Source organism: Bhargavaea sp. GQ12 (assembly GCF_059758705.1).
On sequence record NZ_JCAXEU010000008.1, the window covers coordinates 1 to 56,179 of the forward strand.

61 protein-coding genes and 2 riboswitches (1 of these 63 cut by a window edge) are annotated in these 56,179 nt (G+C 52.6%); of the genes, 16 read left to right on the forward strand and 45 right to left on the reverse strand.

Going from position 1 to position 56,179, the window contains the following annotated elements:
• Positions 1 to 138: 138 nt before the first annotated feature.
• Positions 139 to 1,041 (reverse strand): DMT family transporter, encoded by a 903-nt coding sequence (locus tag AC6CHQ_RS08845; RefSeq protein WP_498081364.1) that lies wholly within the window; start codon positions 1,039 to 1,041, stop codon positions 139 to 141.
• A gap of 129 nt (positions 1,042 to 1,170) precedes the next feature.
• On the opposite strand from AC6CHQ_RS08845, the gene AC6CHQ_RS08850 reads away from it, so the two are divergent.
• A complete protein-coding gene (locus AC6CHQ_RS08850; protein WP_251239379.1) occupies positions 1,171 to 1,899 on the forward strand; it encodes an MgtC/SapB family protein in 729 nt (242 codons plus the stop codon).
• Between the two features lie 13 nt (positions 1,900 to 1,912).
• Positions 1,913 to 2,914 carry a cation diffusion facilitator family transporter gene (locus tag AC6CHQ_RS08855; RefSeq protein ID WP_251239380.1) on the forward strand — a complete coding sequence of 334 codons (1,002 nt, stop codon included), beginning with the start codon at positions 1,913 to 1,915 and terminating at the stop codon, positions 2,912 to 2,914.
• A 45-nt stretch (positions 2,915 to 2,959) separates the two neighbouring features.
• Here AC6CHQ_RS08855 and AC6CHQ_RS08860 read toward each other — a convergent pair whose 3' ends face one another.
• Positions 2,960 to 4,129, reverse strand: a complete 1,170-nt coding sequence (locus tag AC6CHQ_RS08860; protein ID WP_498081365.1) for an iron-containing alcohol dehydrogenase — start codon at positions 4,127 to 4,129, stop codon at positions 2,960 to 2,962.
• 120 nt (positions 4,130 to 4,249) lie between these two features.
• On the opposite strand from AC6CHQ_RS08860, the gene AC6CHQ_RS08865 reads away from it, so the two are divergent.
• On the forward strand, positions 4,250 to 4,522 hold the full coding sequence (locus AC6CHQ_RS08865) for a DUF378 domain-containing protein (RefSeq protein ID WP_092055939.1): 273 nt from the start codon (positions 4,250 to 4,252) through the stop codon (positions 4,520 to 4,522).
• Between the two features lie 45 nt (positions 4,523 to 4,567).
• Here AC6CHQ_RS08865 and AC6CHQ_RS08870 read toward each other — a convergent pair whose 3' ends face one another.
• The 3 genes from AC6CHQ_RS08870 to pruA form a co-directional block, all read right to left on the reverse strand.
• Complete coding sequence (locus tag AC6CHQ_RS08870) at positions 4,568 to 5,812, reverse strand: Glu/Leu/Phe/Val family dehydrogenase (protein WP_092055937.1); 1,245 nt, start codon at positions 5,810 to 5,812, stop codon at positions 4,568 to 4,570.
• Between the two features lie 102 nt (positions 5,813 to 5,914).
• On the reverse strand, positions 5,915 to 7,108 hold the full coding sequence (locus tag AC6CHQ_RS08875; protein WP_092055935.1) for an ornithine--oxo-acid transaminase: 1,194 nt from the start codon (positions 7,106 to 7,108) through the stop codon (positions 5,915 to 5,917).
• An 87-nt stretch (positions 7,109 to 7,195) separates the two neighbouring features.
• The gene (gene pruA / locus AC6CHQ_RS08880; protein ID WP_092055933.1) at positions 7,196 to 8,740 is read right to left on the reverse strand and encodes an L-glutamate gamma-semialdehyde dehydrogenase; all 1,545 of its coding nucleotides are present in this window, start codon (positions 8,738 to 8,740) and stop codon (positions 7,196 to 7,198) included.
• Positions 8,741 to 8,883: 143 nt separating this feature from the next.
• On the opposite strand from pruA, the gene AC6CHQ_RS08885 reads away from it, so the two are divergent.
• Positions 8,884 to 10,194 (forward strand): sigma 54-interacting transcriptional regulator, encoded by a 1,311-nt coding sequence (locus AC6CHQ_RS08885; RefSeq protein ID WP_251239383.1) that lies wholly within the window; start codon positions 8,884 to 8,886, stop codon positions 10,192 to 10,194.
• A gap of 71 nt (positions 10,195 to 10,265) precedes the next feature.
• On the opposite strand, the gene yugI is transcribed toward AC6CHQ_RS08885, so the two are convergent.
• Together yugI and AC6CHQ_RS08895 are read right to left on the reverse strand one after the other, a co-directional pair.
• Positions 10,266 to 10,637, reverse strand: coding sequence for a S1 domain-containing post-transcriptional regulator GSP13 (yugI, locus tag AC6CHQ_RS08890; protein ID WP_092055929.1), 372 nt, complete (start codon positions 10,635 to 10,637; stop codon positions 10,266 to 10,268).
• A gap of 93 nt (positions 10,638 to 10,730) precedes the next feature.
• Positions 10,731 to 12,671, reverse strand: coding sequence for a hypothetical protein (locus AC6CHQ_RS08895; RefSeq protein ID WP_498081366.1), 1,941 nt, complete (start codon positions 12,669 to 12,671; stop codon positions 10,731 to 10,733).
• A gap of 300 nt (positions 12,672 to 12,971) precedes the next feature.
• Between AC6CHQ_RS08895 and AC6CHQ_RS08900 the strand changes: the two genes are divergently transcribed.
• Positions 12,972 to 14,300: a sodium-dependent transporter gene (locus tag AC6CHQ_RS08900; RefSeq protein ID WP_251239385.1), complete on the forward strand. Its 1,329-nt coding sequence runs from the start codon at positions 12,972 to 12,974 to the stop codon at positions 14,298 to 14,300.
• 43 nt (positions 14,301 to 14,343) lie between these two features.
• Here the strand turns inward: AC6CHQ_RS08900 and AC6CHQ_RS08905 are convergent, their stop codons facing one another.
• From AC6CHQ_RS08905 to AC6CHQ_RS08915, 3 genes are all read right to left on the reverse strand, one after another.
• The gene (locus tag AC6CHQ_RS08905; RefSeq protein ID WP_092055921.1) at positions 14,344 to 14,604 is read right to left on the reverse strand and encodes a DUF1871 family protein; all 261 of its coding nucleotides are present in this window, start codon (positions 14,602 to 14,604) and stop codon (positions 14,344 to 14,346) included.
• A 185-nt stretch (positions 14,605 to 14,789) separates the two neighbouring features.
• Positions 14,790 to 15,002, reverse strand: coding sequence for a hypothetical protein (locus AC6CHQ_RS08910; RefSeq protein ID WP_251239386.1), 213 nt, complete (start codon positions 15,000 to 15,002; stop codon positions 14,790 to 14,792).
• A gap of 38 nt (positions 15,003 to 15,040) precedes the next feature.
• A complete protein-coding gene (locus AC6CHQ_RS08915; RefSeq protein WP_498081367.1) occupies positions 15,041 to 15,631 on the reverse strand; it encodes a peptidylprolyl isomerase in 591 nt (196 codons plus the stop codon).
• A gap of 169 nt (positions 15,632 to 15,800) precedes the next feature.
• On the opposite strand from AC6CHQ_RS08915, the gene AC6CHQ_RS08920 reads away from it, so the two are divergent.
• From AC6CHQ_RS08920 to mnhG, 8 genes are all read left to right on the forward strand, one after another.
• Positions 15,801 to 17,033: an MFS transporter gene (locus AC6CHQ_RS08920; RefSeq protein WP_092055914.1), complete on the forward strand. Its 1,233-nt coding sequence runs from the start codon at positions 15,801 to 15,803 to the stop codon at positions 17,031 to 17,033.
• A gap of 463 nt (positions 17,034 to 17,496) precedes the next feature.
• Complete coding sequence (locus AC6CHQ_RS08925) at positions 17,497 to 19,914, forward strand: Na+/H+ antiporter subunit A (protein WP_498081368.1); 2,418 nt, start codon at positions 17,497 to 17,499, stop codon at positions 19,912 to 19,914.
• A complete protein-coding gene (locus AC6CHQ_RS08930) occupies positions 19,901 to 20,323 on the forward strand; it encodes a Na(+)/H(+) antiporter subunit B (RefSeq protein ID WP_092055908.1) in 423 nt (140 codons plus the stop codon). Before AC6CHQ_RS08925 ends, AC6CHQ_RS08930 begins: the two co-directional genes overlap by 14 nt.
• 1 nt (position 20,324) lies before the next feature.
• Positions 20,325 to 20,666, forward strand: coding sequence for a Na(+)/H(+) antiporter subunit C (locus AC6CHQ_RS08935; RefSeq protein WP_092055905.1), 342 nt, complete (start codon positions 20,325 to 20,327; stop codon positions 20,664 to 20,666).
• Positions 20,659 to 22,140 carry a Na+/H+ antiporter subunit D gene (locus tag AC6CHQ_RS08940; protein WP_498081369.1) on the forward strand — a complete coding sequence of 494 codons (1,482 nt, stop codon included), beginning with the start codon at positions 20,659 to 20,661 and terminating at the stop codon, positions 22,138 to 22,140. Before AC6CHQ_RS08935 ends, AC6CHQ_RS08940 begins: the two co-directional genes overlap by 8 nt.
• Before the next feature lie 7 nt (positions 22,141 to 22,147).
• The gene (locus AC6CHQ_RS08945; RefSeq protein WP_092055900.1) at positions 22,148 to 22,627 is read left to right on the forward strand and encodes a Na+/H+ antiporter subunit E; all 480 of its coding nucleotides are present in this window, start codon (positions 22,148 to 22,150) and stop codon (positions 22,625 to 22,627) included.
• Positions 22,624 to 22,905 (forward strand): Na(+)/H(+) antiporter subunit F1, encoded by a 282-nt coding sequence (locus AC6CHQ_RS08950; RefSeq protein ID WP_092055899.1) that lies wholly within the window; start codon positions 22,624 to 22,626, stop codon positions 22,903 to 22,905. Before AC6CHQ_RS08945 ends, AC6CHQ_RS08950 begins: the two co-directional genes overlap by 4 nt.
• Complete coding sequence (gene mnhG / locus AC6CHQ_RS08955) at positions 22,889 to 23,245, forward strand: monovalent cation/H(+) antiporter subunit G (RefSeq protein WP_498081370.1); 357 nt, start codon at positions 22,889 to 22,891, stop codon at positions 23,243 to 23,245. Before AC6CHQ_RS08950 ends, mnhG begins: the two co-directional genes overlap by 17 nt.
• A gap of 39 nt (positions 23,246 to 23,284) precedes the next feature.
• Here mnhG and AC6CHQ_RS08960 read toward each other — a convergent pair whose 3' ends face one another.
• Together AC6CHQ_RS08960 and AC6CHQ_RS08965 are read right to left on the reverse strand one after the other, a co-directional pair.
• The gene (locus AC6CHQ_RS08960; RefSeq protein WP_092055895.1) at positions 23,285 to 23,479 is read right to left on the reverse strand and encodes a hypothetical protein; all 195 of its coding nucleotides are present in this window, start codon (positions 23,477 to 23,479) and stop codon (positions 23,285 to 23,287) included.
• 55 nt (positions 23,480 to 23,534) lie between these two features.
• On the reverse strand, positions 23,535 to 25,043 hold the full coding sequence (locus AC6CHQ_RS08965) for a leucyl aminopeptidase (RefSeq protein ID WP_498081371.1): 1,509 nt from the start codon (positions 25,041 to 25,043) through the stop codon (positions 23,535 to 23,537).
• 119 nt (positions 25,044 to 25,162) lie between these two features.
• On the opposite strand from AC6CHQ_RS08965, the gene AC6CHQ_RS08970 reads away from it, so the two are divergent.
• The gene (locus AC6CHQ_RS08970) at positions 25,163 to 25,639 is read left to right on the forward strand and encodes a divergent PAP2 family protein (RefSeq protein ID WP_498081372.1); all 477 of its coding nucleotides are present in this window, start codon (positions 25,163 to 25,165) and stop codon (positions 25,637 to 25,639) included.
• Positions 25,640 to 25,694: 55 nt separating this feature from the next.
• Here the strand turns inward: AC6CHQ_RS08970 and AC6CHQ_RS08975 are convergent, their stop codons facing one another.
• The 5 genes from AC6CHQ_RS08975 to AC6CHQ_RS08995 form a co-directional block, all read right to left on the reverse strand.
• Positions 25,695 to 26,024 (reverse strand): YuiB family protein, encoded by a 330-nt coding sequence (locus AC6CHQ_RS08975; RefSeq protein WP_092055889.1) that lies wholly within the window; start codon positions 26,022 to 26,024, stop codon positions 25,695 to 25,697.
• Between the two features lie 82 nt (positions 26,025 to 26,106).
• Complete coding sequence (locus tag AC6CHQ_RS08980) at positions 26,107 to 26,622, reverse strand: NUDIX domain-containing protein (protein ID WP_424237830.1); 516 nt, start codon at positions 26,620 to 26,622, stop codon at positions 26,107 to 26,109.
• Between the two features lie 165 nt (positions 26,623 to 26,787).
• On the reverse strand, positions 26,788 to 28,005 hold the full coding sequence (locus AC6CHQ_RS08985; protein WP_498081373.1) for an NAD(P)/FAD-dependent oxidoreductase: 1,218 nt from the start codon (positions 28,003 to 28,005) through the stop codon (positions 26,788 to 26,790).
• 175 nt (positions 28,006 to 28,180) lie between these two features.
• A complete protein-coding gene (locus AC6CHQ_RS08990) occupies positions 28,181 to 28,543 on the reverse strand; it encodes a HesB/IscA family protein (RefSeq protein ID WP_092055882.1) in 363 nt (120 codons plus the stop codon).
• Between the two features lie 100 nt (positions 28,544 to 28,643).
• Positions 28,644 to 28,865 carry a NifU family protein gene (locus AC6CHQ_RS08995; RefSeq protein ID WP_245744479.1) on the reverse strand — a complete coding sequence of 74 codons (222 nt, stop codon included), beginning with the start codon at positions 28,863 to 28,865 and terminating at the stop codon, positions 28,644 to 28,646.
• A 95-nt stretch (positions 28,866 to 28,960) separates the two neighbouring features.
• On the opposite strand from AC6CHQ_RS08995, the gene AC6CHQ_RS09000 reads away from it, so the two are divergent.
• Positions 28,961 to 29,290: a YuzD family protein gene (locus AC6CHQ_RS09000; RefSeq protein WP_092055877.1), complete on the forward strand. Its 330-nt coding sequence runs from the start codon at positions 28,961 to 28,963 to the stop codon at positions 29,288 to 29,290.
• A gap of 198 nt (positions 29,291 to 29,488) precedes the next feature.
• Here the strand turns inward: AC6CHQ_RS09000 and AC6CHQ_RS09005 are convergent, their stop codons facing one another.
• Positions 29,489 to 30,556, reverse strand: a complete 1,068-nt coding sequence (locus tag AC6CHQ_RS09005) for an NAD(P)/FAD-dependent oxidoreductase (RefSeq protein ID WP_092055875.1) — start codon at positions 30,554 to 30,556, stop codon at positions 29,489 to 29,491.
• Between the two features lie 143 nt (positions 30,557 to 30,699).
• Between AC6CHQ_RS09005 and AC6CHQ_RS09010 the strand changes: the two genes are divergently transcribed.
• Positions 30,700 to 30,942, forward strand: coding sequence for a YuzB family protein (locus AC6CHQ_RS09010; protein ID WP_177168419.1), 243 nt, complete (start codon positions 30,700 to 30,702; stop codon positions 30,940 to 30,942).
• Positions 30,943 to 30,990: 48 nt separating this feature from the next.
• Here the strand turns inward: AC6CHQ_RS09010 and AC6CHQ_RS09015 are convergent, their stop codons facing one another.
• The 27 genes from AC6CHQ_RS09015 to AC6CHQ_RS09145 all read right to left on the reverse strand — a co-directional run.
• Entirely contained in the window at positions 30,991 to 31,758 is a 768-nt protein-coding gene (locus tag AC6CHQ_RS09015) for a TIGR01457 family HAD-type hydrolase (RefSeq protein ID WP_092055873.1), read from the reverse strand.
• The gene (locus AC6CHQ_RS09020; protein ID WP_092055871.1) at positions 31,755 to 32,207 is read right to left on the reverse strand and encodes a DUF86 domain-containing protein; all 453 of its coding nucleotides are present in this window, start codon (positions 32,205 to 32,207) and stop codon (positions 31,755 to 31,757) included. The genes AC6CHQ_RS09015 and AC6CHQ_RS09020 overlap by 4 nt, the downstream gene beginning before the upstream one ends.
• 42 nt (positions 32,208 to 32,249) lie before the next feature.
• Positions 32,250 to 32,600 (reverse strand): YutD family protein, encoded by a 351-nt coding sequence (locus tag AC6CHQ_RS09025; RefSeq protein ID WP_498081374.1) that lies wholly within the window; start codon positions 32,598 to 32,600, stop codon positions 32,250 to 32,252.
• Positions 32,601 to 32,614: 14 nt separating this feature from the next.
• Entirely contained in the window at positions 32,615 to 33,544 is a 930-nt protein-coding gene (gene lipA, locus AC6CHQ_RS09030) for a lipoyl synthase (protein WP_092055957.1), read from the reverse strand.
• 142 nt (positions 33,545 to 33,686) lie between these two features.
• Positions 33,687 to 33,791: a methionine/alanine import family NSS transporter small subunit gene (locus AC6CHQ_RS09035; protein ID WP_092055867.1), complete on the reverse strand. Its 105-nt coding sequence runs from the start codon at positions 33,789 to 33,791 to the stop codon at positions 33,687 to 33,689.
• A gap of 12 nt (positions 33,792 to 33,803) precedes the next feature.
• On the reverse strand, positions 33,804 to 35,333 hold the full coding sequence (locus AC6CHQ_RS09040; RefSeq protein WP_251239397.1) for a sodium-dependent transporter: 1,530 nt from the start codon (positions 35,331 to 35,333) through the stop codon (positions 33,804 to 33,806).
• Positions 35,334 to 35,524: 191 nt separating this feature from the next.
• A complete protein-coding gene (locus AC6CHQ_RS09045) occupies positions 35,525 to 37,120 on the reverse strand; it encodes a Na+/H+ antiporter NhaC family protein (RefSeq protein WP_498081375.1) in 1,596 nt (531 codons plus the stop codon).
• A 132-nt stretch (positions 37,121 to 37,252) separates the two neighbouring features.
• Positions 37,253 to 37,430, reverse strand: a riboswitch (Lysine riboswitch).
• 60 nt (positions 37,431 to 37,490) lie between these two features.
• Positions 37,491 to 38,267, reverse strand: coding sequence for a sporulation protein YunB (gene yunB / locus AC6CHQ_RS09050; RefSeq protein ID WP_177168418.1), 777 nt, complete (start codon positions 38,265 to 38,267; stop codon positions 37,491 to 37,493).
• Between the two features lie 42 nt (positions 38,268 to 38,309).
• Entirely contained in the window at positions 38,310 to 39,689 is a 1,380-nt protein-coding gene (locus tag AC6CHQ_RS09055) for a bifunctional metallophosphatase/5'-nucleotidase (RefSeq protein ID WP_498081376.1), read from the reverse strand.
• 7 nt (positions 39,690 to 39,696) lie between these two features.
• Positions 39,697 to 40,521 (reverse strand): sulfite exporter TauE/SafE family protein, encoded by an 825-nt coding sequence (locus tag AC6CHQ_RS09060; RefSeq protein WP_092055859.1) that lies wholly within the window; start codon positions 40,519 to 40,521, stop codon positions 39,697 to 39,699.
• Complete coding sequence (locus tag AC6CHQ_RS09065) at positions 40,521 to 41,381, reverse strand: DUF72 domain-containing protein (RefSeq protein WP_498081377.1); 861 nt, start codon at positions 41,379 to 41,381, stop codon at positions 40,521 to 40,523. The genes AC6CHQ_RS09060 and AC6CHQ_RS09065 overlap by 1 nt, the downstream gene beginning before the upstream one ends.
• 167 nt (positions 41,382 to 41,548) lie before the next feature.
• Complete coding sequence (locus AC6CHQ_RS09070) at positions 41,549 to 42,385, reverse strand: aldo/keto reductase (protein ID WP_498081378.1); 837 nt, start codon at positions 42,383 to 42,385, stop codon at positions 41,549 to 41,551.
• A 99-nt stretch (positions 42,386 to 42,484) separates the two neighbouring features.
• Entirely contained in the window at positions 42,485 to 43,882 is a 1,398-nt protein-coding gene (gene sufB, locus AC6CHQ_RS09075; protein WP_498081379.1) for a Fe-S cluster assembly protein SufB, read from the reverse strand.
• A gap of 14 nt (positions 43,883 to 43,896) precedes the next feature.
• Positions 43,897 to 44,340: a Fe-S cluster assembly sulfur transfer protein SufU gene (gene sufU, locus AC6CHQ_RS09080; protein WP_424237842.1), complete on the reverse strand. Its 444-nt coding sequence runs from the start codon at positions 44,338 to 44,340 to the stop codon at positions 43,897 to 43,899.
• Positions 44,327 to 45,559 (reverse strand): cysteine desulfurase, encoded by a 1,233-nt coding sequence (locus tag AC6CHQ_RS09085; RefSeq protein WP_498081380.1) that lies wholly within the window; start codon positions 45,557 to 45,559, stop codon positions 44,327 to 44,329. The genes sufU and AC6CHQ_RS09085 overlap by 14 nt, the downstream gene beginning before the upstream one ends.
• Complete coding sequence (sufD, locus tag AC6CHQ_RS09090) at positions 45,559 to 46,866, reverse strand: Fe-S cluster assembly protein SufD (RefSeq protein ID WP_424237844.1); 1,308 nt, start codon at positions 46,864 to 46,866, stop codon at positions 45,559 to 45,561. The genes AC6CHQ_RS09085 and sufD overlap by 1 nt, the downstream gene beginning before the upstream one ends.
• Before the next feature lie 18 nt (positions 46,867 to 46,884).
• The gene (gene sufC, locus AC6CHQ_RS09095; RefSeq protein WP_092055842.1) at positions 46,885 to 47,664 is read right to left on the reverse strand and encodes a Fe-S cluster assembly ATPase SufC; all 780 of its coding nucleotides are present in this window, start codon (positions 47,662 to 47,664) and stop codon (positions 46,885 to 46,887) included.
• Between the two features lie 264 nt (positions 47,665 to 47,928).
• Positions 47,929 to 48,120 carry a YuzK family famiily protein gene (locus tag AC6CHQ_RS09100; protein ID WP_481170325.1) on the reverse strand — a complete coding sequence of 64 codons (192 nt, stop codon included), beginning with the start codon at positions 48,118 to 48,120 and terminating at the stop codon, positions 47,929 to 47,931.
• A gap of 98 nt (positions 48,121 to 48,218) precedes the next feature.
• On the reverse strand, positions 48,219 to 49,439 hold the full coding sequence (locus AC6CHQ_RS09105) for a dicarboxylate/amino acid:cation symporter (protein ID WP_092055840.1): 1,221 nt from the start codon (positions 49,437 to 49,439) through the stop codon (positions 48,219 to 48,221).
• A gap of 413 nt (positions 49,440 to 49,852) precedes the next feature.
• A complete protein-coding gene (locus tag AC6CHQ_RS09110; protein ID WP_498081381.1) occupies positions 49,853 to 50,710 on the reverse strand; it encodes a MetQ/NlpA family ABC transporter substrate-binding protein in 858 nt (285 codons plus the stop codon).
• Between the two features lie 46 nt (positions 50,711 to 50,756).
• Entirely contained in the window at positions 50,757 to 51,425 is a 669-nt protein-coding gene (locus AC6CHQ_RS09115) for a methionine ABC transporter permease (RefSeq protein WP_092055836.1), read from the reverse strand.
• A complete protein-coding gene (locus AC6CHQ_RS09120; RefSeq protein ID WP_251239407.1) occupies positions 51,418 to 52,443 on the reverse strand; it encodes a methionine ABC transporter ATP-binding protein in 1,026 nt (341 codons plus the stop codon). The genes AC6CHQ_RS09115 and AC6CHQ_RS09120 overlap by 8 nt, the downstream gene beginning before the upstream one ends.
• An 85-nt stretch (positions 52,444 to 52,528) precedes the next feature.
• Positions 52,529 to 52,637: riboswitch (SAM riboswitch) on the reverse strand.
• A 75-nt stretch (positions 52,638 to 52,712) separates the two neighbouring features.
• Positions 52,713 to 53,012 (reverse strand): thioredoxin family protein, encoded by a 300-nt coding sequence (locus AC6CHQ_RS09125; RefSeq protein ID WP_092055832.1) that lies wholly within the window; start codon positions 53,010 to 53,012, stop codon positions 52,713 to 52,715.
• A gap of 13 nt (positions 53,013 to 53,025) precedes the next feature.
• Positions 53,026 to 53,364 (reverse strand): toprim domain-containing protein, encoded by a 339-nt coding sequence (locus AC6CHQ_RS09130; RefSeq protein WP_092055830.1) that lies wholly within the window; start codon positions 53,362 to 53,364, stop codon positions 53,026 to 53,028.
• Positions 53,365 to 53,493: 129 nt separating this feature from the next.
• Positions 53,494 to 53,874, reverse strand: a complete 381-nt coding sequence (gcvH, locus tag AC6CHQ_RS09135) for a glycine cleavage system protein GcvH (RefSeq protein ID WP_063183712.1) — start codon at positions 53,872 to 53,874, stop codon at positions 53,494 to 53,496.
• 72 nt (positions 53,875 to 53,946) lie between these two features.
• Positions 53,947 to 54,303, reverse strand: coding sequence for an arsenate reductase family protein (locus AC6CHQ_RS09140; RefSeq protein ID WP_092055828.1), 357 nt, complete (start codon positions 54,301 to 54,303; stop codon positions 53,947 to 53,949).
• A gap of 93 nt (positions 54,304 to 54,396) precedes the next feature.
• On the reverse strand, positions 54,397 to 56,179 hold the 3' portion of the coding sequence (locus AC6CHQ_RS09145; protein WP_092055826.1) for an acyl-CoA dehydrogenase FadE. It continues 5 nt past the right edge of the window; only the last 1,783 of its 1,788 coding nucleotides appear in the window; the start codon falls outside the window, past its right edge — the gene reads right to left on this strand; it ends in the stop codon at positions 54,397 to 54,399.

Consider the following 56,179-nt stretch of genomic DNA (forward strand, 5'->3'; position numbering starts at 1 on the left):
CGCGCCGCGCCTTCCGGCTTTTGGCGACTTTATTATCTTAACATCCTCTCTCGGAAGAGTCAAGATGTTTTTTTAGGCCATTTTGTCGGCCCGTCCGTTAAGGACAAGAACAACTATACATGATAGGGCCGGCGGAAATCAAGCCCTTTTTCTAATAAAAAGTTTTCTGACTTTCCGCCCGTCCAATACAAACAGCATAATCCCTGCCAGAACGACCAGTCCCCCGACAACCTGTGTGGTAATCAGTGACTCTTGGAAGATGTAGTAGGCGAGAACAGCGGCGCCGACCGGTTCAAACAGGATGGCAATTGAAATGACATTGGTGCTCACGTAGCGAAGGGACCAATTGAACAAAGTGTGGCCAAAAAGGTTTGGCAGAATGGCGAGCATCGCAAACCAGAACCAGTCTGCCGCGGGATACGGTCCGAAGCTTTCTCCTGAGGCAAGTACATAAAAGAAAATTGCAACTGTGCTGACACTGTAAACAATGAATGTATAGGTCACCAGTGAAATTCTCTTTCTGACATCCTGGCCGAAGAGGAGATAACCCGTGATCAGCCCGCAGGCGATCAAAGCCAGCATGTCCCCAAAGAACGCATCTCCCCCAAGACGGAAGTCACCCCAACTGATAAGGACACTCCCCCCTATGGCAATTGCTCCGGAGATAATGGTTTTGGCCGTCAGCTTTTCCTTGAAAAAAAGGTAGGTACCCGCAAAAGCAAACAGCGGCTGGAGAGTCACAAGTACAGTCGAACTTGCCACCGATGTGTAATTCAGCGATTCAAACCATAGAATGAAATGAAACGCCAGAAACACGCCGGCAACTGCTGAAAACAGCCAGTCTTTTTTTGAAATCGCCTTGACCTCATGCCGATACTTAAGCAAAAAAGCCGGCGCCATGATTAGAACAGAGAAAAACATCCGATAAAAAGCTGTCACACCCGAATCCGCCGAAACCAACTTAACGAAAATGGCAGAGAACGCGAGTGTGATGACACCGATCATAATCGGAATGTACGGATGAATTGTCGGTTTATCCACTTTAGGCAACTTCTTTCTTATATAAATGTCTTTCCCGGCGTTTCACGGCGGTGCGGGAAGTGAATACAGAATATAGCCTATCATGAATTGGCTCCGTCTGCCCATAGCTGACGGAAAAGGGGGAATCCTATGGATTACTTGTTCAATTCACCGTTTCTTGAGACCGGTGTCCTCTTCAAGCTGGGGTTTTCGGGGCTGCTCAGCCTGGTCATCGGAATCGAACGGGAACTCAAACGTAAGCCAGTCGGTTTGAAGACCAGTGTCGTCATTGCAACATTCAGCTGCCTGCTCACAATCATTTCAATCGAGACAGCCTATTCCACACCGGCCCGTGACGATATCAATATCACGATGGATCCGCTCCGGCTGGCAGCCCAGATTGTCAGCGGCATCGGTTTCCTCGGTGCAGGTGTCATCCTGAAGCGTGATAATGACAATATCACAGGCCTCACGACAGCAGCCATGATCTGGGGAGCTGCCGGAATCGGTATTGCCGTGGGAGCGGAATTCTACGTCGAGGCGGCGATCACAGTGGCCATTGTCATGATCGGAGTAGAGTTCCTCCCCCCTCTCATGAACATCATGGGTCCAAAAAGGCTTCGCGTAAAGGAGTACACGCTCGTAACCGTGGTCAGCGGCAAGGATAACATTGAGGAACTCATCCATTGCCTTGCTGTACACGGTGCCGAACCTGAAAATGTCCGGATGAAGATGATGGATAATCAGGACAAGGGACTCCGAACCCACGAGGTGGAACTAAGGCTGTCCGTCCAACCAAAAGTGAAACCTGCAGAAATCTATGGATGGCTATACGAACTGGACTACATCAGCAACGCAGAACTTTCTGCAACACTATAACCGGAGGTGCACAATGAAGGAATTCTGGAACTTATTGAAGCAGGGGAACAAACCCTCCTTATTGGCAGCCGTCGTCAATACCTTTATCGCTCTAATGAAAGGAGCCGGCTTCCTGTTCACCGGTAATGTCGCCCTTTTCGCAGAAACAATGCATTCATTCGGCGATGCAGCCAACCAATACTTTGTCTTTGTCGGTTCCGCCCTCTCCAAGAAAGCTCCGACCCCCCGTTTCCCCAATGGTTTTGGCCGAATCGTCAACCTGGTCTGCCTGTTCGCCGTAGTCATTGTGGGAATCATGGCCTATGAAACGATCAAGGAAGGCTGGCATCACATTTTCCACCCGGGCGAAGCGACCGGCTTCTGGATCAGTTTCACCATTCTCCTGATCGCCACAGTTCTGGAATTTTTCGTTCTATATAAGGCGGGCAAGGAAATCCTGCATGATGCCGGAATCAAAGGCGGACCGCTCGCACCTGTTACCACCAGTTTTGCCAAACTGAAATATGCGCGTCCTGCGACGAAGCTGGTCTTTATGGAAGATACCGTCGCCACTGCAGGCGGCCTGCTTGCACTCATCGCCGTTGTACTGGCGAAGGTTTTCGGCCTTGACTGGACTGAAGGTGTTGCTTCCGTTCTGATCGGTGCCATGATGTTCTACGTCGTCGGCATTGTCTTTCTGGAAAATGCGCGCGGCGCGATCGGAGAAACGGATGAAGAAATGCTTAATCATATCGCCTTCCTTTTGGCAGAAGACAAAGATATCCGGGACCTTCAGAAAGTGGAGGTCATCAAGGAAGGCGAATCACTCCATGTGGAAGTGGTTGCTGAAATCGATAAGACCTTGTCGTTCGAACAGGTCGATGACATCCGTGACCGTTTGCTCGATCTGATTGCAAGCCAGCGAAATGTTGCAGATGTCACCATTTCTTTTGATGAGGACGATGGAATCAAAACATGGAAACGGGAAGGTCTTGGCATCAACCCGACTGCGGAAGACATGAAAAAACTTCATTAATTAAAAAGGTTGCCCGGTTCAATCTACCGGGCAACCTTTTTTGTATTAGAGGCTGTTTTTCAAAATGGTTTCGATTTCATCCTTTTCAAGTGCTGCGAATTGGCCTACCGGAGTGCCTGCATAGGATTTGTCCGCCATCAGTCCGATGTTTGTATCATCGATCTTATAATCGGCAAGGCGCTCGGGCGCACCGAGTGATGACCAGAAGCTGCGGAGCCGCTCAACACCTTCCAGTGCGGTTTCCTCAGTTGTCTTCCCTTCCGGATCGACACCGAATACATTGATCGCCAGCTGAGCAAAGCGCTCAGGCCGGGTACCCTTTTGGATATTGAATTTCATCCATTCAGGGAACAGGATCGCCAGACCCCCTGCATGAGGTATATCGTAGATTGCAGAAACCGCGTGTTCGATATTATGCGTTCCCCAGTCCCCCCTGTAACCCATCTCCAGGAACTTGTTGAGCGCGATTGTTCCTGCGAACATGATCGTTCCGCGAAGTTCCGTGTTTTCCATATCTGCCATGAGCTCGGGTGCAGTGCGGATAATCGCCCTCAGGACTCCTTCACACATCTCATCCTGTACGGGCGTATTGACCGCATTGTTGAAGTATTGTTCAAAGATGTGGGACATCATATCTACAATGCCGTAGACAGTCTGGTCTTCGGGAACGCTTTTCGTGTATGCCGGGTCCAGGATCGAGAACCGCGGGAAGTTCAACGGGCCTCCCCATCCGTACTTTTCCTGGGTGTCTTCATTTGTAATGACAGAACCGGCATTCATCTCGGAGCCGGTTGCGGCAATGGTCAGAACCACACCGATCGGAAGAGCATCTTCCGCGACGGCTTTCCTCGTGACGAGATCCCATGCATCGCCGTCGTATTTCGCGGCACTTGCTATCAGTTTGGAGCAGTCGATGACCGACCCGCCGCCCACAGCAAGGACGATGTCGATGTCCTGCTCTTTGCATATGGCTGCACCTTTTGCGGCAGTGCTCACGCGAGGATTCGGCTCAACGCCGGAGAGTTCGTGGACTTCAGCGCCGATTTCCCCAAGCACGCCCATGACATCATCATAGACGCCGTTACGTTTAATACTGCCTCCGCCGTAAACCAGCAGCACCTTATTGCCGAACTGTGGCAGCTCAGCCTTCAATGTCTCGATCTGGCCTTCGCCAAAGATCAGCTTTGTCGGGTTTTGAAATGTGAATGTATTCATGTCCTCGCCTCCTCCGTTTTATTTTCTCATGTTGAACCGGTGTTTTCCATTATTCCTGCACCATTCGCGTGCATAAAGTTCGCCTTCCGCGCCCATCCTAACCATTGAGGAGGTGGCCTCATGGAAGCTTTCCGCAAAATTGCCTTGGCCCTCACCATTATCGGTGCCCTTAACTGGGGACTGGAAGCTTTGTTGGGGTTTGATGTTGTTGCTGACCTGGCCGGTGGCAGAGATGCCCTTATGGCAAAGATCATCTATGGAATCATTGCTCTTGCCGGACTCGTGAGCCTCGGGTATTTGTTCAGGGATGAACCGGATCAACACCGGAGAATTGAACATGACGAATACGAATGGCAAACACGACCGCCGGCAGGAATGATGGAAGAGAAATGAAAAAGGACCGTCCCCATGCCGGGGACGGTCCTTACTTGTTACCTCTCACGCCCAGCCGCGGAAACGGGCAGCTTCCGCGGTTTTGCGGATGCCAACCATGTAAGCAGCGAGACGCATATCGATATTGCGGGATTTGGCTGTGTTGTAGACGTTCTCGAAAGCATCGGTCATCTTCTGGTAGAGCTTTTCGTGGACTTCTTCTTCCGTCCAGTAGTAGCCCTGGTTGTTCTGAACCCACTCGAAGTAGGAGACCGTAACACCACCGGCACTTGCAAGAACATCCGGAACAAGGAAGATTCCGCGCTCGGTCATGATCTTGGTTGCTTCACCAGTGGAAGCCCCGTTGGCCGCTTCTACAACGATTTTCGCCTTGATGTCGTGTGCGTTGCCCTCGTGGAGCTGGTTCTCAAGCGCTGCAGGAACGAGAATGTCACAGTCGAGCTTGAACATCTCATCATTTGTGATCGTGTCCTCGAACAGAGTCGTCACGGTACCGAAGCTGTCTCGGCGATCCAGCAGATAGTCGATATCGAGTCCATCCGGATTGTGGAGCGCTCCGTACGCGTCGGAAATCGCAATGACTTTTGCGCCCGCGTCATGAAGGAACTTCGACAAGTAGCTTCCTGCATTTCCGAAGCCCTGGATGATCACGCGTGCTCCTTCCACTTCGATGCCGACACGCTTTGCAGCTTCACGGATCGAAATGATGACGCCTTCCGCAGTTGCGCGGTCGCGCCCTTGCGAACCACCAAGTACGATCGGCTTTCCTGTAATGAAGCCCGGGGAGTTGAATTCATCGATCCGGCTATACTCGTCCATCATCCATGCCATAATTTGTGCGTTTGTCATGACGTCCGGCGCAGGAATATCCTTCGCAGGCCCCATCACCTGGCTTAGCGCACGGACATAGCCGCGGCTCAGACGCTCGAGCTCGCCCATGGACATTTCACGCGGATCACAGATAATGCCGCCCTTGCCCCCGCCGTATGGCAGGTCGACGATCCCGGCTTTCATCGTCATCCACATGGCAAGTGCGCGGACTTCGTCATCGGTCACGCCTGGGTGGAAACGGACGCCGCCCTTTGTCGGTCCCACTGCATCGTTGTGCTGTGCGCGGTAACCAGTGAAGACCTTAACTTTTCCGTCGTCCATGCGGATCGGAATCCGGACTTCAGTCATGCGGATCGGCTCTTTCAGAAGGTCAAACATGCCTTCATCGTAGCCCAATTTATCCAATGCTTCGTGTATTACTTTTTGCGTGGAGGTAACAAGGTTTGTATTCTCACTCATGGTATTGATTCGCCTCTTTAAATCATAATGGGATGCTCGGCAACATTGTAACATAATTCATCGGTTTAATGTCGGCCCAAGTTCACAATTCATACACAAAAATTATACTGCAAATACCTCGCGGATCTTGCCGAGTGCCCAATCAAGCTCTTCTTTTGAAATGACGAGCGGCGGAGCAAAACGGATGACCGTATCATGCGTCTCCTTGCAGAGAAGGCCGAGTTCTTTCAGCTGTTCGCAGTATGGACGTGCTTCGGAGTGCAGCTCGACGCCGATGAAGAGTCCGCGCCCGCGCACTTCCTTGATGTCTTTGTTGTCGATTTTGTTCAGTTCACCCATGAAGTATTCACCGAGCTCCAGCGCACGATCCGCCAGTTTCTCCTCTTCAAGCACCTCAAGGGAAGCGATCGAAACCGCGCAGGCAATCGGGTTCCCGCCGAATGTCGATCCATGGGAGCCGGGATTGAATACTCCAAGAACATCCTCGTCCGCAGCGACACAGGAGATCGGGAAGACCCCGCCGCCGAGCGCTTTACCAAGGATATACATATCCGGGTCGACGCCCTCCCACTCGCATGCAAACATTTTGCCCGTGCGTGCCAGTCCGGCCTGGATTTCGTCCGCGATGAAAAGAACGTTGTTTTCACGGCAGTACTCACGCGCTTCTTTCAGGAAGCCTTCCGGAGGGATGATGATTCCCGCTTCACCTTGGATCGGCTCCAGGATGATTGCTGCCGTGTTTTCATTGATCGCATTTTTTAGTGCGTCAAGATCGCCATAGTCGATATGGACAATGCCCGGCAGCATCGGTCCGAATCCGCGCTGATACTCGGGATCGGAAGACATGGACACCGCAGTCATCGTGCGTCCGTGGAAGTTGCCATTGCAGACAATGATTTCAGCTTTGCCCTGTTCAACGCCTTTTACGTCATATGCCCAGCGGCGCGCAGCCTTGAATGCAGTCTCAACTGCCTCGGCACCAGTATTCATCGGAAGGACCATTCCTTTGCCGGTGAGGCTGCTTACTTTTTCATACCAAGGAGCCAGCTGGTCATTGTGGAATGCACGGGATGTGAGTGTTACCCTATCGGCCTGGTCTTTCAGGGCCTGGATAATTTTCGGGTGGCGGTGTCCCTGATTGACCGCGGAGTACGCGGAAAGCATGTCCATATACTTGTTGCCTTCAGGGTCCTTTACCCATACCCCTTCCGCCTCGGAAATCACGATCGGCAGCGGATTGTAGTTTTTCGCACCATACTTGTCCGTCTGTTCGATGATCTGCTGTGTCTTAGTCATCCTTCTCATCCTCCCTCATATAAAAGGCGGACCCACGCCCTTGAGCAGTCCGCCTCCAATAATTCTAGTATAATCCTTTACTGCTGATCAGTGCATCTCGGAAACAGTTTTCGCCTGCATGTGCAGTGCCAGGTAGTCCGGGCCGCCCGCTTTGGAGTCCGTACCGGACATGTTGAAGCCTCCGAATGGCTGGTAACCGACAACTGCAGCCGTGCAGCCACGGTTGAAGTAAAGGTTTCCGACATGGAAGTCCTCACGTGCTTTTTCAAGATGGAAACGGTTATTCGAGATGACTGCGCCCGTCAGGCCGTAGTCTGTGTTGTTCGCGATGTCAATTGCTTCATCGAAGTCTTTTGCTTTCGCGAATGCCACAACCGGGCCGAAGATTTCTTCCTTCATGATGCGTGCTTCAGGATCAAGATCCGCAAAGATTGTCGGGTTGATGAAGTACCCTTTGGAATCGTCTCCTGTCCCGCCGAGTACAAGACGTCCTTCTTCTTTGCCGACTTCAACGTAGTTAAGAATCTTATCGTAGGAACCTTTATCGATAACAGGCCCCATGAAGTTGTTATAGTCTTCCGGATTGCCGACTGTAAGTTCCTTCGTCAGCTCCGTCACGCGATCCAGAACTTGGTCGTAGACATCGCTGACGACGACCGCACGGGAGCAGGCGGAGCATTTTTGGCCGCTGAAGCCGAATGCGGACTTCACGATCGACTGCGCTGCAAGTTCGAGATCCGCGTCGCTGTCGACGACAATCGTATCTTTGCCGCCCATTTCCGCGATCACACGCTTGAGCCAGATCTGGCCTTCCTGGACCTTGGCTGCGCGCTCAAAGATGCGGACACCGACTTCACGGGAGCCAGTGAAGCTGACGAAACGTGTTTTCGGGTGATCGACGAGATAGTCACCGATATCACGGCTGGATCCTGGCACGAAGTTGATGACGCCTGCAGGGAGTCCTGCCTGTTCCATGAGCTCGACAAACTTATAGGCAATAACGGATGTGTTGGATGCCGGCTTCAGGAGAACCGTGTTTCCTGTTACAGCTGCGGCAACAGCCGTACCCGCCATGATCGCAAAAGCAAAGTTCCAAGGGGAGATGACAACTCCGACGCCGAGCGGGATGTAGTTGAAGCGGTTGTCTTCACCCGGGCGCTGCGCGATTGGAACGCCATCTTTCATGGCGATCATCTGACGGCCATAATATTCGAGGAAGTCGATTCCTTCAGCCACATCGGCATCCGCTTCTGGCCAAGGCTTGCCCGCTTCCTTGGAAAGAAGTGCCGAAAGCTCGAACTTGCGGCGGCGTGCAATTGCCGCTGCACGGAAGAGAATATCCGCGCGGACTTCAGGATTCACTTTGCGCCAAGTCTTAAATGTCTCTTGCGCAACCTGCATCGCCTTTTCCGCATGCTCCTGAGTCGCCTTCGATACATATCCGATCATCTCTTCGCGGTCGGACGGGTTGAAGTTCTCCATCTTATCTTCGGTGTAGATGCGTTCACCGCCGATGATGAGTGGAATTTCCTGCCCAAGATACTCTTTGACTACCTTGAACCCCTGCTCGTATGCCTGGCGGTTCTCTTCATTTGAAAAGTCCGTAAGTGGCTCGTGTTTGTAAGGAATCAATTGAACTCCTCCTCCTGGTTATGTTTGAGACGCTAAAAAAATTTGCGCTCTTTTCATTTCACACTTATAATAATGCAAAAGATCATTGCGAATTTCAAGTCTTAATCGTTTGAAAAACGCAAAAAACTATTTTGAGGTGGACCATGGCTATCGAAAAGGACGCGCTATGGCCCTTCTACGAATTCGCCGTGGAGCATGCCGCGCTCGGCATCCACGCCGTTGATATGAATGGAAGGACCGTCATCTACAATGAAAAAATGAAACAGATTGAAGGGCTTGACCTGGACGACCTCGCCGACCGGAGTGTGCTGGACATGTTCCGCTTCGGCCAGGACGAGAGCACGCTCATGAAAGTCATCAGGAGCGGAGAGCCGGTGCGGAATGTCAAGCAGACGTACTGGAACCGGAACGGCCAGGAGATCACCACTGTGAATGATACGTATCCAGTATTGGGCCCTGATGGGATGATTGGAGCGGTGGAACTCGCACGTGACGTGACTGCCCTGGAGAAGTTTGTCCATCAGCCGCTCCGGACCTACGATGAGACTGTGACATTCGCCTCCATTACAGCAAAGAGCGAAGCGATGAAGTCCGTGGTGGTGACCGCCAAAAAAGCCGCCGATGCCCATCTCCCTGTTTTGCTGACCGGTGAAACCGGTACAGGAAAAGACCTGCTTGCCGGAGCGATGCACAACGGTTCGGCACATGCAGACAGCCCGTATTACACTCTTTTCTGCCCGGGTCTGGATTCTTCGGACATTCATCGGACGATGAAGACGATCGGCAAAGAACAGACATGTACGGTTTTTTGCGACCGGATCGACCTGATGCCGATGAAGCTGCAGGAAGAACTGCTCAGGGAACTGGAATCGCTCGGGGATAACTCCAGGCAGTACATCGCCAGTATCGGCGGGGATGCGTTCGACCTGATCGCCAACGGTTCATTGCTCAAAGGGCTATACTATTTCTTCTCTTCGATTACGATATACATTCCGCCGCTCAGAAAACGGATGGATGATCTGTGGCCATTTATCGATGATTATCTGGACCGCCACCGCCGGCGGTTCGGTTCTGCTGTCAAAGGCTTGTCCCCGGAGGTCCGGGAGACATTCGACTCCTATACCTGGCCGGGCAACCTGAAAGAAGTGGAGTTGCTGCTAGAAGAAATCACTTCTCTCCTTACGACGGAGACTGAGATTACCCATGACCTCCTGCCGCATCACTTCAAGCTGAAGGTGCAGGAAGAATTCTCCCCGGCCAAGCGGCCCCAGGATTTTGTCATGAGTGAAGGCCAGGAGTTTCTTCCGCTGGACACCTATTTGCGGGAGGCCGAGGAGTATTATCTGTCTAAGGTGATGAATGTATTCGATGGGAATGTAACAAAAGCGGCTCAGGCACTCGGGATGAGCCGCCAGAACCTTCAGTACCATCTCAAAAAGATTAGAGGCCTGTGACAGGAAGTCCGGACATGCGCCAGAATATAAAAAAGCAAGGAAGCCCAGCCGGGCTTCCTTGCTTTTTTGGATTACTGACCGGACTGGCGGATCCAGTCCTGCAGTTTATCGCGCAGTGTGTTGAATCCGTCCGGCTCGCGCTCGTCGATGCGGTCCTGGAGGGACTTTCTCGGCCGGTCCTCACGGCGAGCCTGCGGGCGCTCCTGCAGTGCACGCAGTGAAAGGCTGATCTTGCCTGCCTCTTCATCGATATCAAGCACTTTTACTTGAACTTCTTCACCGACTGTCAGGTAGTCATTGACATCCTTAACGAATCCATATGTGATTTCCGAAATGTGGACGAGTCCCTGTGTGTCCTTGTCCAGGGCGATAAACGCCCCGTAAGGCTGGATACCCGCCACCTTGCCGGTCACTACATCTCCCGTTTGATAGTTGCCTGCCATAATACCGCTCCCAATCGTTTTGGTTTCCGAATCTGCCATTTGGCCATTGTAAATTATACCATACGGAAGGGCTTACAGCAAAAGCGGCCGGGATTACTGGGCATCCTGGCGGTCTACGAGCCAGATGCCTTCAGGGGTGTAGGTGAGCCAGATCTGTTGCGGTTGAAATCCGGAAAATGGATCGATCCTTACAGGTGCACTTACACCGGTCTCGTGAGGTACAACATCATGTTCATGAAATGAAAGATGGATTTCTTCAATAGTATTTGTCATTCTTTTTTCCGACAACCATTTAATATTAGCCGAGCTCTCATCTATAGATAATAATTCCATTACGGCGTCATCATTCCTGTCTGCAGCCATCAAAGCGAGTGCAGCCACCATAACCGGAGAGCTATCCGACAGCAGTGACCGATTACCATCAGCCGACAGCTCCTGATATAAAGTTTCCGTCCTCACCCGGAAATCAGAGTGTCCAAGTGAACCCTCCAGAGATGTAAGATCATCCATTTCAAGGTATCGTTCATGCCCTTCACGCACACTTCTCAGGGCATGAACATAGCTTTCGTATTGCAGATGATCATAAGACTTTGCCCGTTTCCATTCTGTCTGTTCCATCTCGGCAATGACTGGCTTCAGTAATTTGCCGGAAGGCGACTCGTGGTGTCCCGCCAGCTGCTTCCAGAGCTCTCTCCGTTCTGACAACACTCTTCCGTCATCTCCGAACACCCTGCCACTCTCACCGCCAAAAACAAATTCACCAAAATAATAACTAGCCAGAAATTCTGGTTCTCGCCAAGGATCTCTTGTCTCCTGAGCAAGTGCCAGTTCTTCTAATTCGATTAAGGTTCCTGCAAGTTTTTTCGGCGAATGATCAGAGAATTTCTGAAGAGACACATTTTCTATCGCCTTGACCAACTTGGCAACCGACTCTTCCAGGCCATCCGCATGATTTCCCAATGTGGGCAATTCATTGGGAATCACATAGACCTGATCACCAGAGTACCTCACTTCCTCTGACAACTCGTAACCTTCCTGCTCCATCAGTTGCAGCGCATGCCGGAGCGGTTCGGGGTAGTCCTCTGATTTAGCGAAGAAACCATCTTTATCAAATTCACCATCATTTATTGAAGCCTCTATAAACTTCTTATTTTCCATTAGGCGATTTGATAAGACCATTGTCAGTTCATTTTTCCGCATCTCAAATAATCGCACGAATTCTCGGCTCTTGTACTTATCATCCCGTATTGGCTGCTCACTGAGCTGCTGAGCCATTTCAGAAGGCAAATCAAAAACATCCAGGATCTCGGACAGTTCCTCTGTCACTTCTTTCTTTGTTGGTGCTTCCCCCTTTTGTACTGCACGATCAAGTTTTGAGATAAACATTTTGAAATTCGGCTCCGCTTCTTGAATCGAAATGAACTCTACTTCCATCTCCATATTTGTCACGCCAACCTTTTCTTTAAAGCGTGCCTCCTCTTCAGCAAACCGCCCCTCCAGCTTCTTGATGTAAGCTGCATCCACCGGCCCGGCCGATGCAGGGAGGATGAATGCCGCGGCAATCAGGAGGCCGACTGCGGCCAGAAGTCCCGCGACTGCTGCCCACCACCGTTTTGCTTCTCGTCGGTCGGTCCGCTGATCATTCGCAGACGGGGCAAGTTGTTCCGCCTCGGGTTCCGGATAACGGATCCGCCCATATGCACGCCTGAGCAGGCTAAGCTGACGGTCAAGATCTCGATCCGGATCGGCGTCTGAGAGTATCCGGTATCCCGATTCAGTCTCTGCACGCGCTTCGTCGGCAGTCATCCGGCAAACAGATCCTGCTTCTGCAGAGTTGAAATGATGGAGCTTCATCAGAACAAACGGCAGTCTGACCCCGACAGGAAGATTTCGGATATCCCTGTGCAGCTGTTTGTCTTCGTCAAACCGGAAAAGATCATCGGTTCCCTCTTTGCCCGGAGCATCTTCAATGATCCTTGCGGCAGTCCTGAACAAGATCACCCGCGGGTCCGCTCCGGCAGTCAGTTCTTCCATTGACACCCGGATAGCCTCTTCTGCAGTTTCCCCTACCCTTTCATAAGGCATCCCTGCCTGGTGAACAAAACGCCGGATATCCTCTTTGAGAGAATCCGGTATTTTTTGTTCCCCGGAAAACACCCCGTGATTATGGTTTTTCTCCCCCATTTCACACACCCTTTTCATTACTCTTCCATTATCATACCAAATCAACTGTATTTTGAATTTTGCATTGCTGATTGATTATATGGTCGTACTTTCTTTTTGGGCAAGATGTTGTACAATGAGGGAATCAGTTTTCGGAGGGATCAACTATTTATGTCAAATCGAGAAAATTGGACTTCCAAGATCGGCTTCATCCTGGCGGCGGCCGGCAGTGCCATCGGACTGGGCGCCATCTGGAAGTTCCCATATATGGCCGGTACGAACGGCGGCAGCATATTCATTTTGCTGTTCATCCTCAGCACATTCCTGATCGGGCTTCCTATCCTGATTGCAGAATTTCTGATTGGCAGGCGCGGACAGGCGGACGTCGTTACGACCTTCCGCCGGCTGGCTCCCGGAACGGCCTGGCCGATATTCGGCTTCCTCGGATTCGCGATGTCCATCATCGTGCTGTCCTTCTATAGTGTCGTCGGCGGCTGGATCCTGTCTTATCTGGTCCGATCCACCGCCTATCTGTTTGGCGGTGGTAACCCCCAGGACTATGGTGCATTGTTCGATTCGGTTATCGCGAGCCCGGTTGAAGCTCTTATCGCGCAGGCGGTCTTTATGTTCCTGACCATTTGGATTGTTTCCCGGGGCATCAAGGGCGGCATTGAGCGCGCAAGCAAATGGATGATGCCGATGCTGTTTATCTTCTTCATTATCCTGGCGATCCGCTCCCTCACGTTGGAGGGCGCCATGGAAGGCATCCGCTTCATGTTTGTGCCGGACTTTTCGTACTTGAACGGAGAAACGGCACTGCTGGCACTCGGACAGGCATTTTTCTCTTTGAGTGTAGGAATCGGGAGCATGATCACTTATGCATCTTATCTGCCAAAGGATGAGAACCTCATGAAGTCGGGATGGAGCGTAACGCTTCTGAACATCATGATTTCTATATTGGCGGGTCTGGTCATCTTCCCGGCGGTCTTTGCTTTCGGAGCTTCTCCCGCAGAAGGGCCGGGTCTTGTCTTTGTCATCCTGCCTGCTATCTTCGAATCGATGCCATTCGGCTTCCTGTTCATGCTCGTGTTCTTTATCCTGATGCTGTTTGCGACGCTGACTTCCAGCATCTCCATGCTGGAAATCACCGTATCGATCGGCATCCAAAACAAGTATGAACGGCGCAAAGGCGCGGCCTTCCTGTATGGTCTGATCATTTTCCTCGTCGGCATTCCGAGCGCACTGTCATTTGGGATCTTGTCCGATATGAAAGTATTCGGCCTGTCGTTCTTTGACTTGGCTGATACGATCGTTTCCAAAATAGGCATGCCTGTAGGGGCGCTCCTGATTTCCCTTTTCGCCGGATACTACTTGTCGAAGCAGATCACTGAAGAAGAACTCGGAGGACCCGGGATCCAGGCAACTGCATGGCGCTTCCTCGTCCGCTACGTCTGCCCGCTTGCCATCATCCTTATCTTCGTTTCCACCCTATGGGGATAAAATGGCTATAATGAAAAAACCGCCGGGATCGGCGGTTTTTCATTTATAGCGGGCATCCCGCCCCATACTTGAGGGCGATCAGTTTATAAGAGATGTCCATGCAGTCTTCATGAGGGATCCAAAGTTCATAGGAATGCTCGTAGATCAGCCGGATCCGCCCAGCAAGTTCTGCAGGATGGTCCGCTTCATGGAGTGCTGCAATGACATCAGCGATCTCAGTGTCGTAGGCACCCGGCCCCTGCTTGAACGGATCCCAGCGCCCAAGGAGATCTGCGGCAAAATGATTGATTTCGATGGTCTCCAACTATACTCACCTATTTTTCAGTTCTTCAACTTATTATTAGCTATAATAGCACAGCCGAAAAAAAAAGAAAGGGATGATTTCCAGCCGGGTGCTTTTGTTCTGTTCATCGGCCGAAAGAAGTCCTATAGACCATGAAGCAATCAGCAAGCGCCTTCGCCACCCGAGCCATCAAAAAACAGCCGGCCTCAATGAGAGGGCGGCTGTTTTGCATTCCGTTCGGCGAGTATACGCTGCTCGAGTTCTTGAGTTGCTTTTTCCTGTTCCGCCGATTTTTTCTTGATCCAGCGGAAAGCCAGATAGCAAAGGAAGATGCAGACGAGCAAAGACGCAACTGCCGGAATATAAAGGGTTTTATCCTCCGGAAAATAAAGGAACGGCATAAGAAGGACCGCTTCCATGATGATTCACTTCCTTGGTGTGGATTCCGGGTTTGGGGTTACTTTTTTAGGATTTCAATAGACTGGATGACAACATCTTCAACCGGCTTGTCCTGCGCGCCGGTTTTGACAGCTGCAATTTCATCGACTACATCCAGGCTTTCGATGACTTGGCCGAAAACTGTATGGCGCTGGTCAAGCCAAGGGGTGCCCCCTTTTTCTGCGTACGCCTCGATAACCTCTTTCGGGAAGCCCGCTCCTTCAAGCTGGCCGAGCATCTGCGACGGAACGTTCTTCGCCTGGACGATGAAGAACTGGCTGCCATTCGTGCCAGGTCCCGCATTGGCCATCGAAAGCGCACCGCGCAGGTTAAACAGCTCCGGTGAGAATTCGTCTTCGAAAGTGGTACCGTAAATGCTTTCGCCGCCCATTCCTGTTCCGGTCGGATCGCCGCCCTGGATCATGAAATCCGGAATGATACGGTGGAAGATGATGCCATCGTAATAACCGTTTTCGGCATGGGTAAGGAAGTTCTCGACCGTCTTCGGTGCCTGTTCCGGGAACAGTTTTACCTTAATCGGGCCATGGTTTGTATGGATGACCGCAAGTGCTTCATTTTCTGCAGTTTCGTTCGACAGTTGAGGGAACATCTTATCTCTCCTTTTCTCCGGGCGCGCCGGCCGGCACGAGGGAGTACAGTATGTTCATTAGTGTAACATACTGCCATAACGGCTGACGATGAATAAGTCATGACACTTTCTTCGGGTTACGAAATGCTTTATAATGGGGATACTACGTAATAAAAAGGACGTTCGATAAATGTCTTTACAAAAACGAAACTTTATCATCATTCTGGTGACCAACTTCCTGGTCGCGGGCACGATGACCATGATCATGCCATTCCTGTCGCTTTACATCGACACGTTCGGCAACCATTCCGATGCCTTCGTACAGAAGTGGGCCGGACTCATCTTCGGCGCGACCTTTGTTTCGGCATTTATCATGTCGCCGATCTGGGGACGGATCGGCGACAAATATGGCTTTAAGCCGATTCTCATGATCAACGCCTTCGGCATCTCGGCGTTCATGTTCCTGATGGGGTTTGTCGATGATGTATACACCTTCTTCTTTCTCCGCCTGGCAATGGGGATTGTGACCGGCTTCATTCCGACCTCCCTCGCCTTCATCAGCGCACAGACCGCAAAAGGCGAAGCCGGCAAGACACTGGGCACCCTGCAGATGGGCAGTGTATCCGGCACATTGTTTGGACCCGCGCTCGGAGGCCTGCTGGCTGACTCGTTCGGCTTTGAACTGGCCTTTATCATCTCATCATCCGCCATTTTCCTTGCTGCCCTCATTGTGGCTTTCGGCATCAAAGAACAGAAAAAAGAAAAAAAGAACCGTCACCATGTCTATTCCAGAAATACCATCGTCCGCTCCATTTTAAATCACCGGCTAATGCTGAATATCATGATCATTACTGCATTGATCCAGATCGGCAACTTCAGCATCCAGCCCCTTCTTTCGTTATATGTTGCGGAACTGACCGACGCCAATCAAGTCGCCTTTCTCGCCGGCCTCACCTTCAGTGCCGCAGGTGTCGGGAACCTTCTCTTTGCGAGAAAGTGGGGGCAGCTCGGCGATACCTATGGATATGAACGCATCCTGATGGTGCTGCTGATGATGACGTTCGTGCTGATGATACCTCAGGCGCTTGTCACAAATCTTTGGCAGCTCGTCATCCTTCGCCTCTTGTTCGGGATTGCAATCGGCGGGCTCATTCCTGTGACGACGGCTCTGATCCGGAGGGAGGCACCGGTGGATATGCAGGGCGAAGTGCTCGGCTACAACACCAGCTTCCGCTTTTTCGGCAATATCATCGGTCCGATGTTCGGAGGTATCGTCAGTGGATTCATTGGGATTTCATCTGTCTTCTATGTGACGGCTGCCCTCTTCCTTATCGCCTTCGTTTCGCTTTACTTCACTAGAAAACGCCCGTTGGAAGATTTTGAGGATGTGCTCGCACGGCAAGAAAAACTCCACCCGGACTGAGGCAGCCTGTTTCAGCCCGTATTATATGAAAAACAGTTAAGAGGCTGTCCAATATGTAATTAAATTCTTGTATCTATGGCAAACAGCAGTGGCGTCGGGAGACTCCTGCGGGAATAGCGTTAGCCGAAGACCCCGGATGTTGCGCAACGCTTCGCGATGCGCACAGACGCCAGTCTGCGTACTGGCGCCGGCTAAGGCAACGCCCGCGGAAAGCGACCAGAGCCACTGCTGTTTGCTTTTTATGCTGGAAGTACACTTTTCGGACAGCCTCCTTTTGGATGATGTTCAAAAAGAATTCACCATGGACTTTTTATCGTTATTTTTAAATAGGAAGAACTCCCGAATACTCCGGCAAGAACCCCGTCGCGTACCAATTTTCATCAATGCAACCGGTTTACGATTGGGTTATAATTAGTCCTGTTACCTATCCATCGGAAACATATTCTCGAAAGGAGGACCATTCTTGACATCCGTGCTGCTGTTATTCGCACCGGTCGCGGCCGCCCTCTTGATCCCACTGCTGGCCAACCGGGTGCGGGGAATTCATACCGGTTGGTTCGTTTTGGCCGTGCCGGTGCTGCTGTTCATTTATTATCTGGGCTTCTTGCCCCAAGTGAAAGACGGCGGTGTCCACATCGGGGAGCTGTCCTGGATTCCGTCATACGGTATTTCACTTACCTCGTACATAGACGGCCTCAGCCTTCTGTTCTCGCTCCTGATCACAGGAATCGGGGCACTGGTCGTCCTTTATTCGATCTTTTATCTTGATAAGACGAAAGAGCGCCTCGGCAATTTTTATGTATACCTGCTCATGTTCATGACCGCGATGCTCGGCGTCGTCCAGTCAGACAATATGATTGCGCTCTACGGTTTCTGGGAACTGACATCGATTTCGTCTTTCCTGCTTATCGGTTACTGGTACACAAGGGACCGTTCCCGGTTTGGTGCGCTCAAATCGATGATGATTACCGTCTTCGGAGGTCTGATGATGCTCGGGGGCTTCGTACTCCTCTACCTCATGGGTGGAACGTTCTCAGTCCGTGAACTCATCTCAATGGCTCCTGAATTGGCAGAACATTCGTTGTTCACCTGGGCGCTTGTCCTTATTCTCCTCGGGGCATTCACCAAATCCGCCCAATTCCCGTTCTATATCTGGCTTCCGGATGCGATGGAAGCACCAACTCCGGTCAGTGCCTATCTCCACTCCGCAACAATGGTCAAGGCCGGCCTTTACTTGGTCGCCCGGTTCACTCCGATTTTTGCGGCATCAGAAGTCTGGGTGTGGCTCGTGACCTCCATCGGGGTACTGACACTGTTCTGGGGCTCGTTCTTCGCAGTGAAGCAGACTGACCTGAAAGGCATACTTGCCTTCTCGACCGTCAGTCAGCTTGGTCTGATCATGTCCATGCTAGGAGCGGCAGCTGCGGCTTTCCACGTGGAGGGTGCTGCCGAGACAATGTTCAAATACGCCGGCTTCGCCGCCATTTTCCACCTCGTGAACCATGCCGCATTCAAAGGCAGCCTGTTCATGATTGCAGGAATCGTCGATCACGAGACCGGAACGCGCGATATCCGTAAGCTTGGCGGATTCATGGCTCTCATGCCGGTTACGTTCACCATCGCTCTGATCGGCTCCCTATCCATGGCCGGCCTTCCTCCGTTCGGCGGCTTCCTCAGTAAGGAATTGTTCCTGACCGGAATGCTGAGCCTTGGAGAACTAGATTTGTTCGCCCCTGCATCATGGGGGACTGTGCTGCTTGTCGCAGCATGGATTGCAAGCGTATTCACATTTATTTACAGCTTTTATTTTGTATTCCGGACCTTCACAGGAAAGCACAAACCGGACCTTCTGCCGAAATCTGCTCATGAAGCACCAGCGGGAATGCTCGTCTCCCCTGCAGTGCTCGGCCTGATCGTCGTGGTGATCTTCTTTGTGCCGAACCTGGTCGGAGACTGGATCGTCAAACCTGCGGTTGCGGCGGTGCAACCGTTCATGTACAGTTCCCCGTCGGATGTTGATGTCCATGTTGCCGCCTGGCACGGACATATCACACCGGAACTGATGATGACGATCGGCATCGTCATTGCCGGGCTGGCCCTTTTCTCGCTGCTGCCTAAATGGCAGGGCCTCTACCGGGTCTTCCCTGAACAGCTGACACTCAACAAGCTGTATGATTCTACGATGATATTCGCCGAAAGCGGCATGAACCGTCTGTCCCGTTCATATATGGACGGACTCATCCGCAGCTACCTGATCTATATGTTCCTGGGTATCGTCATCATCGGCCTAGGTTCACTGATTGCCAAAGATGCTCTGGCCGTCAGCTTTGAGGGCACAGCACCAATCGGCCCGGTCGAAGTTGGTCTCCTCCTGGTCCTGGTAGCTGCGACTGCCACAACTCTTGTTGCCAGAAAACGCCTGACAGCGATCATTTCGCTCGGTGCTGTCGGTTATACCGTTGCCCTGCTGTTCGTTGTTTTCAAGGCACCGGATCTTGCGCTGACTCAGCTCGTCATCGAGACGGTGTCCGTTGCGCTGTTCTTGCTGGCGTTCTATCACCTGCCGAAAATGAGCCGTCATGACGAAAAACGGAAATTCCGTATCGGCAATGCCATCATCGCTGCTTCTGTCGGACTGCTGATGAGCCTTCTGGCAATGTCTTCGGTTTCGCAGCGTGCGCTTCCATCCATCTCTGAATTCTATAAGGAGACGGTATACTCGGAAGCCGGGGGCGGAAATATCGTCAATGTCATCCTCGTGGACTATCGTGGATTTGATACGTTCTTTGAGATTGCGGTTTTGTCAATCGCAGCCATTGGCATCATCGCCATGATCCGTCTTCGTCTCACCAGAAAGGGGGATGGCCATGAAAAGCAGTGATGTCATTCTTCAGACAGCAACGAAAGTCGTGTTTTTCCTGATTTTCCTATTCGCCATCCACATCTTCTTTGCCGGACACTATACACCCGGTGGAGGCTTTGTCGGCGGATTGCTGACCGCATCGGCGATTGTCCTTCTGCTTCTTGCTTTCGATCTGAAAACAGTAAGCAGAGCACTGCCCTTCAACTACACGATTATGATTGCCATCGGTCTTCTTCTTGCACTCGGCACGGCTTCGGCTTCCATCCTTTTTGATGTGCCGTTCTTTACACATGCGTATGATTATTTTGATCTGCCGCTATTTGGTGAGACTTCCCTTCACTCGGCCATGCTGTTTGACCTGGGAGTTTACCTGGTCGTCGTCGGTGCGACGATGAATATTATTCTTACGATTGGAAGTGATGACTAAAATGGAAATTCTCATGTCAGTCATCATCGGTTTTCTATTCATGGCAGCCGTGTACCTCATACTCTCCAGAAGTCTGCTCCGGGTCATCATCGGGACAGGCCTTCTTAGCCACGGTGCCCACCTTCTCATCCTGACAATGGGCGGCTTTGCCGGCCCCGCTCCGCCAGTCGTGGCGGATGGTGTGACAGACTATGTCGATCCGCTGCCGCAGGCACTGATTCTTACAGCGATCGTCATTTCTTTCGGTGTGACGGCGTTCTTCCTCGTCATGGCTTACCGGGCCTATCAGGAACTTGAGACGGATAATATGACTTTGCTGAAAGGAAATGACGAACATGACTAACCTTCTGTTATTTCCGATCCTGATCCCGATCCTGACGGCATCTGTTCTGCTGTTCTTTCCAAAGCGGATTGCTGCCCAAAGGGCTGTAACCGTTGTCGGGCTGGTCGCTTCGATCATTGCGGCTCTATTCCTGCTGCGCACTGTGATGACGGACGGCGTGCAGGCAGTCACGCTCGGAAGCTGGCCGGCGCCGTTTGGCATCTCGATGGTGTCCGATCCGCTTTCGGTGAGCCTGGTATTGACCTCTCTCCTCATTACACTGGCAGTTGTCGTATACAGTTTCCGCTCCATCGGTGAAGGACGGGAAAAGTACTTCTACTATCCTGCAATTCTGTTCATGCTGACAGGAATCAACGGATCCTTCACGACAGGCGATATTTTCAACTTGTTCGTATTCTTTGAAGTCCTGTTGCTCGCTTCCTATCTCCTGATCGTTCTTGGAGGGGAAAAGCGGCAGCTGCGCGAGTCCATCAAATACATACTCGTGAATGTGGTTTCCTCCGCCTTCTTCGTCACAACGGTGGCCATGCTGTACTCGGTCGTCGGATCGCTTAATATGGCTGACATCGCCGAGAAGGTGACGGAAATCGGGCAAAGCGGGATTCTGACGGTTATCGCCGTTATGCTCATCCTCGTATTCGGCCTGAAGGGAGCAATCTTTCCGCTGTACTTCTGGCTTCCCGGCTCGTACGCCGCACCGCCTGTCCCTGTCCTTGCACTATTTGGTGCCCTTCTGACAAAGGTCGGCGTCTACGCGATCATCCGGACGGTCACCCTGCTCTTTCCGCACGATCCCGGTTTTACGCATGAACTGCTGATGATTCTTGCGATTCTGACGGTGATTGCCGGGTGCATCGGTGCACTCGCCTACTATGATCTGAAGCAGATCGTCATCTACAACATCATCATCGCTGTCGGTGTCATCCTTTTCGGTGTAGCTCAGATGAACATGGCCGGCCTGGAAGGTGCGGTATTCTACCTGATCCATGACATGCTTATAAAAGCCGGGCTGTTTATGCTGATCGGCGTCATCATCGCCATCACCGGCACATCGAATTTGCGGGAGATGGGCGGTCTCATGAAAACCTATCCGGGACTCGCCTGGACTTGGCTCGTGGCAGCCTTTGGTTTGGCCGGCATCCCACCCCTCAGCGGCTTCTTTGGTAAGCTTCTGATCGTTCAGGGGGCATTCGAGGCTGACAATCTCTGGGGCGGCATCATCATCCTTGCTTCCAGCCTCATCGTTCTGCTGTCAGTTATCCGGATCTTCATCCATGCGTTTTGGGGCGAGCCCATGCCGGTCAAAGGAACCTCGGCAGGCATCTATCGCGGCCTGCTGATTCCGGCAGTCCTCGTGACTGCTCTGACAGTCTTCTATGGCGTCGGCACTGAATGGCTGCGTCCGCTGATGTGGGATGCCGCGGAAATCCTCCACCAGCCATCGATTTATATCGATGCGGTGTTAAAGGAGTAGATGGATCATGGCCTTTCAAATACTACTAAACTTCATCCTGGCCTTTGCCTGGATGTTCATCCTCAACTCATTCGACGCATCCACTTTCATCATCGGCTGGCTGCTCGGTCTGATGCTGATCATTATGATGCGGCGATTTTTCCCGGGGCCCGTCTACATCAAGCGGGTCTGGGCCATCCTCAAACTCGTTCTGTTGTTCATCAAGGAATTGTGGCTTGCCAACATACAGGTGTTCCTGCTGGTCATCAAGCCAAAGCTCGACATCAAGCCCGCCATCTTCAGGTACCCTACGAAGTTGACGAATGACTGGGAAATTACAGTGCTGTCTGCGCTGATCACATTGACGCCGGGTACGGTCGTCATGAATGTATCCGAGGACAAAAAAACACTTTACGTGCACACCCTGCACGTCGATGATATCGAGGAAGCCGTCACATCCATTCGGGATTCATTTGAAAAAGCGATATTGGAGGTGAGCCGGCCATGATGATTTTCTTCTGGATATCACTGATCGTAATTGTCATCTCAATGGCACTGTTTGTTTACAGGCTGATAAAAGGGCCGACTGCACCTGACCGGGTGATTGCGCTGGATGCAATGGGAGTCACACTCATTTCGGTAGTCGCCCTTTTGTCCCTGCTTGTCGGCACAAGCTTTTACCTGGAGATTATCCTGCTGCTTGCGATCCTTTCCTTTATCGGCACTGTCGCCTTCTCTAAATTTATAGAGAAAGGAGAGATCTTCGATCGTGGAGACTCTGATTAATATCCTTGTTGCATTGCCGATGGTTGTCGGCGTCATCTTTACGCTCGTAACTGCGATCGGTCTTCTCCGATTTCCAGATCCTTATACCCGTGCCCATGCGGCATCCAAAAGTTCAACTGTCGGTGTACTGGGAATTTTGCTTTCGGTTTTCCTCCACTTCTGGCTGGTAGAAGAGCATTTTAACCCGAGAATCCTGCTCGGGATCCTGTTCCTGTTTATCACTGCTCCGGTCGGGGGGCACATGATGTCACGTGCCGCTTACTTTGCCGGAGTTAAGCCGAGTGAACTTACCGTGAAGGATGAGCTTGGAGAAGATATCCGGCGCATCAAAGAAAAATAAAAAAACTTCTGCGGAACATTTCCGCAGAAGTTTTTTATTTCACCAGTAATATGGCCGGTACGGGTATCCGTACGGATAATAGTATGGATATGGGTACGGATACTGGTAATACGGATACCGGTTGCCACCATAAAACAGATCACCGAGCAGGCTGCCGGCAAACCCGCCGAGGAACGGACCGAAGAACAAATCGTTTCCCCCTCTCCGGTAAGGATAACGTCGGTAGCGAGGCATTTGCCTTCCCCCTTTCTCCGCTATCCTATGCCGGATGCCCGGCCGGGCCTGGGCGTTATTCCCCTGACTCTTCCGCCATCAGGTCGACAAGCGTTGCAAGGGTCCGCACCATGACACCTGTGCCGCCTTTTGGTCCCAGGTCATGCGCGGATGAAGCACCGGATGTTCCGGCGATATCCAGATGGATCCAAGGCGTGTCTTCCGCAAATTCCCCGACAAAACCGCCGCCGAAGATCATGTGTCCATCGCCGCCCGGAGAGTTGTTCAGATCCGCCACATCACTTTTGCGGATCCGTTTTTTGTCGTTTTCCGTAAGCGGGAGCCGCCATACAAACTCACCTGTCTCCGAAGCCGCTTCAAGGAACGTTTCGAAGAATCCTTCGCTGTTGGTGAGTGCCCCGGTCTTGTCATAGCCGAGAGCAGTGATAACGCCCCCTGTGAGCGTCGCCACGTCCACAAGGTAATCCGCTCCGGACTGCTTGGCATAAGTGACTGCATCGGCCAGGACAAGACGTCCTTCAGCATCCGTATTCAGCACTTCGATCGTCTTGCCGCTCAGTGAAGTGATGACATCATCAGGCTTAAAGGCGCTGCCTGAGATCATATTGTCTGTCGAAGCGATGACCGCGACTACGTTCTTATTAGGCCGCAGCTCACCGATGATCCGCATGGCACCCAAAACCGCTGCGGCGCCGCCCATATCGCCTTTCATGCCGACGATGCCGGTCTTTGTCTTGAGCGAGTAACCGCCCGTATCAAATGTGATCCCTTTGCCGACCAGTCCGACCACGTCTTCCCACTTTTCGGTCCCCTTATATTTAAGGACAATCAGACGCGGCTCTTCGACAGAACCCTGGTTGACCGCGAGGATGGCTCCCATTCCGAGCTCTTCCATTTCGGCACGGCCCAGTACTTCGAAGCCGAAACCATATTGATCAGCAAGCTGCGCTGCGTAATCCGCCATAGCTGTCGCAGTCAGGATATTGCCCGGCGTGTTGACGAGATCCCGTGCTTCATTGACGGCATCAGCATAAACACGGCCGACACCGAATGCCGGCTTGATCACACTTTCTTCCGAATCTGTAAGAAGCGTGACCTCGCGCAGCTCCACCTGCTTTTCATTGGAGCCGGTCTTATAATCCTCGAATGCATAAGTGCCGAGCCCCAGGCCTTCCGAAGCTGCAAAAGCGATATCCGCATCCTCAAAGTCTCCTGATGTGAACGAGGCAGACCAGACGGCTACGGACTCCGCCTTCATCTTGCGGAGTTCCTTGCCTGCACCGGCAAACACTTTTCTGAGATCATCCGCATCGAGAGTCTTATCATTGCCAAGGCCGGCAAACAGAACCCGTTTAAACCCTGTCCCAGGCAACGCAGGGACCCGCGAGAACTCATGGCGTCCGGTTGCCACATCACCCGAGCGGATCCATTCTGACAGGGCACCTGAGAACAGGGCATCAAGATGATCCCAACCCTCCACGTGTTCGGTATGCTTCGGCACACCCACGATGAGCACATCTGACGTGATGCCTTCGAGGCTGTTTTTCTGTACGCTGACTTCCATTGTCATCCCTCCATCCAGCTTTCGTTCCCATTATACCGGAATGTAGCCGGATACGCGCCGGTACGGGATGCCGATATGTTATAATTTTGATTATCTTCTGTCCGAAAGGTTGTGCCTCCATGGACCTTTTTCACAATGCTCCGCTCTGGGTCGCGGTATTCAGCATCTTCTTTGCTCAGTTCGTCAAAATCCCGATCCATTTTCTCGCTACCAAAAAAGTGGACTGGAGGCTTTTCACTTCAACGGGCGGCATGCCGAGCTCCCATTCGGCAGCGGTCTCCTCTCTCACCACAGCCATCGCATTTGAACATGGGACGGATTCGTCAATTTTTGCAGTTTCTGCCGTCTTTGCCATCATCGTCATGTTTGATGCTTCCGGAGTCCGTTTCCAGGCCGGCCAGCAGGCAGTCGTCATCAATCAGATGCGTTCGGATTTCAGGAATTTCATCCAGACCACTCGGGATTGGCCGCAAAAAGATGAACAGCAAAAGATCGAGGAACTGAAAACCCTCCTTGGGCACAAGCCAAGTGAGGTGTACGCAGGCGCCCTGACCGGCATATTACTGGCTATTTTCCTATACACGCTCATCCTCTGAAAATCCGATGGAATAGAAAAAGCGTTCCGCCTTTGAGCGGAACGCTTTTCCATTATCAGAACATCCTGTAGCCCATCCGGCGAAGAATGATCATGACGATGCCTGCAAGGATTGCCCCGACAAAGCCGCCAATCAGAATGATGATATCTGCTGCATGAAGCGAGACAAATTTGTCGCCAAGGCTGCTGAATGCCATGCCCGGGCTGGTGATATAGTCAAACACCCTTACCTCATCCACGATCAGGATGACGACAATCGGGTAGACGATCGCCATGAGCCATGTCATACGGAGCAGCATATTCACTAGGAAGCCGATCCCGAAGAACATGACCATGAACAGCAGGAACGACAGCATGACTTCTACAATGGATAATGAACCGTCCAATTCGCTAACCTCCGATTTCCCTTCACCAGTTTACCGGAAAGGTGACCCTCTTTCAACAAGCCGGTCCCCGTTCACCAATCTGTCAGAAATCAGAAGCTGCGCCGCCTTTGCGGAAAAAGAACTTATAGCTCGTGTATCCGAAAATGTCACCGGGCCAGGCCCCACGGACTTCAGGAAGTCCGCCATCCACAGCCTCACCCGCAATTTCATGTATCAGCAGTGAGGAATCCGGTGAAGCGGCCAGCTCTCCGGGCGTCATCCACCGGGCTTCCGCGATTTCACGCTCCTGAGGGATCACAGGCTGTGTTTCTGTAACCGGCCGCAGGAGGAACAGCGCCATATTGTCACTGATCTCCCCTTTCAGCACACCGGTCCGGAAACCCGCCATGCCGGTCAGTTCCGTGCGGATTCCCGTCTCTTCGGCCACCTCACGGACCGCAGCCTCATCCGCTCGTTCCCCCGGCTCCACGAATCCCGCAGGAAACGACCATTTCCCCTTTAGTCCGCCATACGTTTTCTTGACGACCAGCCATTCCCCGTTACCGTTCATGACGATGCCCGCCGCACCAAGCCAGACCTTCCCCCTGTTACTTCCCACGAATAATCTCCTCCCGTCATCATGGCCGCCGGTTGCACGGCCAACTAAAAACTCCCCGGCCAGGCCCGCATGAACATGCTTGCCCACTCGGGGAGTTATCGGCGCGTATCCCGTCTACAGAACAGGCGGCACGCTCATGATATGAACGCGCCGCCCGAATTCTCATTAAAGAACGTCGAATTTACCTTTTTTCACGACAAGCGATGGTCCGCCAATCATATAGAGCGCACGGTTATCGATCATCTTCTTCAGGAAGCTGGCTTTTTTGCCTGTGACGAGCTTGCCATCGAATACATTGCCGATTGCATCGTCATCGCCAAGCGAGCAGACCGTACCTTTAAGGTCCGGAACGAACTTCTTCGTTTTGCCGCCTTTGGAGAGGCTGATGATGTTTTCCGCGACTTGTATGCCCTGCTGCATGGCAATCTGAGCAGTCGGCGGATATGGACGGCCTGCTTCCTCATTCATGAGGAATGCGCAGTCTCCCACGATGAAGACATCATCATAGCCAGGCGCACGCATATCTTCACGTACCGCGACACGGGCGCGCTTGCTTTCGATTGATGTTTCCTCAATCAGGCGGTTTCCGCGGACACCAGCAGCCCATACGACCGTGCCGGCCTTGATGAACTCGAACTTCTCCTCACCAGTCTTGATCTTGACGCCTTCAGGAGTCGCCTCGACGACAGGTGTTCCGATCGAGAATTCGATTCCTTTCGACTTCAGGTAAGAAGTGGCGTAATCGACCAGTTTAGGATCGAAGCCCGGCAGAACCATCGGCGCCGCTTCCACGCAGATGACGCGGACTTTTTCACGAGGTACATCAAACTCTTCGCAAAGCTCAGGTACCCGGTTTCCGAGTTCTCCAAGGAACTCGATACCCGTGAATCCGGCTCCCCCGACAACGATTGTCAGACGGGAATCATCTTTTTCCTGTTCAAGCGACCAAGTAGCGAACTGATACTCGATGTGCTCGCGGATCTGGCGTGCCGCATTAACATCTGCGATGCTCAGCGCATACTTGTCGAGCCCTTCAATTCCGAAGGTCTCCCCTTCGAAACCGAGTCCGATCACGAGGAAGTCATATGTAAGTTCCCCTGCGTCTGTTCCGACTTTCTTGTTGTCCACGTCGATCGACTCGACCGTCGCCTTGACAAACTTCACTTTGTTTTCATTGATGACGCGCTTGATGTCGTAGCGCACGTCTTCTGGCTTAAGTGTTCCTGCTGCGGCTTCGTGGAGCCAGGTCGATTCGTAGTGGTAATCGTTTTTGTTCACGAGGACGATATCCATGTCATCAGTGCCGATCTTTTTTTGGAGGTTGACGACTGTCGAAAGTCCGCCGTATCCGCCTCCGAGCACCAGTACTGTAGGTCTCTTCACTTGATCCAAACCACCTTTATGAAATGTGTCTATTATTAGGACGGCGACATATGCCTGATTGTCACGGCATAGCGCCGTAATTGACAAAATCCCTCAACTCTTAGTTTAGTCCTTTGTATGAGGATATTCAAGAGGTCGCAGGGAAATAAAAAAGACCGGAAATCCGGTCTTTAGGTCAGCATTTTTCTGGTGTGCCCTCTTTCCTGGCCGTCCTGAATGATGTACCGCACCCGCAGGACGCAATTGCGTTCGGGTTGGTGATCGTAAAACCGCCGCCCATGAGGGACTGTTTGTAATCAATTTTCGTACCGTTCAGAATGCCTGCATCCTCTTTGGAAACAACAATCGGGATACCGTGCAGTTCAAGGAATTCATCTTCTTCATGACGTTCTCTCGTGAAGTTGAGGCCGTAGGTCAATCCGCTGCAGCCGCCGCCGTTGACCCCGACACGAAGGAAAGAACCTTCCTCTTCATTGTTGACCATCATTTCCTTCACCTGATAGGCCGCCGCTTCCGTCAGTTCCACCACTTGTGTCATATATCCTCACTCCTTTTCATCCATCTTACCGTTTGTTGGCCACTCGTTCAAATGAATGGACCGATTATTGAAAAGGATCCGCCGAGGCGGATCCGTGTGATCAAAAGACTTGTTCGACTTCGACGACGCCAGGCACTTCTTCGACGAGCGCACGCTCGATGCCGGCTTTGAGCGTAATTGTCGAACTTGGGCAAGTTCCGCATGCGCCAAGCAGGCGGAGTTTCACGATGCCGTCCTCGACATCAACGAGTTCGCAGTCGCCGCCATCGCGGAGCAGGAACGGACGCAATTTATCCAGGACTTCTTGTACACCATCCATCATCGCTGTTTCTGTCACTTCGATTCGACTCCTTTCACTAATATCATTATAATGTGTTCAAGACAGAAAATCCATAACGGAAACCGGAGGTCATCCATTTGAACGAAAAAGGGGTCAGTATCGAGGTTTATGGTGCGGATATCATCTGTGCAAGCTGCGTCAATGCACCGTCTTCAAAAGACACGTATGAATGGCTGGAAGCGGCGATTTCCAGAAAATATCCCGATCATTCCTTCCAGATCGATTATATCGACATCGAACAGCCGATCGAAGATCCTGTCCGCGCCGACATCGCGGCAAGGGTCAAAGATGATGAGTTCTTCTACCCGCTCGTAATGGTCGGCGGAGAAGTTGTCGGCGAAGGTTATATCCAGCTGAAGCCGGTGTTCAAGGAACTCGAGAAGCACGGGTTTACTACAGAAGCATGAGTGGTTTTATTCCATGTATATGAGTGACCGACTGTGGACATAGTCCGCAGTTTTTTCTTTTTCTGAAATTCCTCCAGGTGTTCCAGAACTGCCGCTACTTGAGTGATTACCTTTCGGTGTTAAATGGTAATCTTGTCCCTTTTATCCTTTCTGAGACATCAAAAAACCGGAACCGCATATTGCGATTCCGGCAAAAAATTAGCCGTTATGCCATTTGTACATCCAGAGGATGCCTGATTTCAGCAGGCGCGCGATGCGGCCGGTGACCGTACGGTCGGCGAGGAAGGCGAAGCCTTTCTTTTTTCCAAGGGAACCGACGATGCCCTGGAGTTTGATCTCCGGCATCTTCTCCGGCAATGTTTCGCCGTTCCAGCGCATTTTCAGCACTTTGACGATCTGCTCGCCCTGTTCCTCGGCAAGATAGGCGCTCGGCGCGTGCGGCAGCGCTGCGCAGTCCCCGACGACATAGACATGTTCGTTTTCGGGAATGTTATGGTGAGGGGTCAGGACGATCCTGCCGCCTCCGGCTTTTTCGACTTCAAGATTGCGCACGATTTCGACCGGACGTATTCCCGCAGTCCAGACGACCGCATCCGCCGGAATCGAATTTTCGTGATTATAGAGCATATGGGGCTCCACTTTGGTGATATTCGAGTTGCTGATGACTTCCACGTTGTTTTCATCAAACCAGCTCTGCACGTAATTGCTGAGCCGCTCCGGGAAGTCACGGAGGATCCGCGGACCACGGTCGAACAGTTTGATGTTCAGGTCCGGACGGCTTTCACGGAGTTCACTCGCGATTTCGATGCCGCTTAGGCCGGCCCCGACAATGGCGACAGTCGCGCCGCCCGACAGCCCCAGCACTTCCCGGTATGTATCACGCGACTTACGGATCGTCTGGATGCTGTGCGTATATTCTGCTGCACCCGGCACATCATGATAGTTATCATCACAGCCAAGCCCAATGACAAGATCGTCATATCGGATGCTGTCACCGTTGTCGAGATACACGCATTGTTCATCCATATTGATGTCGACTACTTCTGCTGTGACCGTCCGGAGACGCTCGTGTTCAGGAAAGTCGACACGAACCTCCGCATCCGGAACCGTGCCTGCCGCCAATGCATAGAATTCGGTCTTCAGGCTGTGAAACGGTGTCCGGTCGATCAGGATGATTTCCCGGTCCTCGGGAAGTTGATTGGGCAGGAGGCGCAGCAGAATTCGCATATTTCCGTAGCCGCCGCCTAGAAGGACTAGTTTCTTCATGGTAGTCTCCTTTGATGAAGTTCGGTTTTCGATGTTTTATTGCATTCCATCGCCATTATATCGGAATGTGAGGAGTTTCACAATAAGCCGTTTAATTGACGCGCAGTTGAAAAAGGAGTACGATTTTCGGGTAGGAGAGGTGAATGTTTGTGAATCCGATCGTTGAATTTTGCATGAGCAACATGGCCTGCGGTTCACAGAAAACATTCGAGGAACTCGAACAGGATACGAATCTGGATGTCCTCGAATACGGTTGCCTCAGCTTCTGCTCGCAATGTGCCGAATCGCTCTATGCGGTCGTCAACGGCGAGATTGTCGAAGGCGAGACACCGGATGAACTAAAGGAAAACATCTACCGTTTTATTGAAGAGAATCCGCTGTTCTGATGAAATATCCATATATATAAAGCGCAATGCCGGCCGGCATTGCGCTTTTTAGTTTACTTTCCAATCTCCCAGCGTCTTTAGAGCATAGGTCGGCTGCTCCCCGTAATGCGCAAGATCCTCTGTACGGGTCACTCCTGTGTCCACATGGATCGTGTCGATGCCAAACCGGATGCCCGCTGTGATGTCAGTCTCATAGTTATCACCGACCATCACCATGTCTTTCCTGTCCAGTCCATGTCTTTCGGCCAGCGCTTCGAGCATGGGTACGGATGGTTTGCCGATATAATATGGGCTCACGCCGGTCGCCAGCTCGATCAGTCCGGCAAACGCGCCATTGCCGGGCACGAGGCCCTGTTCGGTCGGATACGCTTTGTCGCTGTTCGTGGCAATGAATGAAGCGCCCGCAGAAACCGCAAGTGAAGCATCCGCAAGCTTCCCGTAGGTGATACTGCGGTCGATGCCGACCACCACTGCTTGTGGATGCTGTCTGACAACGGTATGCCCCGCCGTTTCAAGCGCTTTCCTGAGCCCTTCTTCACCGATCATCATGACTTTGACCGAACCGTGGACTTTCAGAAGATGGGCAGCCGTAGCCACCGATGAAGTCATGATTTCATCCGGATCGGCCTCGATGCCCATCTTTGCAAGTTTTTCCGCTTGGCTCTCCGGTGTGAGCGCGGAGTTGTTCGTCACGAAGAAAACCCCTGCACCCTGCTCCCTCAGTTTTTGGATAAAGCTGACCGTCTCCGGTATGGGCTCTTCGCCCCGATAGACTGTCCCATCTAGATCAAAGCACCATGCATGGTACTTCCTCATTTATCTTCCTCCGGAAGAAATGCCGAAACCGGGCCAAGCTCTTCAGCCAGGTAGCGCCGCGTGCTGTCCGGGAAACGCCGGAGAGCCGGCATTGTACCGTCCAGCACTCTCACCGTTTCAGCAGGATCGACCTCCATGAATTCACGTACAATCATTTTTCTGAGGCCGACCAGTTCTTTCAGGGGAGCCTCCATATCCGCTTCAATCACTTTTTCATCCAGAAGAATATCGATGATATCTTCATAACTGCCGGGATCCCTCATGATGAAGCCATCGATCAGCGTATTTCCGATATCGATCACCGATTCAATAAGATTATGGGCGATCCGTTCCATCGCGAGCATTCCTGCTGCGCTTTCCGACCAGTCGGAACGGCTGTCGTACACTTCAAAAAGATGCTCCATATGGGCTGCTGTCTTTTCCACTTTATTTCGGTCGATAAAGTACATGGTGATTCCTCCTGTCGGTTCAAGACGAAAACCCGCAACAGCTCATTCGCCGTCCTGCGGGTCCTCCTGTTCCTTTTCTTGCCTGGTGCTCATTTTTTTCGAAGCACCTTTACCTTTAGCACCCTGCACTCTTTTGATGACAAAGTAGGCGCATCCGAAGTTGCAGTGCTCATAAAGATAGTCCTGCAAGGTACTGATCTTCGTCGCGATGGTCGCTTTCGGGTTTTTATCATCGAAAAAGCCCCTGAGCCTGAGCTGGCCATAGCCCCAGTCACCGACGATGTAGTCATATTTGCCGAGAATCTCGCTGTAGCGGGCCTCAAGGGCGTCCTCTTGCAGGGCATCCCGATAATCCTCGACTACTTCGTACTCGGTGTTTTCAATCCTGATCATGTCCGTTCCTTCTTTCAGGCTTGTGGAGCAAGCTCGGCTTCACCACGGCGTTGGCGTTCACGGGCAGCTGCGTTGACCTGCTCATCCGCATGATAGCTGCTCCGCACAAGCGGGCCGGCTTCACAGTGGGAGAATCCTTTGGTCATGGCAATCTCGCGGAGCTCGCCGAACTCCTGTGGTGTGTAGTATTTCTGGACAGCAATATGCTTTTTAGTCGGCTGCAGATATTGGCCAATTGTCATGATATCCACATTATTCGCGCGGAGGTCATCCATCGTCTCAATGATTTCCTCCCATGTCTCTCCGAGACCGACCATAAGGGAAGACTTTGTAGGAATTTCCGGTTGCATTTCCTTGGCTCTGCGAAGGAACTCCAGTGAACGGTCGTAGGTCGCTCGTGCGCGGACCCGCTTTGTCATCCGGCGGACCGTTTCGATGTTGTGGTTCAGGATATCCGGCTTGGCATCCATCAGTGTCTTCAGGCTGTCATAATCCCCCGCCAGGTCAGACGGCAGCACTTCCACCGTCGCGAACGGATTCTTGCGGCGGATGGCACGGATTGTCTCGGCCATCACACCCGCTCCTCCATCACGCTGGTCATCGCGGGCAACCATCGTAATGACGGCATGTTTGAGGTTCATCAGAGCGACTGAATCCGCTACGCGTTCCGGTTCGGCAAGGTCAAGTTCATTCGGCAGGCCCGTCTTCACGGCACAGAACCGGCAGGCTCTCGTGCAGACTGCACCCAGAATCATGAATGTTGCGGTCCTGCGTTCGCCCCAGCATTCATGAATGTTCGGACAGCGTGCCTCTTCACAGACAGTGTGCAGTCCCTTTTCGCGCATCATCTTTTTCAGATCGACATAGTTCTCGTTGGTATTCAGCTTGATTTTCAGCCAATCCGGTTTTCGGATGTGCTCGTTTCCCGGCTTGCATGATGTCATCGCCATCGGCTCCATTCTCTCTGTTTTGAAAATGTTCACTGTTGTCAATGTAACACAATGAGCAGGTTGGTACAACAGCCTTCAGGAGTCCGATTGATGCCCCGTCAACAGTAAAAGCGCCCCGCAATGGGACGCCCTCCTGTTAACGATTTTTGGCTTTAAAGACAGCGTTGGCAATACTTGCCGCAAGGCCGCCCCAGATGATCAGAATGCCAAGGATCATCATGAAAATTGCAGATCCGCTCATGGCGTTACCCCCTTATGTTTCATCTCTGTCATATGGCTCCAACGCATTCCTGTTCCACTTGATCAGCGAGAACAGGATACCGAGTACAAGCGCAGCGATGGCCACAGACCACCCGGCCCCCATGATGAAAGCATCCGAATATCCTTCATAGTTGCCTGTATCATTGTCAAACCGCTTGCCGAGGTTCGTACGGAACAGGTCGAACATCATGTAGCCCAGGACAAGCGGCGTAATGTACATCAGGGAGAATTTCCACCAGCCTCTGATCTGAATATCGGACATCGGGTTGGCATGCTCCTTGAATACATCAAGCTTGCGGAATACCCATGCGATGGCGATGACTTCGACCAGCCCGATGAATGCGACGCCAAACTGGTTGATGAAGTAATCAACAGCGTCAAGGAAGTAAAGCCCGCCACGTGTCGTAAACAGGAGCGAGATGAGTGAAGCAGCACCCGCACCGAATAAGACCGCCTTGTTCCTGGAGATTCCGAGTTTCTCCGAAAGGCCTGCTACATACGTCTCACAAATTGAAATGAGTGACGATAGCCCTGCCAGTACGAGTGATAGGAAGAATAGGACTCCAAAAAGTGCATTCATGCCAGGGAACTCGTTTATGATCTGCGGGAACACCGCAAAGGCGAGACCGACACCTGCCGTAGCCACTTCATCAACCGCAACGTTGCTTTGTACAGCCATGAACCCGAGGGCGGCAAATACACCGATTCCGGCGAGAAGCTCAAAGCCGGAGTTTGCAAAGCCTGTGATGAAGGCGTTGTTCGTGATATCTGATTTTCTTGGCAGATAGCTGGAATAAGTGATCATGATTGCGAAGGCAATCGAGAGACTAAAGAAGATATGGCCATAGGCCGCTACCCAGACAGTACCGTTTGCCAATTGGCTCAAGTCCGGCTTGAAGAATGCCTCGAGCCCTGTTAATGCTCCTGGAAGCGTCACAGCCCGGATGACAATCATCAGGAAAACGATGACTAAAACCGGAATAAAAATTTTGTTTGCCAGCTCAATTCCTTTCTTCACGCCCGCAAACAGAATGCCGAATACGATAATCCACACAAGAATATGCGGAATCAGAACGCCCGGCACAAAGCCGCCCACCTGCCCCGGCGTGTCAGCCAGGTTCAGCACATCGCCGAACAGGAAGCCCTGTGTATCGTCCCCCCACTGTAAATTGAACGAATACACCGTGTACTTCATCGCCCATGCGATAATGACAGAATAATAGGTGGAGATGACAAAGGCGACAAAAACTCCCCACCATCCCAGCCATTCAGCCTTTTTCCCTTCCATCCTGAAGAAGGAAAGCGGCGCCGAACCGCGGTATTTCTGTCCGATCGTGAATTCCATGATCAGAATCGGGATTCCGGCAGTCAGAAGCGCAAATAAATATGGAATGAAAAATGCCCCGCCGCCATTTTCATAGGCGACATAAGGAAAACGCCAGATGTTCCCCAGCCCTACCGCGGACCCCACCGCGGCAAGGATAAAACCGGCCCTAGTCCCCCATTGTGAACGCTGTCCCATATTGATCCCCCTTGATGTTTCTTTCCGTCCATCCCCCATATTTCTAATAAACGGAAAGATTTATTTTATTCAGACTTCTTTAACCCTATTGTAAGTATAACGACCCTGAAATATGAAGTCAAAGCCTTTTTTCTTTTTCGACACCTTTTGCGCGCATAACAAAAGACAGGGGTTTTCCCCTGTCTTTTGAATTAGTTTCCTGTATGTTCATGAATCGCAGGAGTTGCTGTGCGACCTTTCATTACCCAGATAATAATTACAGACGCCAGCAGGATTACAACTGTGAGAAGTCCCAGTGCAAGAGAATCAGTGAGGCCCATGACGACATACCCGGTGGTTGCTATAGCGGCACTTGACAAGGCATATGGCAACTGTGTGGCTACGTGGTCGATATGGTTGGAGCCCGCTCCGGTCGACGACATGATTGTCGAATCTGAAATCGGCGAACAGTGGTCACCGAATACTGCGCCGCCGAGTACTGCAGCAAGAGACGCGATCAGCATCTCGGGGGCCGCGTTCAGCATGATTTCCCCTGCTATCGGAAGCAGGATACCGAACGATCCCCAAGATGTCCCTGTCGAGAACGCCATGACGCCCGCGAGGACGAACATGATCGCCGGAAGGAGTTCTACAGGAATGTTTGCTCGTTCAACCACTCCGGACAGGAAGGCGCCTGTTTCGAGTTCACCGATCAGATACGTAAGCGCCCATGCGAGAATGAGGATGGATACCGCCGGCATCATTGCCCGGATACCGCTGGTGAATGCAGGAACGATAAAGTCTGACTTGCGGAAGTCTCCCTTCCCCGGCTGGGTCATGAACAGAACCAGCGCGACCAGCACTCCGGCGATGCCCCCTGCGAGAAGTGACACCGGAACATCTGTCATCTCAAAAATGGTCCAGATATCCGAGCGGCCGTATTCAGCCATGCTTCCGCGGTAGCCTGTCAGCATCATGGCGCCGAATGTGACTGCGACAAGTGTGATAATCGGAAGCACAAGGTCGATGACACGTCCGTTGTTGTGGACAGGGAACTCTTCTTTGAGCTCACCCGGCACTTCCTTATTCGGATCAAACAGTTCACCTTTTTCGATGGCACGGCGCTCATGCTTGCGCATCTCGCCAAAATCGAAATTGGTGATGGCCGCGAAGAACACGAAGACCAATGTGGCAAGCACATAGAAGTTCATCGGAATCATGAGCAGGAATGCTTCAAGTGCGGAATAAGATACGACGGAAGCACCGGCGAGAATCGTACCGATCACCCCGATGAGGTATGCGCCCCAGCTGGAAATCGGAGCAATCGAGCAAATCGGCGCAGAAGTCGAGTCGATGAAATAGGCCAGCTTCGCCCGTGAAACCTTATGCGAGTCCGTGACAGGCCGGGCGATCTGTCCGACTGCCAGCGCATTAAAATAATCATCGACGAAAATCAGGATTCCGAGAAAGACCGGAAGCAATCTTGCCCCCCGGCGGGTCCGGATGCGCTTTGTCGCCCATTCGGCGAATGCACGGCTTCCGCCCGACAGACTGACAAATGCCGTCAGTACGCCAAGCAGAAGGACGAACAGCATGATAAAGATGTTATAGGTATTCAGCCCGCCGTCCCAGAAGCTGATTGTGAGTGCCGTCCAGAACGACTTGAGAGACGCCAGCGGACTGAATGAGGCTACAATCAGTGCGCCTGCGATGATTCCTGTGCCGAGCGAGAGAAGCACGCGTTTCGTGACCAGCACCATGACAATGGCGATCAGCGGCGGCAGGATCGAAAGTATTGTACCTGACATGTTTCCATTCCTCCGTTTCCGAAGGGGTAAAAGCCTGTTTGCAAAAGCTAAAACGACCGGCACCCTGCGCTGTTGCGCAAAAGGAAGCCGGCCGTAACTAAGTTCGTCAGTTGGAATGCATCATCACAACGTACGATCTGTAGCTCTCCATGCGGGCCTTCCCGCATGACAGTGCCATCCCTGTTCGGAATGGCCCCAGCGGACCTTCGCTGACTTTCCGGTCCACTTCGGCAATGCTTCCTTTTACGCACGGTCATCGTTGTCAACTCACGTGTGCTACTCATAAGCGATTGCGGCCTCTACCCAATCGATTCTATTTATACCATGTCAACGATCATAGCAGATGAACCTGAAGTTTGCAATAGGAGATTTAGTCTTCCGGGAGCGGGATCGGCACTTCGATGGACGGAGGGTCCACATTCTCTCCTTTATTGAAGATATGCGGCACCTTGCCCTGCACAAGGCCGATGGCAATTGGAATCTGTTGCTGGACAGTGGACTGCTTGGATGCAAACGGCACGATAATCTGGACATTTACCTGGATAATGGCGTTTACCTCGACAAGCGCATTGTTGATGCCGAACTCACGGATCTCAGTTTTGGCGTTGGCGTGGACATTGCCGATTACATGGAAGCGGATCGGGACTTTCGGGCCGAGGTTCCCGAGCATTGGCATACCGATCGCCTGACCGAGCGGCACGAAAAACACGATGCCGTCTCTGTCCTTCATCGTTTCCACATCATACTCGATGTTCTCGATTTTGGGCAGCGCGCTCAGGTCCCCTGCCTCGGCCATTTCAAGGTGGTCCTCGACCAGGCCATGAGTTTCCGCGATGAAGCGGTTGATGATTTCCGTATTCAGCTTGGCCGTGACAACTTCCGACTGCTCGGCAGGGACGTACTCGATGATGTCGTTAACATCAAGGACATTTGCCGTCCGTGCATCAATGGCCTTGGCGATCACTTGTGAGGCAATCTTTGCCGTTTGCACTTCCGCGTACTCGGTCAGTGCAGGTGCAAGCCTGGCATTGATAAAATAAAACATTCCCACCACCATGATGAGTCCAACCGGGAGGAGGAGCGGCAGGAGCCGCCTTTTTCCCGCTCCGGGTCGCAGCCTCCTCCTGCGCGCATAAGGAAACTTCAATAAATAATCCCCCTGCCCCATCTTACGGGGAGAGGGATGGATTTATGAGGAGGGTGCACCAAACTTCCGGATTGCGTATCCGGCAAGGACATCCCGGATAAATTCCGGCATGAAATATTCTTTTTTGGCCTTCTTGAATGCCGGAAAAAAGAAACCATAGGTGAACAGATCCAGTGTTGCCAGCCGGTACTGCCTGTCCGGTTCAACCGGATTGCCGGCCACATGCAGCCTGCCGTCCGAACCGCGGCCCATTTTGTGATGGATCATCGCCCCGACCACCTCGCCCCGAAATCCGAGTCCTTTAAGCCGGATGTCCGGCCACTCGGCATCCAGGCTCAGCTCATATGCCTCCTCCACTTCAGTGCCGGTCAGCGTAATGACACACGGATTGATCGGATGTGGCAGGAGACGGTGCAGGTCCATCCCGGAAACGGTGCCTTCCGGTAGTCCGCCGAGAAAGATTCCCGAGTTGAACATGGCGCAATCTGCACCTGTATGGGAAAGGAGTGCATCAGCAAACAGGTCGGAAAGTGCGGTGGGACCGGCCCAGCCCCCCCGGAGTTCGTAAGGTGTCTGGAATACGGTTGCCGACAGCAGTTCCGCCGCCTTCTTCCTTAACTGACGGTCATAGCTCGTGTCGTCATCGGGTATGGGCAGTGTCTCCGTGTCGTGGACCTTAGCCGTTGCTTCGACGACCCGCCCTTCCGAATGATCGAACGTCAGCGTCACCTCGCCTATATACTGTCCCCATTTTCCGGCTGCGGCGATCAGCGTGCCGCCGACCTCCCTGCCGTCCGGATACAGATGATGGGTATGTCCGCCGAGGATGACATCAATCTTGCCGCCCGTGTGCTCCGCAAGCCGGTCGTCCTCCGAAGACCCCATATGCGACAGGCAGACCAGAATGTCAGACTGTCCGCTGACTTGGGGCGCTGCTGCCTCGAGTGCGGAACGCGGCCCGGTCACCTTCCATCCCAGACGCTCATAGGATGTGCTGAAATCGGCTGTGGCGGCAATTAGTCCGATCCGGATGCCCGAGCGGGTCGTCAGATAACCCTCAGGAACGGTCCAGCCGGGATAGTTTCCTTTTCCCGTGAACAGGTTGTTTAGGATGACCGGGAAATTCGCTTCCTCATAAAGAGCGGACAGTTCGCTTGGTGAAAGGGTGATACCTTCATTGTTGCCGATCGTGACGGCATCATAGCCGATTTCATTGAGCATCAATACATTCCCTTTTCCCCTGGTGGCATCCGTATAGGGATGGGAACGGTCGATATGGTCACCGATATCGAACACAAAACAAGCCTCATTACGCTCTTTATGGTATGCCTTGCGCTTAAGGAGGAATTCCCGGATTCTCGGCCACTTTTCGAAATGGCTGTGGAGATCATTTGTATGATAAATATGAATCGTTTCCTTCAACGTGCAATCAGCCCCAGATTCCTTCATAGATGGACCGGATCCCCGTGATCAGAAGAATGATCCGGAGTGCGGTCACCAGAGTTTCAGAGTTCAGACGTTTGTTCAATGCCGCTCCGACTTTTGCCCCTATGTATGCAGCCGGTACGACGGGAAGCGTATAAAGCCACGGTACATTGCCGAGTGAGATATGGCTTGCCGCATTGACGATCGCTGACAGAAAGACCATGAACATCGATGTCCCAACCGCAACATGCGGCGGAAACAGGAACAGCAAAATCATTGCGGGAACGATGATCGAGCCCCCTCCGATTCCAAAAAGCCCTGAAGCAAACCCGACAATAAATGTCAGCATGACCGCAAACCAGACGGGATATCCGTAATTATGGACGCTGCCTTCCGGATCCGTAAATGTACGCGTGCTTCCATGCTCGACAAACCATCGTACCGGCTTCAGATGTTTCCTCACGAGCAGGAGCACGGACAGGAAGATGAGCAGGATGCCGAAATAAAGATTAAATGACGGCAGGTCCAGCCCTTTGTTCACGTAGGCTCCAAGGACCGTACCAGGGATGCTTCCCGCAAAAAAGATCAGCCCGCTCCGGTAATCAACCGTCTTTGACTTCATATAAGAGAGTGTCGAAGACAGCCCGATGAAGATCATCATGATGACAGACAGTCCGACGATTTTCTGCGGGGTCAGGCCCGGCACCCAGCCGAGGGTGATGCCGAAATAAAGGGCGGCCGGCACAAGGACCACACCGCCCCCGAGGCCGACCAGCGCACCGACAATGCCGGCAAAAAGCCCCGTTACGGCCAGAATGACAAACTCCATCAGAGATCCTCCCCGCCAAACAGATCCAACTGTTGTGCGCCGGGCCGGGCCGTTTCTATTCCTGCGATGCCCATGAACCGCTTGGCATTTTCAGCAGCATGTCCGCCCGAGTTGTTGTTAAAGACGACATAGACATCCTGGGAGGCGATGCCGGTGATTTCTTCGGCCAACCCTTTCAGTTCACTGTCATTGTAGTCATAGAGATAGCGGACTTCCCGCCATTTCTTATCGTCACGCCCGTTCGCCTTCCACCCTGCAGTATTGCGCCCGTGCAGGCGGACGAGTGTCTTGTCCTCGCGTATGGCTTCAGGAACGAAGGGGACGCTGCCTTCCCCCGCCTGCGGTTCATCGCATACCGAGTGGATGAACCGCTGCTCGCGGAGAAATTCCAATGTGCCTTCCCGGTATTTCTCCGAGTACCACGACTGATGCCGGAATTCGACGGCCACATCAAGTTCATCGAGATAGTCCCTCATCTTCCTCAGCACACCGACATTCTCTTTAGTGCAGTCGAACCAGGGCGGGTACTGGGCGAGAATCATCGGCAGCTTGCCAGCCTCCAGCATCGGCCCGACCGACAGCCGGAAAAGCCGGAACATCTCTTCTTCTGACTCATAGGGAAGCCGTCCGCGGTGGTGGCCGGTCATCCCCTGGTACGCCTTGACGATGAAGCCGAAGCCGTCAGGCGTCTCATTGATCCATTTCCGGATATTCCGCTCCGACTGGATGGCGTAAAAGGTCGAGTCCAGCTCCACGAGCTTGAAATGACCGCTGTAGTCCTTCAGCTTATCCGTTTTTTTGGAGGTGGGGCTGTATACATCCGGGTGGTCGCCCCAACCGGTCAGGCCAACCCTGATCATGGGCCTCCCGCTCCCTTCATCCTATTTTTATATGATTCATCTTATCACAATACCCGCATCAGGGACCCGGAAAGCCGGTGCTGATAGGAAAAGAGGGACAGTGATGGATCACTGTCCCTCTTTGAATACACTCAAGGATTGAATCATCTTGCACATAGGAAGGCCGATCAGAATTCCTGATAAACCGCCGGATCCTGGTCGTCGATGCGGCCATCCGGGCGGCTGAGGGAATCAATCTTTTCCATGTCCTCTTCAGACAGTTTATAATCGAAAATCGCCAAGTTTTCACGCTGCCTGTCCGGATGGGCGGAACGAGGAATCGAAACTGCGCCGTGCTGATAATGCCATCTCAGCACAATCTGTGCCGGTGTTTTTCCATACTTGTCCGCCAAGTCCATAATGACAGGCTCGCTCAGGACTCCGCGTCCGCGGAACAGCGGGCTCCAGGACTCTGTGACAATTCCCCGCTCATCATGCCATTTCCGCTGTTCCTCCTGGTTAAAGAACGGATGCAGCTCGATCTGGTTGATTACCGGCAGCTCTCCCGTTTCCTTCTCCAATCGTTCAATATGTTCCGGCAGGAAGTTGCTGACACCGATTGACCGGACGAGGCCGCGTTTTTTCGCCTCGATCAATGCCTGCCAGGCTTCCACATACTTGCCTTCCTTCGGGTTCGGCCAGTGGATCAGATATAGGTCGAAGTGATCCAACCGCGCACGGTAGAGGGATTCCTCGATGGCTTTCAGGGCCTCGCTGTATTCATGATAACGGCCGGGAAGCTTGGAGGTGACAATCAGTTCATCACGACCGACAGTAGCCTGCCGGATCGCTTCGCCAAGCGTTCCTTCATTTTCATAGTTATAGGCAGAATCGAGCAGCCTGTAACCGTTGTCGATAGCGTGCCTGAATGAATCGACTGCCGCCCTTCCCTTAAGGAACACCGTCCCGTAGCCCATTACCGGGATGGACAGTCCGTCTTTGAGTGTGATGCTTGGTATGTTCATGGTCTCACTCCTTCCCCAATCTCTACCACTCAACAGATCATTTAAATCCATACATGAAAAAATCCCGCCACAAATGTGACGGGATACAGATGATTCATATTAACCGATCGAGCCTTCCATTTCGAACTTGATGAGGCGGTTCATTTCGACCGCGTATTCCATCGGAAGTTCTTTCGTGAATGGCTCGATGAAGCCCATTACGATCATTTCTGTCGCTTCTTCCTCGGAGATGCCGCGGCTCATGAGGTAGAAGAGCTGCTCTTCGGATACCTTCGAGACTTTGGCTTCGTGTTCGAGGGAGATGTTGTCGTTCAGGATCTCGTTGTACGGGATCGTGTCGGACGTGGACTGGTTGTCCATGATGAGCGTATCACACTCGATGTTGGCACGCGCACCGTGTGCCTTGCGGCCGAAGTGCACAATTCCGCGGTACGAAACCTTGCCGCCCTGTTTCGAGATCGACTTGGAGACGATCGTCGAGGACGTGTTCGGTGCAAGGTGCATCATTTTCGCACCCGCATCCTGGTGCTGGCCTTTGCCTGCAAGTGCGATGGACAGCGTCATGCCGCGTGCGCCTTCGCCCTTGAGAAGGACAGCCGGATATTTCATCGTCAGCTTGGAGCCGATGTTGCCGTCGATCCATTCCATTGTCGCGTTTTCTTCTGCAACCGCGCGCTTTGTCACGAGGTTGTAGACGTTGTTCGCCCAGTTCTGGATGGTCGTGTAACGGCAATAAGCATCCTTCTTGATGATGATCTCAACAACCGCCGAGTGAAGCGAGTTGGTCGTGTAGACAGGCGCTGTGCAGCCCTCTACATAGTGAACGCTTGCGCCTTCATCCACGATGATCAGCGTACGCTCAAACTGCCCCATGTTCTCGGAGTTGATGCGGAAGTAAGCCTGGAGTGGAGTATCCACCTTTACGCCCGGCGGGACATAGATGAACGAACCGCCCGACCAGACCGCGGAGTTCAGTGCGGAGAACTTGTTGTCCGCAGCCGGGATGACCGTTGCCCAGTACTTTTTGAAGATATCTTCGTTTTCGCGGAGCGCCGAGTCGGTGTCCTTGAAGACGATGCCCATGTCCTCGAGGTCTTCCTTCATGTTGTGGTAGACGACTTCGGACTCGTATTGCGCGGAAACACCCGCGAGGTACTTTTGTTCCGCTTCCGGAATGCCCAGCTTGTCGAATGTACGCTTGATCTCTTCAGGGACTTCATCCCATGAGCGCTCAGTCGCTTCCGATGGCTTGACGTAGTAAGTGATCTCGTCGAAGTTCAGCTCGCTGAGATCGCCTCCCCACATCGGCATCGGCTTTTTATAGAAGATGTCGAGAGCCTTCAGGCGGTAGTCGAGCATCCATTGGGGCTCTTCTTTCATCCTGGAGATTTCTTCGACGATTTCTTTAGTCAGGCCGCGCTTCGAACGGAAAACCGATACGTCTTTGTCGTGGAAGCCGTATTTATAATCGCCGATTTCCGGCATTTTTTTAGCCATTATTGTTCCTCCGTTCATTTTGGATTGGCATCGCTGTCGACACCTTTTTCCATTGCCTTCCATGCCAAGGTTGCACACTTGATGCGGGCCGGGAATTGGGAGACGCCGGAAAGCGCCTCGATGTCCCCGAGATCCAGGCTATCGTCCAGTTCTTTGCCGAGCATCATATCGGAAAAGGCCTTGGACAGCCTGACTGCATCTTCGACGGATTTCCCTTTGACCGCCTGCGTCATCATCGACGCGGATGCCATCGAGATCGAGCACCCTTCGCCGTCGAACTTCGCATCCTGCACGATGCCGTCTTCCACCTGCATCGTCAGGTGGATCCGGTCACCGCATGTCGGATTGTTCATGTCGATGGTGAGGCCTCCGTCAGTGAGTTCCCCTTTGTTGCGTGGATTCTTATAGTGGTCCATGATGACCCGCCTGTACAGCTGGTCGAGATTAAGAGATGACATCAGAGAAATACTCCTTTGCTATGCGGAGCCCATCTGCGAGGCGGTCGACATCTGCTTCCGTATTGTATACGTAGAAGCTTGCCCGCGCCGTCGCAGTCGCACCGAGCCGCTTCATAAGCGGCTGGGCGCAGTGATGGCCGGCACGCACGGCGATCCCGTTCATATCAAGAACCGTCGCGACGTCATGCGGATGCACTCCGTCGAGATTGAAAGTTACGATGCCGGCACGGAGATCGGGATCAGCAGGACCGTAGATGGTCAGACCGTCGATTTCCGACATCTTCTCCATGGCATAGGCTGCGAGATGCTTTTCATGCTTGTCGATATTTTCTAGTCCGATTTCCTGGAGGAAGTCGATTGCCGCTCCCAGTCCGATAGCGCCTGCGATGATCGGCGTGCCGCCTTCAAATTTCCACGGAAGTTCTTTCCATGTCGATTCGTACAGGCCGACAAAATCGATCATTTCGCCGCCAAATTCAACCGGCTCCATGTCTTCAAGAAGAGATTTCTTGCCGTACAGGACACCGATGCCAGTCGGCCCACCCATCTTGTGTCCGGAGAATGCGAAGAAGTCGCAGTCCAGATCCTGCACGTCGACTTTCAGGTGAGGCGCAGCCTGTGCGCCGTCCACCACCATGACCGCACCGTTCCGGTGGGCGATTTCCGCAATCTCCTTGATCGGGTTCTTAGTGCCGAGCACGTTCGACACGTACATGACCGAAACAATCTTTGTTTTGCCGGTGATTGTCTCTTCAACTTTATCGAGAGAGAGTGTCCCGTCATCTTCCAGGTCGATATATTTCAAGGTCGCACCTGTTTCCTTGGCCAGCTGCTGCCATGGAATGATGTTGGAATGGTGCTCCATCATCGTAATGACGATTTCGTCCCCTTCCGATAAATTCGCCCGGCCGTAACTTTGGGCGACCGTGTTGATCGAGGTCGTCGTGCCGCGGGTGAAAATCACTTCCTGGACGGACGAAGCGTTGATGAAGTCCGCTACCTTCTGGCGTGCTCCTTCGTATTCATCCGTTGCCCGGTTGCCAAGAGTATGGACGCCCCGGTGCACGTTGGAATTATCGTTTTCGTAATAGCGTTTGATCGCTTCGATCACGACATCCGGCTTTTGTGAAGTAGCCGCGCTGTCAAGATAGACCAGCGGGTGGCCGTTCACTTCCTGGTCGAGGATCGGGAAGCGGCTTTTCATGTCTTTTGTGAGCATTAGCGCACTTTCCTTTCAATGACCTCCGACAGCTGCTTCTTGACGCCCTCGATCGGGAGCTGGGAGACGACCGGCGCCAGGAAACCATGAACGATCAGGCGTTCGGCCTCTGCCTGGGAGATACCGCGGCTCATGAGGTAGTAAAGCTGAAGCGGATCCACACGTCCTACGGAAGCGGCGTGGCCTGCCGTAACATCGTCTTCATCGATCAGGAGGATCGGGTTGGCATCTCCGCGCGCTTTTTCGCTCAGCATGAGAACACGGGACTCCTGAACTGCGTTGGAGCGGGTTGCACCGTGCTCGATCTTGCCGATACCGTTGAAGATCGTGGACGCCTCTTCTTTCATGACACCGTGTTGGAGGATGAATCCGTCGGTGTCCTGGCCCCAGTGTACGATTTTCGCTGTGACGTTCTGCTTTTGGCTGCCGCGTCCGACAAGGACCGACTTGGAATTGCTGTTCGAGCCGTCACCCACCAGGTGGGTGACGTTTTCGTAGATTGTGTCGCAATCATTCATCAGTCCGAGTGCCCATTCGATCTTGGCATTGCGGCCTGTTACTCCGCGGCGGTTGATGTAGGACGTGAATCCTGCCGAAAGAACATCGACCGCACCGTAAGTGACGGTAGCACCGTCATTTGCGAATACTTCGGAGATGATGTTTGCCTGCCCGTTTGATTCGCTTGTGAGGGACAGATAGTTTTCCACGTAAGTGAGCGAGCTGTTGTCCTCCGCCACGACAATCACGTGGTTGAAGAGGGAGACATCTTCGCTGTCATGAAGGAAGAGTACCTGTACAGGCTCTTTTACTTCGACGCCCTTAGGGACGTAGACGAAGGCGCCGCCGTTCATGAATGCCGCATGCAGGGCGGTGAGCTTGTGCTCGTCGACCTTGACCGCGTCGCTCATGAAATATTTCTGGAGCAGTTCGGAATGCTCCCGCGCTGCCGTGAAAATATCAGTAAGGATGACACCCTGTTCGCTGAGCTCGTCCGAGAGCTTCACATAAGCAGGCGTATTGTTCCGCTGGACATAGATATTTTTCTGTCCTTCGATATCGATGAGCGCCCTGGCGTCCTGCGGAAGCTCCGCAAGGCCGGTAAGCTGCTCGTCCTTCACTGCGTGCACTGGGAAGTCGGTGAAGTTCCAGTTTTGGATCTTCGTCTTGTCCGGCTTCGGCAGCTGGAGTGTTTCGGCAAGTGCATATGCCTCGGAACGTTTGGCCGCGAGCCATTCCGGTTCACGGTTCGACTCCGAATAGGAACGCACATCCTCGCCGGTCAATGTCAATTTCGTTTCAACCGTCATTTCGTTTGTCCCCTTCCGTTATGCTTCTTGTCCGATTGTTTCATCTTCGATGCCAAGCTCTTCCTTGATCCAGTCATAGCCCTGTGCCTCAAGCTTGTGAGCCAGTTCAGGTCCGCCGGATTTGACGACGCGGCCCTGCATCATGACATGGACGTGGTCAGGCGTGATGTAGTTGAGGAGGCGCTGATAGTGCGTGATGATCAGGCAGCCGAAGTTCTCACCGCGCATCTCGTTGACGCCTTTGGAAACGACTTTCAGCGCATCGATGTCGAGGCCGGAGTCGATCTCGTCGAGGATGGCGAATTTAGGCTTCAGCATCATGAGCTGAAGGATTTCGTTGCGCTTTTTCTCACCGCCGGAGAAGCCTTCGTTCAGGTAGCGCTGTGCCATATCCTGATCCATTTCGAGTGTATCCATCTTGCTATCGAGTTCACGGATGAACTTCATAAGCGAGATTTCGTCTCCTTCTTCGCGCTGTGCATTGATCGCGGAGCGGAGGAAGTCGGCATTTGTCACGCCGGAGATTTCACTTGGGTATTGCATTGCGAGGAAGAGACCCGCCTGGGCGCGTTCGTCGACTTCCATTTCAAGTACGTCTTCGCCGTCCAGTGTGACTGTTCCGGCAGTGACTTCGTATTTTGGATGCCCCATGATAGCCGAAGCGAGCGTGGACTTCCCTGTCCCGTTCGGTCCCATGACAGCATGGATTTCATTTGTATTAATAGTCAGGTCGACGCCTTTCAGAATTTCCTTGCCTTCAATTTCGACGTGCAGACCTTTGATTTCGAGAGTAGACATCCGAATACCTCCAGTATGGACGGCAATGCCATCCTTATTTATCATCATTCTAATCTTAACTGAAACTGGGGATGCTTGCAAATCATTTAGACGAGACACATAAGTTGGTCCTGGAATCGCGAAAATCCTGTTATTTAAAGGATTCCAGGCAACTTTGGCCTTCAGTGAAAGTCATTTTCAATTATCGCCTGCCATTGAGAATGGTAATCAGATTGACAAAAGGACCGGCGCTTAAAGCGGCGGTCCTTTAATACGGGTTCATTATTATTCGGTCATTGTCTGGTGATGGCCACCCGTTTCCGGCCTGCTGCCGAAAGATTGGCTGAGGGCGTATTCCCGCTCCCGCTGCTTTTCCACTTCCAGCTGAAGCTTCGGATTCATGCGGTAATCCTCATAGCCGATGCCGTGTGTACTCCGAAAACTTTGTGCCATCCTGTCCGTATACTCGAGCCTCATGGGGTCGATAATGAACCATTCCTTTCGATAATGCCGGCTAATGCCGGTTTGATTTCCCTTCTAGTGTACCCCATCTCCACACTTCAAAACAGGGAAAATCAGACTGTTTTCGTTCCTGCCGCTGCAGGTGAAGAAGCGGCCTCTTCCGAGTTTGCAAAACGGTCTGTGATGATGGCAAGCGCTCCGTCCCCAGTTACGTTCGTCGCCGTACCAAAGCTGTCCTGTGCCATATAGAGAGCGATCATCAGAGCAATCATCGGCTCTGTGAAGCCAAGCATTGAGGACAAAAGGCCTAGCGCCGCCATGACAGCTCCGCCCGGAACGCCGGGTGCTGCGATCATGGTCACGCCGAGAACGGCGATGAATTGCATCATCGGGCCAATTGTGACGGGCGTACCATTCATGAGCATGACACCGATCGCACAGGTTGTCAGCGTGATCGTACTGCCCGACAGATGGATATTGGCGAACAGTGGTACCGTGAAGTCAACAACCTTGTCCGACGCTCCGGTTTTGCGGGCCTGACGGACGGTGACCGGAATGGTCGCCGCGGAAGACTGCGTGCCGAGCGCCGTAAAGTAAGCAGGTGCCATCGTTTTCAAGAGGCGGAACGGATTGCGCTGTGTGAGCGCCCCTGCCGCCGTGTACTGGAGCAGAAGCATGAACAAGTGCATGGCGATGATCAGAACGAACACCATTGCGAAAACCGAAAGGACACTTGCTACCTGTCCGGCGTAAGTCATATTGAGGAAGACGCCAAAGATATGGAACGGCAGCAGCGGGATGATGACACTGCTGATCGTCTTCTCGATCAGATTCTGGAATTCCTCAAACACGCTGATCAATGTCTTGCTTCCGGTCGCAGCCATCCCGATTCCCATCAGAAACGCAAAGATGAGAGAAGTGAGCACGCCCATGATCGGCACGATCTCAAGCTCAAAGAACGCCGAAGCCAGTGCTTCCGACGGGTCGCTGATTCCATCAACAGAAGGAGCGCCGATCAATCCAGGAAGAACGTTGGATGCCACGAAAAACGCCAGGATACCCGCAATGATCGTGGAAGCATAGGCCAGTCCGGTCGAGAGACCCAGCATCTTCGCGGAACCTTTGCCGAGCTTGGCAATGCCGGGTGCAATAAAGCCGATGATGATGAGCGGAACGACGAAGCTTAGAAATCCGCCGAACAGCATATTAAATGTCGCGCCGAGCTCCACGAACCAGAGCCCATACTTTTCCGGGATCTGTGTGAGGATCGCGCCGATGCCGACCGCCAGCGCAATGGCGATGACGATCCGGCCGAGCAGACCGATTTTCTTCATGATGAGTGTTCCCCCTAAAAAGACACTTGTTTTTTTGATGTGACCACTTTATCACATTCCCCCAGCCGTTAGAAGGCTTGGTCACTTATTCAGAATACATTTTCTTGTTAGCGGTTACAACAGGAAAAGACAGGCAGGCAGAACAAAAGCGCAAGCGCCCGTTCAGCAGCGTACAAACTGGAGCCCTTTACAATGAGGTAAAAGAAACACGGTGAGGAACGAACCGATGTTGACTTATCGCAATCGAGAAGGGTGAAGTTTGCCAGTTGCTGGGCGCTGAAGCTGGCCGTGAATGCCGCCTGAATAGCTGTTATCCACAGAGTGACAATTTATAATTTCCTAAGCACTAAAAAAGCCGCCGCGCCGGGATATGTTTTAAATCCCGGCGCGGCGGCCTATTTTGTCCAATTCAATTATTCTCCGTCAACAGGTACGACCGAGCCGCCCCATTCTTCAACGATGAAGTCCTGAATTTCCTTGGAGCGGAGCACTTCGACAAGTGCCTGGATCTCTTCATTTTCTTCGTCACCGCTGCGGACAGCGATCACGTTGACGTAAGGAGATTCGGAGTCCTCGAGTGCGATTGCATCTTCCAGCGGGTTGAGCCCGGCGTCAATCGCATAGTTGGAGTTGATAAGGAGCGCATCCCCTTCATCCTGATTGTAGAGCTGAGGCAGGAAGGATGCTTCATAATCTGCGTCGAACTCGAGGTTTTTCGGATTTTCTACGATATCTTTGACCTCTGCCGCAGTCTTGTCGACTCCCTCATCAAGCTTGATGAGGCCCTGGCTTTCCAGCATGGAAAGGATCCGGCCATGGTCAGCAACCGAGTTGCTCATGAGAATTGTTGCGCCATCCGGCAGATCTTCGAGCGAATCGTGCTTGTTGGAATAGATGCCGATCGGCTCGATATGGATGCCGCCTGCATTCACGAAGTCATAGCCGTGGTCAGCCATCTGAGTTTCAAGATAAGGAATGTGCTGGAAGTAGTTCGCACCAATTTCTTCAGATTCTAGGTCCTCGTTCGGGAGAACATAGTCCTGGTAAGTTTCGATTTCAAGCTCGATACCTTTTTCCTCGAGAAGCGGTTTTGCCTCTTCCAGGATGAGAGCATGCGGAACGTTGGATGCGCCGACAACGAGTTCCTTTGGCTCACCGCCGCCTTCCCCGCCTTCGGATGTTCCTGAAGACGTGTCATCTCCGCCTGCACCGCATGCTGCCAGAGCGAGTGTTCCAGTCGCCAAAAATAGTCCTGCTGCAAATTTCTTCATGATTGTTTCCCCCTTGGGTTTTGTTATTGTTTTTTAATAAAGACTTTTAGCGTTTGTCCGTCCGCTTGACCAGGATATCCCCGATCCACTGGATGGCAAAGACAATGACCAGGATCAGGATCGTGGCGACTATTGTCACGTCGGTCCGGCTTCTCTGAAATCCGTCCAGATAAGCCAGGTTGCCCAGGCCGCCTGCACCGATGATTCCTGCCATCGCCGTATATCCGACAAGCGCAATTGCCGTCACAGTGATGCCGGAGATCAGCGCCGGCATCGATTCCGGAAGAAGCACTTTCCGAATGATGGTCCACGTGGTCGCCCCCATGGAACGCGCAGCCTCAATGACTCCTTTGTCGATCTCCGCAAGTGCGATCTGGACCATCCGTCCGTAAAACGGCGCGGAACCGATGATCAGCGCCGGCAGGGCCGCATTCGGGCCGCGGATCGAACCGAGCAGGAACTTCGTCAGCGGAATCAGCAAAATGATCAGGATAATAAATGGAATCGACCGGAAGATGTTGACGAATGCCGCTGTGATCAGGTTGGACAGCCGGTTCTGATAGATTCCTTTAGGACCTGTCAGGAAAAGCAGGATGCCGAGCACGAGCCCGATCAGGAAAGTGAACAGTGTAGCAACTGCTGTCATGTATAGGGTCTCGAGCGTAGCTTCCCACATCTTGTCCCAGTCAACGTTCGGAAACAGTTGTTCAATCACGGTCGATCACCTCTGTTTCCACGCCTTCCGAGTGAAGGAATTCCACTGCCTCGGTAATCGCTGACTCATCGCCGGCCAGATTCAGGATGATGGACCCGAAAGTCCCGCCATGCGTCTGCGAGACATTGGCCTGCAGGATGTTGACATCGATGTTGAATGTCCGGATGAGCCGGGCAAGTACAGGCTCTCCCGTACGTTCGCCGACAAAGCCCAGACGGATCAATGTGCCGTCCGGGTTTTCCTTGATCAGTTGCCCGATCGCCTGCTTTACATCAGGTGACTCCGTGACCTGTGAGACAAAACGCTTCGTGATCGGCTGCTGCGGCGAGCGGAAGACCTGGAGTACATTCCCCATCTCGACGACCCGGCCTGCCTCCATGACCGCCACCCGGTGACAGATTTTCCGGATGACGTGCATTTCATGCGTAATCAGCACAATCGTGAGGTTCAGCCGCTTATTGATATCTGTGAGAAGGTCCAGGATCGAATCGGTCGTCTCCGGGTCGAGTGCGGAGGTGGCTTCGTCGCAGAGCAGTACATCCGGATCATTGGCCAGCGCGCGGGCAATCCCGACACGCTGTTTCTGTCCGCCAGAGAGTTCGGACGGATAGGCGTCCTCTCTGCCCTCAAGGCCGACGAGCCGGATCAGCTCCCGTACTTTCGGCTCCCGATCCACTTTTTTCACCCCTGCAATTTCCAGAGGGAATGCAATGTTCTCCGCAACCGTACGGGACCATAGCAGATTGAAGTGCTGAAAAATCATACTCACCTTCTGGCGGGCCTTCCTCAGATCCGCCCCGGAGACCGAGGACATTTTCATGCCGTTTACAGTCACGTTGCCGCTCGTCGGCTTTTCAAGGCCATTCAGCATACGGATCAGTGTGCTTTTACCTGCACCGCTGTAGCCGATGATGCCGAATATCTCCCCTTCACGGATTTCAAGATCCACCGCATCGACCGCGGTGAGTGTCCGGTTGGAAAGCCGGAACTGTTTGGTTATCTGTTCTAACTTAATCATTTGGTCACCTCTGTAATAAAAAAGACCTGTCTGCGGGCAGGCAGACAGGTCGCGCAGCCGTTCCGTCTCAGGTCCGGCGCATTTCCTCTCATCTGCCAAAGCGCTTGCGCTTTGAGTGATTTGGCACCATTTCACGTTTCCGTGACGGTTGCCGGGCTTCATCGGGCACTTCCCTCCGCCGCTCTCAATAAGAGTTTCCGTATTCGTTTAGGTTCATCCGTCTGTAGGATGACTGATGGATGAAACTATATCATAGCGCCTGATTGGCGTCAACTTAATTTTTCATAGAGATATGGGACCGACTGGAAAGCATATATCTTCTCCACTTCCCTGCCCTCTTTTGCAACCAGAAGGCACGGAACGCTCTCCACAACATACTTGGCGGCAACTTCTTCATGATAGTTGAGGTCGGCCTTGCCCAGTTTGACTTCCGGAAGGAGTTTTTCCACGACCTCCATCATCCTCGACGCCACCTGGCACGTCCCGCAAAGCGGTGTATAGAGGTAAAAAGCGGCCGTGGCCGGGCTTTTCGATGCTTCTTCAAATTGTTGCAGATTCCATTCTTCCAAACATGCTCATCCTTTACAGCAGAAATTCGGTCTTGATTTCGATGTTTGCCGACAGGAGCTCTTCCGCGAGCACACGGAGCGGCGTTGTCGCCACCTCCCGGTATACGCGGTCCGTATACAAATGCCGGGCTTCCGGATACTCTCTCCTGAGTAGCGCCCGCAACTTTTCACCGGAACGGTCGGCATCGAAAAACGCGTAGATATCCGCACCTTCGTACGGTTCGAGAAGTTCTTCGATCCTGGTCGGGCTTGCCGTTCCGTTCGTGCAGATAATATCCACCGGTTCATCCAGTAGCCGGGAAATCCGTTTCCTGTCTGAGCTGCCTTCGACGATAATTACTTTGTCGTTCATCCTGATCCCTCCACGAGCACACCGTGTGATTCAGGACTCATCCGGTTAAGGCTTCGGCTCCGGACGGGGTCCTTCTCTATTAGAAGATGCAAAAAACGCCGGAAGATGCCGGCGTTTCCTGCATGCAGGTCAGCCCTGCGTCATTTGATCGTATTGTTCAGCAGACATAAGCTTATCGATTTCCGAAGAATCAGACGGTTCAACAACGACCATCCACGCCTTTTCGTAAGGCGATTCGTTGACGAACTCAGGGCTATCCTCGAGATCTTCGTTCACTTCAACGACAGTGCCGCTGATCGGTGCATACAGTTCGGATACCGTCTTGACCGACTCAACGCTTCCGAAAGGCTCGTCCGCCTTGATTTCGTCGCCAACTTCAGGCAGTTCGACGAATACGATATCGCCGAGTTCAGCTTGCGCAAAATGTGTGATACCGATCCGGGCCTTGCCGTCTTCAGTCTTGACCCATTCGTGTTCTTCAGAGTAGCGAAGTTCTGTTGGTGTGCTCATTCTGACCCCTCCAGGAATTAGTTATCCATCCATCTCAGTTTGCCATACAGCGGCAGGAAACTCAATAGTCGCTTAATTCCATACGGATTCAAAATCCGCTTCCCGGAATCCGACGGTCGCTTTTTCACCGTCAAAGACGATCGGACGCTTGATCAGCATCCCGTCAGAGGCGAGAAGACTGATCTGCTCATCCTCAGACATCCCGGGAAGGCGGTCTTTGAGACCGCCTTCCCGATAGACTTTCCCGCTTGTGTTAAAGAATTTCTTTAGCTCGAGGCCGCTTGCAGCAATAATTTCCCGGAGCTGTTTTTCGGACGGTGGCGCGTCCTTGATATCGATTTCATCATAGTCCACCCCATGCTCATCCAGCCACTTTTTTGCCTTCCGGCAGGTGGTGCACTTCGGATATCCATAATATGTGATCGCCATTCCCTTGCCTCCCTGCTTCTGCTCATGGGACAAGTATAACAAAAAGCAAGCCCGTTCTGCTTGATGCAGGCCGGGCTTGTAAGAATAACCGGTTCAGACTGTGTATTTAAGGGCTTCGTTCAGCTTGTCTGCCGCTTCACGCTTCAGAGGAATAAGGTTCTTCGGCGTGTAGCGGGTGAGTTTGCGAAGAGCGGACAGCATCATGCGCTGGTTGTCGCCTTCAACGGAAGCGATAAGAACTTCCTTCGCTTCCTGTTCGATGCGCTGCATCGCTTCCTGGCAGAAGACTTCTGTGTAAAGGACCTTCTGGCGGGATTTCTCCTCACCATCTCGGCGGACCGCTTTTTCGGAGCGGAGCAGCGCGGATTCCATCGCGAAGATATCGTTTGCGATGTTGGCAATGTTGACGAGGACTTCCTGCTCGTCTTCAAGCTTCGTGCCAAAGCGCTGTGCAGCCATGCCTGCCGCGAGAAGGCCGATTTTCTTCGCATTCTTCACGAGGATTTTCTCTTGCGCGAGTGCTTCGTCGCCCGGCTCTTCCGGCATCATCATGAGCAGCTCTTCCTGAAGGGACTGGGCTTTCTGGAGAAGCGGCAGTTCACCCTTCATCGCTTTCTTGAGGAAAGTGCCCGGCACAAGAAGGCGGTTGATTTCATTCGTCCCCTCGAAGATCCGGTTGATGCGGGAATCCCGGTACGCACGCTCGACTTCATATTCCTGCATATAGCCGTAGCCGCCGTGGAGCTGGACCGCTTCGTCAACGACATGGTCGAGTGTTTCGGAACCGACGACTTTGTTGATCGAGCATTCGATGGCGTATTCAGCGATGGCCTCTGCGATTTTGCGGCCGTCTTTCTGCTCTTCTTCACTCATCTGTCCCATGCGGTCGTCAAAGTAGCCGACCGTGCGGTAGATGAGACTCTCGGTCGCATACAGTTCGGAAGCAAGCGTCGCGATCTTTTCTTTCGTGAGGTTAAAGGAGGCAATGCTGCGCTTGAACTGCTGGCGCTCATTCGTGTATTTGATGGCCAGTTCAAGTGCCCGCTTGGAACCGCCCACGCCGCCGACACCGAGCTTGTAGCGTCCGATGTTGAGAATGTTGAACGCGATCACATGGCCGCGCCCTTTTTCGCCGAGCAGGTTTTCGACCGGCACTTCCGCATCCTCGAGGATAAGTGTTCGGGTGGAGGAAGACTTGATTCCCATCTTCTTTTCTTCTGCCCCGACGGATACACCCGGATAATCTTTCTCGACGATGAACGCGGTGAAATGCTCGCTGTCGATCTTGGCATACACGACAAAGACATCCGCGAATCCGGAGTTCGTGATCCACTGCTTTTCACCGTTCAGGATGTAATGAGTGCCCGCTTCGTTCAGCTTTGCAGTTGTACGCGCACCTAGGGCGTCCGAACCGGAACCCGGCTCTGTCAGCGCATAAGCGAAGATTTTCTCCGCGGTGACGGAAGGCGGAAGGTACTTCTGTTTTTGTTCTTCGTTACCGAAGAGGACAATCGGAAGTGTTCCGATGCCGACATGCGCCCCGTGAGTGATGGAGAAGCCGCCCGCGACGGACATTTTTTCTGTGATGAGGGCCGAAGAAATCTTGTCGAGGCCAAACCCGTCGTATGCCTCAGGAATGTCCGCTCCCAGAAGACCGAGCTCACCTGCAGATTTCAGAAGCCGCACGGAGTTTTCAAATTCATGGTTTTCAAGCTTGTCGATGACCGGGAGAACTTCGTTCTTAACATACTCTTCCGTCGTCTTGGCGATCATTTTGTGCTCTTCCGTGAAGTCCTCCGGAGTGAACACCTGATCCGCGTCGATGTCCTCAATGAGGAATGCGCCGCCTTTGACGAGCACCTTGCCTTTAGTTTCA

Coding starts and splice junctions, on each gene's coding strand:
- yugI (WP_092055929.1), bottom strand. CDS start 10,637: ATGGCAGGCAACTATCAAACGGGAGATGTAGTGACCGGCAAGGTGGCG.
- AC6CHQ_RS09130 (WP_092055830.1), bottom strand. CDS start 53,364: ATGAACGACAAAGTAATTATCGTCGAAGGCAGCTCAGACAGGAAACGG.
- AC6CHQ_RS08940 (WP_498081369.1), top strand. CDS start 20,659: ATGACTAACCTTCTGTTATTTCCGATCCTGATCCCGATCCTGACGGCA.
- AC6CHQ_RS08920 (WP_092055914.1), top strand. CDS start 15,801: ATGTCTTTACAAAAACGAAACTTTATCATCATTCTGGTGACCAACTTC.
- AC6CHQ_RS08930 (WP_092055908.1), top strand. CDS start 19,901: ATGAAAAGCAGTGATGTCATTCTTCAGACAGCAACGAAAGTCGTGTTT.
- AC6CHQ_RS08990 (WP_092055882.1), bottom strand. CDS start 28,543: ATGACACAAGTGGTGGAACTGACGGAAGCGGCGGCCTATCAGGTGAAG.
- AC6CHQ_RS08910 (WP_251239386.1), bottom strand. CDS start 15,002: ATGGAAGCGGTCCTTCTTATGCCGTTCCTTTATTTTCCGGAGGATAAA.
- AC6CHQ_RS09120 (WP_251239407.1), bottom strand. CDS start 52,443: ATGATTAAGTTAGAACAGATAACCAAACAGTTCCGGCTTTCCAACCGG.
- AC6CHQ_RS08855 (WP_251239380.1), top strand. CDS start 1,913: ATGAAGGAATTCTGGAACTTATTGAAGCAGGGGAACAAACCCTCCTTA.
- AC6CHQ_RS08870 (WP_092055937.1), bottom strand. CDS start 5,812: ATGAGTGAGAATACAAACCTTGTTACCTCCACGCAAAAAGTAATACAC.
- AC6CHQ_RS09005 (WP_092055875.1), bottom strand. CDS start 30,556: ATGAAGAAACTAGTCCTTCTAGGCGGCGGCTACGGAAATATGCGAATT.
- AC6CHQ_RS08875 (WP_092055935.1), bottom strand. CDS start 7,108: ATGACTAAGACACAGCAGATCATCGAACAGACGGACAAGTATGGTGCG.
- AC6CHQ_RS08850 (WP_251239379.1), top strand. CDS start 1,171: ATGGATTACTTGTTCAATTCACCGTTTCTTGAGACCGGTGTCCTCTTC.
- sufD (WP_424237844.1), bottom strand. CDS start 46,866: ATGACGGTTGAAACGAAATTGACATTGACCGGCGAGGATGTGCGTTCC.
- AC6CHQ_RS08900 (WP_251239385.1), top strand. CDS start 12,972: ATGTCAAATCGAGAAAATTGGACTTCCAAGATCGGCTTCATCCTGGCG.
- AC6CHQ_RS08915 (WP_498081367.1), bottom strand. CDS start 15,631: ATGTTCCCTCAACTGTCGAACGAAACTGCAGAAAATGAAGCACTTGCG.
- AC6CHQ_RS09085 (WP_498081380.1), bottom strand. CDS start 45,559: ATGCTCACAAAAGACATGAAAAGCCGCTTCCCGATCCTCGACCAGGAA.
- AC6CHQ_RS09140 (WP_092055828.1), bottom strand. CDS start 54,303: ATGGCGATCACATATTATGGATATCCGAAGTGCACCACCTGCCGGAAG.
- AC6CHQ_RS09025 (WP_498081374.1), bottom strand. CDS start 32,600: ATGATCAGGATTGAAAACACCGAGTACGAAGTAGTCGAGGATTATCGG.
- AC6CHQ_RS09110 (WP_498081381.1), bottom strand. CDS start 50,710: ATGAAGAAATTTGCAGCAGGACTATTTTTGGCGACTGGAACACTCGCT.
- AC6CHQ_RS09040 (WP_251239397.1), bottom strand. CDS start 35,333: ATGGGACAGCGTTCACAATGGGGGACTAGGGCCGGTTTTATCCTTGCC.
- AC6CHQ_RS08960 (WP_092055895.1), bottom strand. CDS start 23,479: ATGCCTCGCTACCGACGTTATCCTTACCGGAGAGGGGGAAACGATTTG.
- AC6CHQ_RS09010 (WP_177168419.1), top strand. CDS start 30,700: ATGTTTGTGAATCCGATCGTTGAATTTTGCATGAGCAACATGGCCTGC.
- AC6CHQ_RS08865 (WP_092055939.1), top strand. CDS start 4,250: ATGGAAGCTTTCCGCAAAATTGCCTTGGCCCTCACCATTATCGGTGCC.
- AC6CHQ_RS08885 (WP_251239383.1), top strand. CDS start 8,884: ATGGCTATCGAAAAGGACGCGCTATGGCCCTTCTACGAATTCGCCGTG.
- AC6CHQ_RS09015 (WP_092055873.1), bottom strand. CDS start 31,758: ATGAGGAAGTACCATGCATGGTGCTTTGATCTAGATGGGACAGTCTAT.
- AC6CHQ_RS08860 (WP_498081365.1), bottom strand. CDS start 4,129: ATGAATACATTCACATTTCAAAACCCGACAAAGCTGATCTTTGGCGAA.
- sufC (WP_092055842.1), bottom strand. CDS start 47,664: ATGTCTACTCTCGAAATCAAAGGTCTGCACGTCGAAATTGAAGGCAAG.
- lipA (WP_092055957.1), bottom strand. CDS start 33,544: ATGACATCATGCAAGCCGGGAAACGAGCACATCCGAAAACCGGATTGG.
- sufU (WP_424237842.1), bottom strand. CDS start 44,340: ATGTCATCTCTTAATCTCGACCAGCTGTACAGGCGGGTCATCATGGAC.
- AC6CHQ_RS08935 (WP_092055905.1), top strand. CDS start 20,325: ATGGAAATTCTCATGTCAGTCATCATCGGTTTTCTATTCATGGCAGCC.
- sufB (WP_498081379.1), bottom strand. CDS start 43,882: ATGGCTAAAAAAATGCCGGAAATCGGCGATTATAAATACGGCTTCCAC.
- AC6CHQ_RS09065 (WP_498081377.1), bottom strand. CDS start 41,381: ATGATCAGGGTTGGCCTGACCGGTTGGGGCGACCACCCGGATGTATAC.
- AC6CHQ_RS08965 (WP_498081371.1), bottom strand. CDS start 25,043: ATGGAAGTCAGCGTACAGAAAAACAGCCTCGAAGGCATCACGTCAGAT.
- AC6CHQ_RS08995 (WP_245744479.1), bottom strand. CDS start 28,865: ATGATGGATGGTGTACAAGAAGTCCTGGATAAATTGCGTCCGTTCCTG.
- AC6CHQ_RS09070 (WP_498081378.1), bottom strand. CDS start 42,385: ATGAACATACCAAGCATCACACTCAAAGACGGACTGTCCATCCCGGTA.
- AC6CHQ_RS09045 (WP_498081375.1), bottom strand. CDS start 37,120: ATGTCAGGTACAATACTTTCGATCCTGCCGCCGCTGATCGCCATTGTC.
- AC6CHQ_RS09060 (WP_092055859.1), bottom strand. CDS start 40,521: ATGGAGTTTGTCATTCTGGCCGTAACGGGGCTTTTTGCCGGCATTGTC.
- AC6CHQ_RS08945 (WP_092055900.1), top strand. CDS start 22,148: ATGGCCTTTCAAATACTACTAAACTTCATCCTGGCCTTTGCCTGGATG.
- AC6CHQ_RS09100 (WP_481170325.1), bottom strand. CDS start 48,120: ATGAGGCTCGAGTATACGGACAGGATGGCACAAAGTTTTCGGAGTACA.
- AC6CHQ_RS09035 (WP_092055867.1), bottom strand. CDS start 33,791: ATGAGCGGATCTGCAATTTTCATGATGATCCTTGGCATTCTGATCATC.
- AC6CHQ_RS08895 (WP_498081366.1), bottom strand. CDS start 12,671: ATGGAAGAACTGACTGCCGGAGCGGACCCGCGGGTGATCTTGTTCAGG.
- AC6CHQ_RS08970 (WP_498081372.1), top strand. CDS start 25,163: ATGGACCTTTTTCACAATGCTCCGCTCTGGGTCGCGGTATTCAGCATC.
- AC6CHQ_RS09105 (WP_092055840.1), bottom strand. CDS start 49,439: ATGAAGAAAATCGGTCTGCTCGGCCGGATCGTCATCGCCATTGCGCTG.
- AC6CHQ_RS09020 (WP_092055871.1), bottom strand. CDS start 32,207: ATGTACTTTATCGACCGAAATAAAGTGGAAAAGACAGCAGCCCATATG.
- gcvH (WP_063183712.1), bottom strand. CDS start 53,874: ATGAGCACACCAACAGAACTTCGCTACTCTGAAGAACACGAATGGGTC.
- AC6CHQ_RS08950 (WP_092055899.1), top strand. CDS start 22,624: ATGATGATTTTCTTCTGGATATCACTGATCGTAATTGTCATCTCAATG.